Below are 55,903 nucleotides of genomic sequence, written 5' to 3' on the forward strand. Positions count from 1 at the left end.
CGCGCCCAGCAGCACCTCGCACCCCAGCTGCGCGACGCCCCCGCCCCCCGACGGACCGACGAAACCGAACAACCCGTGCACGACCCAGGCCTGATGGCCGCCTTCCAAGCGGGGCTTCGGGCCTCGCCCAGATCGGACGGAACAGGCCATGAACCCCAGCAAGGAGCACACCCCCATGGCCGGCGAACTGGCGACGAAGACAGGAAGCCTCTCCGATCTCGACTGGCTGCTCAGCGGTCTGGTCCAACGGGTCCCGTACACCCGCAGCGCGGTACTGCTCACCGCCGACGGACTCGTCACCTGCGTCCACGGCCTGGACTCCGACAGCGCCGACCACATGGCCGCCCTCGCCTCCGGCCTCTACTCCCTCGGCCGCAGCGCCGGCGCACGCTTCGGGGACGGGGCCGAGGTCCGGCAGGTGGTCGTGGAACTCGACACCGCGCTCGTCTTCGTCTCGGCGGCCGGCTCCGGCACCTGCCTGGCGGTGCTCGCGGACCGGGAGGCCGACGCCGGCGTGCTCGGCTACGAGATGGCGATGCTGGTCAAGAGCGTACGGCCGTACCTGGCGGCCCCGCCGCGCCGGCCCGTCGCCGACGCGGAGCGATGAGGGCCTGGGCGAGGGGGGTCCACGGTGTCCCGCCGGCCGGCTTCGCCACGGCCCGGGACACGCCCTGGCTGGACGACTCCGCCGGCCGGGTCATGCGCCCGTACACCGCCTGCGGCGGCCGGACCCGTCCCGCCGTCGCGCTCGACCTGCTGTCCCGGATGACCGCCACCGGCGTCCGCCCGGGCATCCCGCTCGGGGCCGAGCACACCCTCGCCCTGCGCGCCTGCGCCGGCGCGTCGGCGGTGACGGTCGCCGAGGTGGCCGGGCAGCTGCGGCTCCCGGCCGTGGTGGTGAAGGTGCTGCTGTCCGACCTGATGGAGTACGGGGCCGTCATGGCACAGGCGCCCCGCTTCCCGAACGGCGGCGGCTCCTTCGCCGCCGACGACCTGTGCCTGCTGCGGGCGGTGCTCGATGGCCTTCGCCGACGGCTGTGAGACGGCCGCCCCGGCCCTGCCCGCGACCTTGAAGATCCTGGTCGCGGGCGGCTTCGGGGCGGGGAAGACCACCTTCGTCGGGGCGGTCAGCGAGATCGAACCGCTGTGCACGGAGGAACTCCTGAGCGGGCTCGGCGAGAGCTCCGACCGGCTCGACGGGGTCACGTCCAAGACGGCCACGACCGTCGCCCTGGACTTCGGCCGCCTCACCCTGGACGACCGGCACGTCCTGTACCTCTTCGGCACGCCCGGGCAGGAGCGCTTCTGGTTCCTGTGGGAGGAACTGTGCGCGGGAGCGCTCGGGGCGGTCGTCCTCGCCGACACCCGCCGGCTCGCCGACTGCTTCCCCGCCGTGGACTTCTTCGAGCGCCGCGGGATCGGCTTCGTCGTCGCCGTCAACGAGTTCGACGGCAGCCACCGCTACACCTCCCAGGAGGTCCGCGACGCCGTCGGCCTCGACCCGGACGTACCCGTCGTCCGGTGCGACGCGCGCCTGGCCCGCTCCGGTACGGGGACCTTGGCCGCGCTCGTCCACCACCTGCTGTCCACGGCCCGCCAGGGCCGCCCACCACACCCGGACCCGGGGGAACCGCCATGACCTACTACGAATCGACCGGCCACCTGCTGCTCACCCCCGTGGACCGGGAGGCGCCCGCGCGGGCCGTCCGGCTGCGCGAGATGGACCTCGGCGAACGGGAGGACCCGGAACTCGACGAGTTCGCCCGCCGGGTGGCCCGGACCCTGGAGGCCCCCCACGCGGGCGTCAACTTCGTCGGCGAGGACCGGCAGTTCTTCGCCGGCCTGCACCACGGCCCGGACGCCGCCGCCAGCGGCTACCCGGCCCGCGTACTGCCCCGGGACCACGGCTACTGCCCCCACGTCGTGGTGCGGCGGCGGGCCCTGGTCCTGGAGGACGTACGCGACTTCGCGCGCTTCGCGGGCAACGCGGTCGTCGACGAGAGCGGGGTGCGCTCCTACCTCGGAGCCCCCCTCACCGACCGGCGCGGCTTCGTCCTCGGCACCGTCTGCGCGGTGGACGTGGTGCCGAGGCGGTGGGGGACCCAGGGCCTCGCGACGGTCAAGGCCCTCGCCGCCGAGCTGGCGGAACTGCTGCACGCCCGGCCCGGCCGCCGGGGGTGATCAGCGCAGGAAGCCGGTGATCCGCTCCCGCAGGGTGCCCGCGTCCAGGCCGTGGGCGGCGGTGTGCTCGTCGATCGTGCCGTAGCGGCGCAGCTCGGCGCGCCCCACGCCCAGCGGCAGCACCCGGTGCGGGACGTCCACGAGGGCCTGCCCGGCGGCCGCCGCCGAGGTCCCCGCGAGGTACGGCTCCACCAGCACCACGTCCGCCGAGGCCCGTGCGACGGAGGCGCGCAGGGCCGCGTCGTCGAAGGGGCGCACGGTGGCCGCGTACAGGACGGTGACGTCGAGCCCCTCGGTCGCCGCGAGGACGTTGTCCAGCAGCGGCCCGACGGCCAGCACCACGCCCGCGCGCCCCTCCCGCACGGTCTGGAACCGCAGGTCGCCCAGGGGGCGCGGGGCGGCGTTCGACTGCTGGGAGAGCCGGACGTACACCCGGTCGTCTCCGGCTGCGTAGGCGTGCCGCAGCAGCGCCTCCGCCTCGTCGGGGTGGCCGGGGACGTGGACGGTCCAGCCGTCGAGGGTGTCGAGCAGCGCCACGTCCCCGGGCGCCATGTGGGTGTACCCGCCGGCGGGCCAGTCGTAGCTGGCGCTGGCGCTGACCAGGACCCCGCCCGTGCCCTGGTGTCCGAAGTCCAGCTTGACCTGCTCGAACGGCCGCTCGACGAGGAAGCTGGCGAAGGTGTGCAGCACGGGCCGCAGCCCGGTGAGGGCCAGCCCGCCGCCCACCCCGATCAGCAGCTGTTCCCGGATCCCGACGTTGACCACCCGGTCCGGGTGCCGCTCCTGGGCGGGCCGGAAGCCGTCCATGGAGATCTCGGCGAGCACGAGTGCCAGCCGGGGGTCCTCGTCCAGCAGCCGCGACGTGACCGAGATGAACCTCTCCCGCATGGTGTCCATGACGTCCGTGCCCCTTCCCCTCAGAACTTCTTCTCGACGCGGGCGACGACGGCGTGCGGCCGGCCCGGATGCGGTGTGGTGAAGGCGGCGTGCAGCGCCGCGTGGTCCCGCCCGTCCACGGTGACGGCGCTCCAGCCGGCCGCCTCGAAGCGGGAGGCGATCCCGCCGGGCCAGCCGTGGGTGGCGGAGTCGTTGTCGATCACCACGGTGTGCAGCGCCTCCAGTCCGGCCGAGCCGGCGTGCGCGATGGCCTCGTGGTTGCTGCCCTCGTCGAGCTCCGCGTCCCCGATCAGCACCCACACGGCGGCCTCGTCCAGCCCCTGGGCCCGCAGCCCGAGCGCGGTTCCGACGCCGAGCGGCAGCCCGTGCCCGAGGGAGCCGCTGGAGATCTCCACGCCGGGGATCAGCGTGCGGTCGGGGTGGTGGCCGAGCGGGGAGTCGTACGCCCCGAAGCCGGGCAGCCAGTCGACGGGGAAGAACCCCTTGGCGGCGAGCACGGCGTAGTAGGCCATCGGCCCGTGCCCCTTGGACAGCAGGAACCGGTCCCGCCCGGCGTCCCGCGCGCTTCCTGGGCCGACGCGCAGCACCCGGTCGTAGAGCACCCACAGCACGTCGAGGGTGGAGGTGGCGGCGGGCCCGTGCTTCTCGGCCCCTGTCATGAGCGCGATCAGCCGGTCCAGATCCTCGTAGCGGAGCCCGGTGTCCGCGGATACCTGTGTCATGCACCAACCATGCAACCTCAAGCAGACTTGAGGTCAACCCCGCCCTCCCGCCCCGCTCCCGAAAAGGTGCGCGCGACCACCCCCGGAAGTGCGGTATTGTTCTCGTGCCGGTCAGGCCAGGGGGAAACCCCAGGTCAGCAGGCATCGGGACGTGGCGCAGCTTGGTAGCGCACTTGACTGGGGGTCAAGGGGTCGCAGGTTCAAATCCTGTCGTCCCGACCATGCTTTATGCAGGTCGGAGGCCGTTCTCTCATCCACGAGAGGACGGCCTTTCGTGTATCCGGGGCCATGGTGGTCGCAATGTGGTCGCACGTCCAGCCTGTGGCTGGTCCGTTGCCGCGCAGAAGGCCGGCGGCGCGGGGAAGTGGACCCGGCCGAGGGCTTCGCGGAGCTGCTGCAGGTGGTCGCGTGGTGGTCGCAGCCATGCCGGGCGGTGCGTTTCCTGGCCGGTGTTCTGGGCTCCGGTGAGGGTGCGGTCGATGGTGTCGACGGCTTCGCGGGCTGCCTGCCGGGTGAGGTGGCTGTAGATGTTCGCGGTGGTCGACAGGGTGGAGTGCCGCAGCGTCTTGGACACCACAGTGAGCGGAACGCCGGCGGAGATGGTGATCGTGGCAGCCAGGTGACGCAGGTCGTGGACGGTGATCCGCGGGACGCCGGCCTCTTCGGACAGCTCATGCAGCCGGTCGAGGACCTGATGCGGTCCAAGCGGGCGCCCGTCGGATCGGCAAAAGACGAGCCCTGCGAACGGATCGTCAGGATCACCCCTCGTAGGCCGTGTCGTGCGTGCATGGTGCCGGAGGGCGGTGGCGACCCGCGGTGAAATCGCTACCCAGCCGCGACTCGACCGAGTTTTCGGCGCCGTGATGACGAGACGGTTGTTGTCGATGGCGGACAGGGTGCAGCGCACGTAGAGGACGGCCTCGCCCAGGTAGACATCGTCCCAGTGCAGCCCGAGAGCTTCGCCCTTGCGCATGCCGGTCCCGATCAGGAACTCGAACAGGTCGGCCATGTCCGGGTCGGCCTGGTGGCAGTAGGTGAGGAAGCGTGCGGCCTCCTGCGCGGTCCAGATGCGTCGTTCCGGTGCCGGCGGGCGGCGCAGGACCGGGGGAGAAGCGGGGTTGTGGGGGAGGCGGTGTTGGCGGACGGCGTCGCCGAGGGCGCTGGAGAGGGTGGCCAGGCAGCGGTAGAGGGTGGTGCGGCCACGGCCAGCGGCCAGCTGGCAGGTGACGAAGGCCGAGATGTGCCGGTGCGCGAGCTGGTCGAGCTTGAGTGTGCCGAAGGCCGGGACGAGGTCGTTGCGGACGTAGTCGCGGTAGCGGGCCATCGTGGTCGGCTTCAGCACCAGGGCCTTCGCCTGCAGTCAGGTGTCGAGGTAGGCGGTGACCGTCTGGCTGGGGTCGGCGTTGTACCCGCCGGCCTCGCCCTCGAGGAACCGGCCCAGCGCCTGCTCGGCCGCGTCCTGGGTGGAGAATCCGCCCCGTCGCACCGTGGTGCGGTGACGGTCCGGGGTGGGGACGTCGACGGCGAAGTTCCAGGTGCCGTGCTGGCTGTCCGTGGTCAGATGGGGGCAGCGGGTGCCGAGCTGGTGGTGCTGGGGGTCTCTGCAGCCGCAGCGGCGGTAGATCCGGCCGCGGCCGACGCTGGTACGCATGGGGATCGCCTCCAGGAGGCGAGAGGGGGGAGTGGATTCTTCCAGCGTGCGACCACAGGCGACCACCACGCCTTCCAGAGCCTCCTGACCAGCACGTTTCCCTTGGCAGTGCGCCAAGGGCAGCGCGGTTACCCAGCTCTGCGGGAGCGGCGTACGATCCCCTCTCTCTTCGACGGCACGGGGCATCACCAACCCGCTCGGAGGGCTACCCAAGCTGTAGCCGCCGGTGAGCCCCAGGTTGGGGTTCGTACAGGTCGCGGCCGGTGCCGTTCGGCACCGGCCACGTCTATCGGCGGACATGGCCCCGGTGGAGCAGGGCGCTGTCACCCCGCTCCGGCCTGCGGATACCTAGGGCATGGGGAACTTGCTCAGAGGGTTGACGATCTCAGCGTGCCCTTCGAAGGTGAAGAGCGCGGTACCGGCTGCTGCGGGACTCGTACCGAAGGTGTCGGTGAAGGCCGCCGCGGCCGGGGTCGTGATGTACAGGGTGTTGGGTGAGGCGTCGAAGGTGGTGGGGGTGACCTTGGCCAGGCTGGGCGAGGATTTGTAGTGCAGGAAGTCGGTGGGGGTGGCCGGTGAGCCGTCCGGGGCGAAGTCTGCGCTGGTGTCGCCTTCGGTGAGGCGGACGTGGATGTGGAGGTTGGTCACGTCCAGACGGTGTCCGTTGCGCGAGAAGCGCATGCCGCCTTGGAGGGGGGCTTCCCCGCCGGAAAGGTTGGCCTTGGCGGTGCCGGTGCCCGGCAGGGTGACGCAGGTGCCCGTGGCCGTCGCGGGTGCGATGGCTTCCATGGTGACGCCCTGGGCTTCCGCGGCGCGAGCTGCCTCGGGGGTGAGGCAGTACGTTCCGGTGCCGCGCAGTGACAGGTCGGGGCCGATGGCGGCGACGGTGGCGACGGCTGCCACAGCCACGAGTGACAGGGTGGCCAGGCGCTTCTGGGTGGGAGAGATATTCATGCCCCGGTAACGAATCGCCTCCGGATACGACGCGAACAGCGGATCATGATCACCCGAATGCCACGTACCAGCCTCTCGCGGCGACTCACGAAGCTCTTCTGCCGGGAAGCCGGCGCCAGGCCAGGTCAGATAGCCCACGGTGCGCAGCGCCGGACATCGTGCGCGAGGGCCTTCATCGCTTCCGCCCGGGTCAGTTGGCGCGGCAGTAGCCGAGGCAGGTCGCAGGGCAGGGCGGACTGGGTGGGCGGCTGGAATCCGAGTTGGGCCAGGCGCGCCATGCCGTGGGTGCGGGAGTGCGCCGTGGCGGGTTCGGCCAGCAGTGGGCCCCGGGCGGGTCGGCCGGCTTCCTCCAACCAGTCGAGGCAGGCTTCCTCGATGTCGGCCGCGGTCAGCCGCGCCGGCCCGGCGGTGGCCCAGTGAACGCCGCCCACGGTGGGGTCCCCGGCGAGCAGGGCTTCGGTCAGCGCGATGATGTAGTCGACGAGCAGTTCCATGGGCAGGATGTCGCACCAGTGGTCGGGGTTGACGGGCACGCCGCCGGCCCTGCCGCGCAGCAGTACGTCGTACAGGACGTGGGGGAACTGGTGCCGGGGTGGCGTGGAGGCGCTGCGCGAGGCGAACAGCAGAGCGGGCCGCACGATGGCGACGGGCTGCTCACTGTGGGCTGCCCACTCCTCGGCCCGGCGCTTGGAGCTGCTGTAGGCACGCATCGAGCGGGCGGTGAGGTCGTCGCCGGTGACCTCGAAGGCGGCCGCGGCCGAGGAGAGCAGGACCACGGGTGCCTGTGCCTCTGCGGCGAGTCGGAGGATCCGGCGGGTGCCGTCGGCGTTGACGTCGTCGAAGGCGGTGAGATCGGGCGGGGCGAAGGCGGTCAGGGCGCCGCAGTGGACGATGACGTCGGTACGAGCCGCCAGATCGCGGCGCCGGCGGGTGTCCAGTCCGAGGCCCTCGGCGGTGAGGTCGGCCTGTACGCAGGTGGGGGCGCCCGGGGGGCGGCTGCGGTGGACGAGTGCGGTGACTTGGTAGCGGGCGGCGAGCGCCGGGAGCAAAGCGGAGCCGATCACTCCCGTCGCGCCGGTGATCAGGACGGTCGGGCGAGGCGAAGTCATGGTGTGCCTCCATCGGGCTTGTGGGCGGGACGGCGGATGCGGTGCCCGGTTCGAGACTGGTTGCCGCAAGAGTTCAATGGCGGGTGGCGGCGGCCAGTGTCGCCAGTTCTTGCTCCCACAGGCGGGGCAGGTCTCGGACGTGCTGGTGCTCGCCGCGGGCGGTGAAGGAGACGGTGGCCCGGGTGCCGCAGAGGAGGAGCGCGCTGGAGAAGAGATGGCCGGCGGCGAGCGGTGGCATGGCGGTGCTGCCGATGACGGGGGCTCCATCGAAGGCCAACGGGGTCGGGATCCCCAGCAGGGTGGCGCTGGCCAGCGCGTCCCCCGGGCTGAGTGAGGGCGCGATGTGCTGCCACAACATGTGGTGGGGCGCCCGGTCCAGGATGCGGCGGATCTGGTCTCGGGGCCAGAAGCGGGTCTGCTCGACCATGCGCTCGAGGCGCTGGCCCGCACTGGGCTCGTCCACCGGAAGGAGCAGGCGCGCATGCCCCATCCGGTTGCCTCGGTCCTGGCGCTCGGTGCGGAGTCGTACGTTGAACGGGACCCGCACGGGGACGGGCTGCTGGCATGCGCCCGGTGACAGCCAGGTCCGTACGGCACCAGCCAGGGCGGCGAGGTAGATGTCGTTGAGGGAGGCGCCCGAGGCGCGGACCACGGCACGCATGGTGTCCACGGGAACGTCCGTGCAGGTCAGGAGCCGATCATCGGTGCATGGTGGGCAGCTTGCCGACCGGCGGCCTTCAAGTGGCTGCCCGGTCAAGGGAATTGCGGGGACGCGGTCGGTGAACAGGCGCCGGATCGTGTGCGCGACGGCTGCGCCGTCCTGGGCGGCGTGGTGGACGCGGTAGGCGAGCAAGTATTCGTCCTCGCGTTCAGCGTCCAGCAGCCACACACCCCAGCGCGGCCGGTCGTCCGGAACCGGCTGGTTGGCCATCCTCTCCGTACCTGTGCGTGGATCGCCGCCGCCACCGAGAACGTGAACGTGATCGCCCACATGGAAGGAGTCGAACGGGTTCCAGCGCTCCTCGCGGGGCGGGCCGTCCAAATGCTCCTGGAGTACGGGTACTTCAGCCAGGCGGGCAGCGATCAGGGAGGCAAGCCGCTCCGGGCCGGGTCTGGGGCCGCGCAGCCGTAGGGCGACACCGACGACGAATCCGTCGTCGGGACGCTGACGCGCCCACTCCAGCATGCCGCGGTCCTGCGCGGGGCTGAACTCCCCCTCGGCCGAGAGCGCGGCAGGCCCCCCATTGCCCTTGGCCGCCACCGGTTCCTCCACTTCTCGGTCTTTACATGAAAGGGAACGGCCCTGGACGGGTTTGGTTACTACCGGTGCTGGTGGGGGCGTCACCTCAGCCCTTCCCCAGTCACCTGAACGGCGGCATGAATGACCCGAATGGATCAGGTGGCTTCTGCTCGATTGCGATGGGAGTCCAACGTACGGTCAGCTGCTGGTCATGGACGGCCGCCCTCCGTGCTTCGGCCTGCCCTACCCAGCCGGCCAGCTCGGCCCGGGACAGTGGACCTCTCCGTCGGAACGTCCGTTCCGCATACCTACAGTTCGCCCGATGCTCGGTGAAAGGAACCTTCGGTCATGCCTGGCCACTGCGACTCCGGTTCTGCTTCCTCGCTCGCTGCTGCTGCCCCGGGTGCCTTATCGGCGAATCCGGAGTGGGCGCCGCTTCCGGTGGTCGTCAGCGGCCATGCCGTCCGCGGCGGTGACCGTCCCGCGCTCAGCTTCGTCAGCTACAGCCGCGTACCGGAAGGGGCCTGGCACACGCTGACCTTCGCGGAGGTGGATCTGCGGGCACGGGCGCTTGCCGCTGCTCTCGAAGCCCGCTTCCCCCGGGGTGAGCGCGTGGCCGTGCTGTGCCCGCAAGGCACCGGGTACGGTCTGGCGTTCCTGGCCTGCCTGTACGCCGGCATGATCGCGGTACCGCTGTTCCCGCCGGAGGATCCCCGCCGTACCGGCCGGCTGAAGGCAGTGCTGGCGGACGCGGATCCGGTGTGCCTGCTCACCGTGGAGCAGGAGTCGGCACCCTGCCGGAACCTGGCCGACGGGCGTCTGCCGGTATGGGCGGTGGACGACATCAATCTCAGCCTCGCATCCCACTGGTCAGGACACGCGGCCGCCCCGGCGGACCCCGCCTACCTGCAGTACACCTCCGGCTCCACCGGCAACCCCCGGGGTGCCGTCATCACCCACGGAAACCTCGTGGCCAGCACGCGCCAGGTCATCGAGGGCTGCGGCCTGTCCGACAGCACCCCCCTTGCCAGCTGGCTGCCGCTCTACCACGACATGGGGCTCTGCAACGGCGTGCTCCTCCCGATGCTGGCCGGCGCGCACCTGGCGCTCATGTCCCCGCTGGCATTCATCCAGCGCCCCGCGCGCTGGCTGCGGCTGCTCGACGCGCACCGGGCCCACCTCAGTGCCGGCCCGAACTTCGCCTACGACCTCTGCGTCCGCAAGATCCCCGAACCCGCGGACCTGAACCTGGATTTGAGCTGCGTGCGCGTGCTGACCAACGGGGCGGAGCCGGTTCGCCCGGGCACCCTGCGCCGCTTCACCGAGGCCTTCGCGGGCTCGGGGCTCGCCCCTGATGTGGTCAAGCCCAGCTACGGGCTGGCCGAGGCCACCGTGCTGGTGTCCTGCAACCGCGTCGGACAGCGCTGGACCGAACTCGTTCTGGACAGCGCAGCGCTCGCCTCCGGCCGGGTCCGCGTCCTGAACGGCACCGCAACCGCCGCCGGTGCAGGGGCGACCACGGTCGTGGGCTGCGGTCGGCCCGTCGGCCAGGACGTACGGATCGCCGACCCGGAGACCGGCGTCGAGCGGGAGCCCGGCCTCACCGGTGAGATCTGGGTACGCGGCCCCAATATCGCCGCTGGCTACTGGAACCAGTCGGAGTCCTCCGCCGAGCTCTTCGACCGGACCCTGAAGAGCCTTGACGGCGCCGAGCCCGGCTGGATGCGTACGGGGGACTTGGGCTTCGTACACGAGGGGGAGGTGTTCGTCCTCGGCAGGATGAAGGACGTCATCATCATCCACGGCGCCAACCACGCGGCCTCTGACATCGAGGACACCGTCCACCAGACGATCGGCGAAGCCGTCCCCAGCGGGATCGCCGCCTTCGCCGTACCCGGCGACGACCACGAGGGCGACCGGCTTGTCATCGTCGTGGAACTCACCGCCGGCCCCCTGCAAGCCGAGTCCATCGGCCTGCGCCACCGCGTCCAGACCGCCGTCGCCAGCCGCCACGGCGTGCGGCCCTACGACGTCCTCGCCGCCAAGCGCGGCAGCCTGCCACGCACCACCAGCGGCAAGCTCCGGCGCGGTGACTGCCGTGACCGCTACCTCGCGGAGCGGGACGCGACCTGCCTGGCCACGAAGATCAGGGACGCCCAGTGAAAGACCACACCGAGATCTCGGACATCACCGACTGGCTGACCGGCCACCTCGCCGCCCTGCTGGACGTCCCCGCCGCGGACATCGACACCACCGTGCCTCTGGATGCCCTCGGTGTCACCTCGATGGAAGAGGTCGCCCTCACGGGCGCCCTGGAAGAGCAGTACGGGCTGACCATCCCCCTCACCGACTTGAGGCGCCACCCCAGCGTCGAGTCCCTCTGCGCCCACCTCAACGGCCTCGTCGCCCAGCACCCCACCGAAGCCCTTTCCTCGACCGGGGAAGGCGCGGCATGAGCGGTCCGGCCGGCCGATCGCCGCGCGTCGCTGTCATCGGGGCAGGCGTATCGGGCCTCTGCATGGGGCACCGGCTCAAGAGCGCGGGCATCGACGACTTCGTCATCTACGAGAGGGCGCCCGAGGTCGGCGGGGTGTGGCGGGACAACACCTACCCGGGCCTCAACTGCGACCTGCCCTCGCGCAACTACGCGTACTCCTTCGCCCCGAACGCGGAGTGGACGCAGTTCTACTCCGACGGCCAGGAGATCCGCCGCTACCTCAACCACGTAGCGGACACCTGCGGCCTGCGCGAGCACATTCGGCTCGGCGAGGAAGTCACCACCGCGACCTTCGCCGACGGGCAGTGGACTCTCGAGACGGCCCTGGGAGCGACGGAATCGTTCGACTTCCTCCTGTGCGCCACCGGACTGCTCGTCCATCCGAAGGTTCCGCAGATCCCCGGCCTGGACGAGTTCGCGGGCGCCGCATTCCACTCCTCGCGCTGGGACCACACCGTCCCACTGGCCGGGCGGCGGATCGCCGTCATCGGAACGGGATCAACCGGCGTCCAGCTCACCTGCGCACTCGCCGAAACGGCCGGCCGCTTCATGCTCTTCCAGAGAACCCCGCAGTGGGTCTTCCCGAAGGTGAACAAGCGCTACAGCGCCTGGGCCAAGGCGGCCCACCGACGCATCCCGGGCTTCTCCCGCCTCGCCGACCACGCATGGCGTCTCGCCTATGAACACACCATCGGCGCGGCGCTGGTCAAGCCGGGGCTGCGGCGCGCCCTGTTCGGCCTCGGATGCCGCCTCGCGCTGAGGAGCGTCCGGTCGGCTCCGCTACGGCGCAAACTCACCCCCGACTACCAGCCGATGTGCAAGCGGATCGTCACCGCCTCCGGGTTCTACCGGGCCGTCCAGCTACCCCACGTCGACGTGGTGACCGAGTCGCTCGAGAAGATCACGCCCACCTCGATCCTCACCGCCGACGGCCAGGAACACCCGGTGGACGTCATCATCCTCGCCACCGGATACCACGCGGACGCCTACACCCGGCCCATGAAGGTGACCGGACAGGACGGGATCACCCTGGACGCGGCATGGGCGGACGGTCCACGCGCCTACCGGACCGTCGCCGTCCCGCGCTTTCCGAACATGTTCCTCCTGTGCGGGCCCAACAGCCCCTATGCCAACGAGCCGGTCCTGCGAACGGCGGAAACCCAGGCCGACTACATCATGCAGTGGATCTCCCTCTTTCAAGAAGGGAAGATCTCGCAGGCCGCCCCCACCCGTGAGGCGACCGACTCCTACAACGCCGCCATCAACCGGGCGCTCCCACGCACCGTCTTCGCCGCCGGCTGTGCCAGCTGGTACCAGGACGTGCACGGCGTGCCGGTGATCTGGCCGTGGACCGCGAGCCGGCACCGAAAGATGCTCGCCGCGATCCGGCCCGACGACTTCGATACCCGACCCGGTCATGCACATCCCGAGGCGGACCGGCCCCTACAGATGGAGAACCCCTGATGTACGAGAAGCTGCTCGCTCTGCTGGACGAGATGGGCATCGACATCGCGCAGGCGACACCGCAGACCACCTTCCGCGACCTGGAGATGGACTCCCTGTCGCTGACCGAGCTGGCTGTCAACATCTCGGACGACACGGGCGTCTTCGCCGACGGCGAGGTCAGGGACATGACCCTCGCCCAGGCCGCACAGCGCCTGACGCAGGCAGCCGAGCCGCAACAGGCGTGACGCGGCGGGTCGCCCCCACCTCCCCGCCACGCCAGCGGAACCTGCAGCGATCAGCGCCGCCCTCTGACCTCACCGATGAAAGCAAAATCCATGACCGGCACCCGCCAACAACCCGCGACGGCAACCGCACGTCTCGGCCCAGTCCCGGGCCAGGAATTGACGAAGCGACCCGAGATCGCCGTCACCGGCCTCGGCATGCTCACCCCCGCCGGAACCGATGTGGAAACCACCTGGCACGGCGTCTGCGACGGCACGCCCACCGCTGCCACCTTCGACCGGCTCGCCGGACTTCCCGTCGATTTCTGCTGCTCCATCCCGTCGTTCGACGCCGACGCCGCGATCGGGCGCCGCACCGCCCGTCGCCTGGACCGCTCCACGCAGCTCGTCATCGCAGCCGCCAAACAGGCGCTGAACGATGCCGGTCTCGACCCGAACACCTGGGACAGCGCCCGAGTCGCGGTCATCACCGGCATCGCCCTCGGCGCCTCCCAAACCTGGGAGAACCAGCACGACATCCTGCGCGACCGTGGACCCAAGCAAGTGTCGCCCCTAATGATCACCATGATCGGGCCGAGTGCGGTGGCAGGGGAAGTCGCGCTCGCCTGCCGCGCCCACGGCCCCAGCCTCATGACTGCAACCGCCTGCGCTTCCGGCGCTACGGCCATTTCGCTCGGGCGCGACCTCCTCGCGACCGGACAGTGCGACATCGTCATCGCCGGCGGCACCGAATCCTGCGCCACCTCTCTGATCGTGACGGGCCTCGCCCAACTCGGCGCCCTCTCCAAGCGATGCGACGACCCCGCCGCCGCTTCCCGGCCCTTCGACCAGGCGCGTGACGGATTCGTCCTGGGCGAAGCAGCCGCCGTCCTCATCCTCGAACGGGCGAAGGACGCGAGAGCACGCGGCCACCGGCCCCGCGCCCTACTCGCCGGCTGCGGCTCCACCACCGATGCCCATCACCCCACGGCGCCCCATCCTGAAGGCCGCGGCGCCAAGGAGGCCATGCGCCTGGCCCTGGCCGACGCCGACCTCAGCCACCATGACGTGGCGTACGTCAACGCGCACGGCACCTCGACCCTCCTCAACGACGCCGTCGAAGCCGACGTGATCCGCACCCTGCTGCCCCGCGGACCCCTGGTCACCTCCACCAAGGGGGTGCTGGGCCATTCATTGGGGGCAACAGGCGCGGTCGAAGCGGCTCTGACCGTCCTGAGCGTGCAGCACTCCCTGGTCCCCCCGACTGCCAACCTGGAGAGCCCGGACTTCGGCTGCGACCTGAACTTCGTCACCAAGGCCGCCGAGAGCCGGCGCATCGAGGCGGCACTCAGCAACTCGTTCGGCTTCGGCGGCCACAACGTGGTCCTTGCCTTCCGGGCCCCGTGAATCCATGCACATCAGGAGCGAGCGATGACGCCTTCCCACGCAGGTCGCACAGAGCGCCGACCTGCCTCGCCGCCCGAGTTCGGATCCGGAATCCCGGAGGGTTTCACCCGGATCCACCCGGCCGTGCCCGTCATCCTCTACGGCCCGGCCGTCATCCTGCTCACGGCTCTGGCGCTTCCGTACGTCGACTGGCCCGCACTGGTCGGATACGGCGTGCTCGGCTACCTGGCATGGACACTGACGGAGTACTGGGTCCACCGGGCAGCCTTCCACTTCACCCCGAGAGGACCACGAACGCAAAGGCTGCACTGGATGGTGCACGGTCTTCACCATGACCACCCCAGCGATTCGCGGCGCCTGGTCCTGCACCCTCTGGCCACCCTCCTCGGCAACAGCACCACCTACGGCCTCAGCCACACCCTCTTCGACGCAGGCGCCGCGGACGCCGTCCCTGCCGGATTCATCGCCGGCTACCTCCTCTACGAGGCACTGCACTACCACCTGCACCACAACTCGCCGTCATCCGTACTCGGGCGTCGCTTGCGCGCACACCACCTGCGCCACCACTTCCAGGACGACGGCCGCGGGTTCGGCATCAGCTGCCCCTACTGGGACACCGTCTTCGGTACGGCGCCCGCACCCGCAGGGACGCACTGACTCTGGCCTGCCCCACGGGAGAGCTACGAACTCCTACTCGAAGCGGCGTGCAGCAGTGGGTGACCCGGTCGCCATAACAGCGCAGCCGAACCCACTTGTCACCTGGACCGGCACCTGCCACCGACCGACAGGCCACCTCATGGCAGCCCTGCGACAGATCTGACGAAGCACTCCAGCACGTGTCCGGCCGGTCGCTGCGCGGCTGCGGACCCCCCCTCCGGGGGAAGGGCCGGGAAAAGCAGTTGGCCGACAGGTGTTGCAGGTGACGCTTTGTCGGCGGCCCGCTGAGGGGGCCTGCCGTGCCCACCGGTTTGGCGCGGGAGGTCAGCCCCTGCCGAAGCTCCTGGAGGCATGCGGCGGGGAGGGTCATGTGGTGCCCCTTGGGGACCAGTTGGGGCCCAGTGCCCACGTCGATGGGCGCACAGCATGTATGGATGTGCATGCTGTGCGCCCTCGGATTGCCGCTGGGGGTCAAGGGGTCGCAGGTTCAAATCCTGTCGTCCCGACCAGCGTTTATGCAGGTCGGAGGCCGTTCTCTCACACGTGAGAGGGCGGCCTTTTCCGTGCCCGGAATGCTGGTGGTCGCAGTGTGGTCGCACGCCCGGTTCGGGGCTGGTTCGCCATGGTGCTGTACGCGGTCGGGGCGGGGGAGCGGAGCCGTTGGAGGGCTTCGCGGAGGTGCTGGATGTGGTCGCGTGGTGGTCGCAGCCATGCCGGGCGGTCTGTACGCGTGCTGGTCTTCTCGGCTCTGGTCAGCGTGTGGTCGACGGCTTCGCAGGCTGCCTGCTGGGTGAGGCAGCGTCTTGGAGACCACGGTCAGCGGCACGCGGGGTGAGATGGCGACCCGGCCGCGGCTGGAGGGGGTCTTCGGCGTGGTGATGACGAGGTGGTTGTTGTCGATGGCTGAGAGGGTGCAGCGGACGTAGAGGACGTGTTCCACGTAGGCCGAGATGTGGCGGTGGGCGAGCTGGTCGAGCTTGAGGGTGCCGCCGTGGGGACGAGGTCGTTGCGAGCGTAGTCGCGGTACCGGGCCATCGTCGTCGGCTTCAGCACGAGCGCTTTCGCAGTGAGCCACGCGTTCAGATAGGGGCGGCGATAGTGGTTCGGGTCGGCGTCGAACCCGCCAGCCTCGCCCTCGAGGAACCGCCGCAATGCATCGGCTGAGTCTTGGCTGACGAACCACCTCGACGGACCGTCGCCCGACGACGGTCCGGTGCAGGGACATCGACGGCGAAGGCCCAGGTCCCGTGGGTGCTGTCGGTGGCCAGGTGAGGACAGCGAGCACCGATCTGGTGGCGGTGGGTGTCCCGGCAGCCGCAGCGGCGGTGGGCATACCCCCGGGGACCGGAGATCGTCTGCTCATGGTCGGGATGGCAGCGGGTGGTCCGCAACTGGTCCGGATCTCGGTCCGCCCAGGGACAGCGTCGTCTTGGGTCGTAGCGGGCGCTGAGCGTCAGGCTGGGGAGTCGCCGGCCTGGGTCTTGAATTCGCGATCACGAGGAGAGATCAGTGTGCCGTGGTGGAAGCCGAGCCGAGGGTCGTGCCGCCAGGAGAGGCCGTCGACGTACTGCCGCAGTTCCGGCATGTGCACGCGCTGGCGGACCGTGTTGGCGGGGTAGTCGTAGATGGTGATGGTGTTGAGTCCGCGGTTGGCGGTGAACAGCAGGGTCTGGTCGGCGGAGAGCTGGCAGGCGTACACGGAATCGAGCAGGGTTCCGCGCGAGACCCGCAGGGCGGCGAGGAAGTGCCTGCTGCTCGCGGTCGGTGAGCCGCGGGTGAAGGCGTCGGTCACCTGGTGCAGTGCCTGTCGGCCGGCGAGGAGCTGCTCGGGCAGGCCGGGGCGCTCGTCGATGATCCGGTGGGTGGCGAAGTCGTCCAGGTCGATCATGACGATGGTGCCGCTGCCGCCGTTGCAGTAGATCAGTTCGCGGTCGGAGACGCAGACGTCCGAGTTGATGTGCGCCGGGGTCTCCCGCGGGGCCGTCCAATGGCGCAGGACCTGTCCGTGTGCGGCGTCGATCTCGAAGACGTATTCCTTGAGGTAGGCCATGGCCCATTCGTGCCAGTCGTGTCCTTCCTGGGGCAGGACGCGGAAGGAGAGGGCGTAGAACCGGTCTTCGCGGGGGTGGGCGGCCACGTGCCAGCAGGTGGCGGGTAGGCCGACGTGGCGGGCCGTGCCGGTGTGCAGGTCGAAGATGCCGACCTCGCGGGCCTCGCCGCGGCCGGGGTGGTCCATGCCGCCGTAGACGAGGTAACGGCCGGAAGCCGTGGTCTTCATGGCGTGGGGCAGCTTCAGGCCGTGCGGGCCCAGGCGCTCGGGAGCGTCGAGTTTGTCGAGGTCGAACCGCCACAGGTGCTCCCCGATCGCGCCGACGAACTCCCGGTCACCCAGCCAGGTGACGTGCGTGGTGCCTTTGATGGACGAGTCGGTGGGTTCGATCCTCAGGGTGGACAGGCGGGCGGTCTCGTCGAGGGTGGCGGTGTCGTAGAAGAGCAGGTGCTGGCCGGTGTTGCCGAGGAATCCGACGGCGTGGTCCGGGCTGACGCTGACGGCGTGGCCGCCGGCGATGCCGTCGTAGTAGTCGATCTTATAGGCGTACCGGCCGGTGGCGGGGTCGTAGTGGAAGACGCAGACGCCTGCCCGGCCTTCGAGTCCGTTGAGGCCGTTGCCGTCGAGGGCGATGTGGAAAGCGTACGGGTACTCGTGCGGCTCGGTGGCCAACGGGATCAACGGGGCTGCCTTTCGGGCCTGAAGTGACGGAAGCCAGAACTGTCGGTGTAGCCGGGCCGCATCGGCCTCCACGGGGCCCACCCGGCCGGCGGGCTCAACGGCTCGGCCGCGCGGGCGACGGTGTCCCAGAGGGAGGAGGCGGCACCGGCCGCCTCCCCGACCGGCTCGGCGCTGCCCTGCCCGTGTGCCGCGATAGTGCTCAGGGTGATACGGAAGGACGTGCGGTAGGCGTCCTCCACCAGAGCGCGCCTGACTGCGGGCCACAGCACGGGGGTGATCGCCCGCCACAACGGAGGAAGGGCGAACTGCTGATAGGCGCAGACGGTCACTCCAGTGCCGCCCGGGGTCCGGGCGAAGGACACCGAGCCGTCGTCCTGGACGGCGGAGCCGTTCGCACTGTGCACCTGCCGCCAGCGGAGCAGTTGCTTGTCCAGGCCGTAGTCAATGGTTTCCAGCTTGCAGACGTCGAGCACATCCGCGCCGGAGAGTGCGAGGTAGGCGGGCTGGGCCCGGCTGATGCTGCGCTCGAGCTGCCGGATCGGCCTGCCGGCCTCATCCCGCGCCCGGACATCCGTACTGCCGCCAAGGTAGCCGCTGGTCAGACCGATCACCCGGCTGATGTCGAGGGATGCGGTGAAGTCGTCGAACGGAGTGGGCACTTCCGCCTCGCAACGGAACAACACGGCTTCGTCCAGGTAGCGCCACCGCATCCCGTCGGCATCGGGCGGGACGGCCGCGATCAGCTGATCCAGTGGTTCCAGATGGCCAGTCACCGCCTCGAACTCCGAGGGCCCGAAGGCCAGTACGTCGACGCCGAGCGGTGTCTCCGCCGTACGAGGCGCGACGTCATTCGGGCTGATCCGGAGGGCGGACGCCAACCCTGTCGCCAACTCGGCCGTTTGGTCGACGACCGTCAGTAACCTTCGCAGCGCCACTTCGGCCAGGGGGATGTTGGGCATGGTTCCGCCCTACCCGGCGCCACCACCTCCCATACCAGCCGTGCTCGCCGAGTCCGGCCCATGCGCCGATCGGCGAACTGTCGAGGTGGACGGTGTACCCGTCGGCTCTCGGGGCCGGCGGTAGCGGCGCATGGATAGCGGTAACGCCGTCAAGAAGAACTCGGCACGCGCGTCGGTGCCGACGGGATCCGGCCACTTCCCGGATACCGGGCGCTACCTGCCGCCTCACCTGTGAACATTCATCACGGACACGTCAAGTGCACTGCCATCCACGGCGGAGGATTCATGCCCCGTACGGCGCTGTCACCCCCGGCCCTCCCCGCACCCAGGGACCTCTGCCCCGCAGTGGGGCTTCGGAGGGCGGCTGTGCGGTGACCGGCCTCCGCGTGCTCCAGATACCCGAGACCTGCGGCTGGAACGACTACGTCGCACTCCAGGAGAGCCACCTCGCAGCACGAGGGGCTGTGGTGTTGCGCCGGGGCTGTGTCGCGACGAACCAGGGTTCGCCCCCGGAGACCTCTCCCAGCTGGTCGGGGCTGTGCCGGACATCGTGCACCTGCACTGGCCCGAAATGCTCGCCCGGTTGCTCGGCGACACCGAGGCGGTCGCCCTTCTGCGGGAGCTTGCCGCCAGGGGGACGCGTCTGGTGCAGACGGTGCACGACCTTGCCCCGCACGAAGAAGGGATGCACGGCAATGTGGCGTTCATCGACGTAGTCGACTCGCTCACGCACGGCGCCCACTTCTTCACCAAAGAGCACGAGTTGGCCGCCCGCCGGATCCGCAGCCGACTGCCCGGTCCGGCGCTGCACCTGCCCCACCCCCTCTACCTTCACCTCGTCCCCGGTCGAGGGGGATCTCCGTACGGCGCGACGATCGGCTGCTTCGGCCGGTTGCGCCCCTACAAGCGGACCGCGGCCTTCGCTCAGGCGCTCGTCCGGCACGCCACCGGGGAGCAGCGGCTGCTGATCGCGGGATACCCGGACGATCCGGCCACCCACCACACCCTGAGCGAGCTCCCGGTCGCCCACGATCGGGTCCGCTACCTTCCGGGCTTCCACCCCGGTTCTGAGTTCGTGCGGCTGCTGGAGCAGGTGGACTGGGTTGCGCTGCCTTACCAGCGGGTGTGGTCCAGCGGCGTGCTGGTGGCCGCGGCGCAGCAAGGCCGCCGGATCCTGGCACCGCCGCCGGTGGGAGCGGACGCCTGCGGGCCGGTGATCGAGGACTGGCAGATCGTGGAGCCGTGGGACATCGACAACCTCGGCCGACGGGGCACACCTCGGCGACCTCGTCCTGGACGTCCCGCTCCAGCGCTACGCGACCCTTGTCGAGGTGGTCCACGCCGTCGCGGTGCTGGCGACACCGGTCTTCGACTTCGCCAACGGCGCGACCTACCTCTTCGACGGGGGTCTCGCCCAGCAACTGCGCTCCCAGGCCATCGAACGACCCCCTGAGGACTTGGGAGACGGCTGACATACAGGGGCCGGTCAGCGGGCGAGTACGTGGCCGTCGTGGGGGCGGTGGTCGCGGGAGCGGCGCAGGTCGGTGGTGACGTACGTGCGTTGCAGCCAGCGGTCCGCTCCGTCGTATCGAGGGCGGAAGGCGGTGCGGCCGTGGACGGTGACGCGGTTGTCGATGACGACCAGGTCGCCGGGTGTCAGGAGCAGGGTGCGGGCGGTCGCCTCGCAGGCGCGGCCGAATTCGGTCAGCGCCGCTGTAGCCCGAGGGGTGAGCGGGGTGGTGACGAGTTGGGCCATGCGTATGTCGGGATCCTCGACCGCTCCCGACAGCACCGGTCGGGGCTCGGTGTCGGGCCCGCTCGCGGCAGCGTCGAAGCCGAAGGAGGGTGGTGGTGTGGTGATGAACTCCGGTGCGAACAGGATCTGGCGACTGGCCGGGGTGAGGAGCGGCAGCGCTTGGCGGATGCCGGCGACGCGCATGCCGGCGCGTCGGTCGTGGTCGGCGCGCAGGCACAGGAAGATCACATAGTCGGGCGGGTGGGGGTGGAAGCCGTTCTCGGTGTGGAAGGACAGCGGCACCGATCCGGCGTTGCCGTGGAAGGTCTCCTGCCCGGGCACGGGCACGACGTCCTGAACGAGGGCGCCGGATTTCTCGGCCCGGTAGGCGAGGGGCTCGCCGAGCCCGCATGCCACCATGGTGAGCACCGCCGCCGCAATGGTGGCCTGGCGCTGGACCGAGCCCGGTACGGACGGTGTCGCGGGCAAGGCCGCCTGATCGACGGGCAGGCCACCGATCACCAAGGTGCCGTGTGGGCCGGAATGCCTTCGGAACCGGCGCACTTCGCGGCGCAGCTGTAGCGGAAGGTCTTCCCAGGCGTCCCGGGCCCTTGTCACCCACTCGGGGCTGTCGACCTGGTGGTCCCCGCGAGTGCACAGGGTGCGGGCCAGACGTTCGCATGCGCCGGCATCGGCCGGATCCAGTTCCCAGTCCGCGGCTTGGACGGTAGTTCGGGTGGTGTCGGGCGTCGTCTCGGGCATGGGGGTCTCCTGCCGGGGTGTGGGCGGTGGACGCGCGGACTCACGAGTGGCGCAGGCCGGCCACGGCGTCGGCGATGTAGTGGTCCCCGAATCGGATCAGCGAGGCGTACTGGGCCGCGCGGCGATGCCGCATGAGCCGTAGTTCGGCCACGGCATTGTCGGGGCCTTCGGGTTTCTGAGCGATGGAACGGCGCAGGTGCACCATCGAGTACGCGAGGGTGACGTGCCGTTCACCGTCCACGATGTCGGCTTCCAGGAGCGCGCCACGTGCCTCCGCCAGCTCCGGGGCGCGGGCCGCCAACCGCGCGTAGGAGTCGGGAAGCACGGACAGCAGGTCCTTCATCGCCGCCCGGAACAGCTTGTATCCGCGATGCTGGCGCCCGCTCAACGGGACGTCCACCGACGGCGGCGCCATGGTGTGGCGTATCGCCGCCATGTAGTAATCGGCCGGGACCGTACTGGCGTGGGTCATAGCCGCCGAGAAGCCCCGCACGTACACCGTCGCGTCTGCCAGTCTCAGCAGCGCGGCGTCGCCGTCGCCGTGCCGCAGATGGCGGGTGGCGTCGGCCACGGCGACCGCGGCGTAGATATTGAACAGGACATGGACCTGGTGACCGATGAGCCACCGAGCACTCCACACACTCTCCAACGACGACCCCGCACCGGCCTCGGGGACGGTCACCGGCGGGACGGAGTCATGGTCCGCGCCCGGCGCTGCGCCGGTGAGATCGAGCACCGACTGCCGCATCCCGGCCACCTCCAGCGCCAGGTCGGAACCCGACAGCGGAGCATCACACAGATCATCCAGACCGCGGTGGATGACCAGGACACCATGCAGGGCAGCCTGCTGATCCGACAGCTCCCCCTCGCGGACCCGGAAGTAGGACTGACTGATCGATTCCGCCGGCAGCCCCTCACCGACCACCGCCGGAGCCAGATCCGACAGCGCGACCACCAACTCACCCGCAGCCGCGGCGGCCTCCCGCAGCGCGAGGGTCCGCTCGACAGGTCCGGCATGCGTCGACAGCCCGGCCAGCACGCGCGCGGTCCGCTTCGCCTCCGCATCGACCCGTGGGCCCAACTCCGGCACGGGACGCCCGCCTCGGGGCTCTCGGAAGACAGCGACAGCAGGATGACCGGCAACCGGCGATAAGCCCATGGTGGAAGTACTTCGCCAAGAACACTCCACACGAAACCTGATCAGCAAGACATTCCTGTGCGGTGCAACGGAGTTGGTCGGGCGGCCACCCGCTCGCTGGGCCGCCGGTAGCCCGCCCGCAACCCGCTTGGTGACGGCCCTCGTCCCGGATCGACGGGGGAGCTCAGAGGTACCTCTAACTGACGGCGATCTGCTCGGCAACGATCAGCCCACCGAGGGCACAAGGGGCTCCGTAGGCACAGGCCCATCCGCTCGCAGTGGCTCTGCAGGGGCCCCGCGGACGGCACGCGCAACCACAGCCGAGGCGACGTCACCGCGGCGGACGCCGGCGAGGTTCGGCGTCGTGGAGTTTGCCGCCGTGGCTTTCCAGTGTCAGAGGGGAGCCGCCCCTGAGCCCGGGCACATCCGTGACCCCGACCCGGCTCAATCGCGGGTTTGCCGGCGCCGGAAGGCCCCGAGGTTGTCATCCTGCGGTGCTCGCGGGATGGGCAGGGGGAGGGGTGGGGAGGGGGTGTGCCAGATGTAGGAGGTGGGGTCGAAGTGGCGAAGCCGGCGTGTGAGGCGTGCGGTGGACCAGGGCCAGGCGAAGGTGTTGCGGCCGCTGGGGGTCAGGTAGTAGCTGGTGCAGCCGCCGGTGTTGTAGACGGTGGTCGCCAGCGCCTTCTGTACGGCGCTGTTGTGGGTGTCCTGGACGGCGGGCCGGACCTCCAGCGCCTGGTTGCCGCTCTGGTCGAGGTGGGTCAGGGCGGTGGTGAGGTAGGTGAGCTGGGCTTCCAGGACGGTGATGGCGGAGGTGGATCCGCCGAGCAGGTTGGGGCCCAGGAGCAGGAAGAGGTTGGGGAAGCCGGTGACGGTGGTGCCGAGGTAGGCCTGCGGGTCGCCGCCCCAGACGTCGTGCAGGGTCCGGCCGTCCGCGCCGTACAGGTCCCGGGCCAGTGGTAGTTCGCCGACGCGAAAGCCGGTGGCGGTGATGAGGACGTCCGTTTCGGCGGTGGTGCCGTCGGCGCCGACGATCGTGTTGCCGCGCACGGCGCTCACCGCGGTGGGGTGCAGGCGCACGTGCGGCCGGTTCAGGGCCGGGTAGTAGGTGCCGGAGGTGAGCAGGCGCTTGCAGCCCAGCCGGTAGTCGGGGGTGAGGGCCCGGCGCAGCTGCGGGTCCGGAACGGCGAGTCGCAGGTGCGCCCGGGCGCCGGCTTCGAGGAGGCGGGCGAGCTCGGGGTGGCGGAAGGCGTAGCCGAAGCTTTCCTGCAGTGCGTACTGGGAGGCGCGCAGACCGCGTCGGGCGCCGGGCAGTCGGTTGACGACACGGTTGAAAGCGGGGGACAGGGCCAGGTCGGGTTTGGGCAGGATCCACTGGGCGGTGCGTTGGAAGAGGTGCACGGCTGCCGCCCGGCCGATGATGGCCGGGACGACCTGCACGGCGGAGGCGCCGCTGCCGACCACGCTCACACGCTTCCCGGCCAGGTCGACGCTGTCGTCCCAGCGGGCGGTGTGGAGCACGGGCCCGGCGAATTCGTCGAGCCCCGGCACGTCCAGTGGGCGCGGGACGTCCCAGGGGCCGGTGGCCATGACCAGGACCGCAGCGCTGTAGGGCCCGTCGCTGGTCTGAAGCAGCCAGCGCCCGGCGGCCGGATCCCAGCGGGCTCCGTGCACCTGCACGCCGCAGCGCAGCACGTCGCCGAGTCCGTACCGCTCGGCGGTGGCGGCGAGGTAGGTGCGGATCTCCTCCTGTCCGGCGAACATGCGGCTCCAGGCCGTGTGCGGGGTGAAGGAGTAGCTGTAGAGCGTCGAGGGTACGTCGCAGGCACAACCCGGGTAGGTGTTCTCCCGCCACGTACCGCCCAGCTGCGGCGCCTTCTCCAGCACCAGCACATCGCGAAACCCCGCTTCGCGCAGCCGGATGGCGGCGCCGAGCCCCGAGAACCCCGCTCCGACCACCATCACCCGCACATCCCGTCCGTGCCGACCGCCCTGCACGGGAATCACCGCGTCCCTCCGGCCGGGCCGACCGCACCCTGCCGCGGATCACCGCTCGCATGCGCGAACCACGGACACCTGAAACTCTTCAGAAACGCCATGCGACGCATGATCCCCAAGCCGCTCTCCCCGGCATGGCCGCGGGCTGGCGGCCAAATGCGGTGAAGAAACGTCCCACCCTGGCCTGTCGTCGTGGTGATGCGACGTTGAGATCCCTCGAACGAAGCATGGCTCCAAGTTCCTGCTTGCACCGCCCTCTAGGATCGGCCAGCGGCCGAAGGCCGGAACGCCGGCCACCGCCGCTGCGTCGGCGACGGATACGCCTGGCCACACTGCCCCTCATGCTCACCGACTTCCAGGCCCAATGGCGCCTCCGCCCGGCCGGCGACCGCCCGGTGCGCTCCCGGGTCGGCATGGTGGAACGCCCCGACCGGCTGCTGATGGTGCCCACCCGCCGCTGAACAAGGGCACGGCAGCTGCGGTGTGCTGTCCGTAGCCCGCGCGGGCGTGGTCACCCGACCGAAGCGGCTCCTCATGACGGCGACACCACGAGCCGGGTTCAACGCTCGGCTGCGCGTCTCCGATTCGACCATGGTGTAGGCCTGCAGGTTCATACTTACGGCTTCGGGGCAGAGAGTGGGTGCCCATGGCGTGTCCGCCACGGTTCCGCAGCCTGGGCAAGCATGTGGCGCACTTGCTCGGTGGTGACAGCCTGGGCCCGCTCATGTCACGGAAGACGTCCAGTGCGGCGCCCGCCTACGCCTCCACCGCGATGACAGGCCCGGCACGCTTTACCTGTCGCATCACGGTTTCGGGTAGCCCGTGAGAGTGAGAAGCGTCACAATTGGGTCAGTGGGAGTCCAGCTCGGCTTGGGGGCCGGACTGAAAGTCCACGGTGTGCGGGGCCCAGCCAATCCGTCCGAACCTCCCGAGTGGTGCCTCGGGGTGACGGCTGGTTGGGGACCAGTTGGGGACCAGCACCGCCGCCCGCAGGTGCACGGCACGCGCATTGATGCACGATTCCCGCCCTCAAATAGCGCCACATGTCCCGATTGTGGGCCTGGCGCAGCCATCTGGGGGTCAAGGGGTCGCAGGTTCAAATCCTGTCGTCCCGACTCGAAAGAGTCGCAGGTCAGAGGCCGTTTTGGAGGAATCCGAAACGGCCTCTTGATCGTTCTTGGACATCGGCGGCGAAGCTCCAGGTCCGGGCTCGCTGTCGGTGATCAGGTGAGGGCCGTGCGCTGAGCGGGTGGTGCTGGTAGCCCCCGCAGCCACACCGGCGGTAGACGAGGCCGAGGCCGAGGCCGCGGTGGGACGTCACAGCGCCCCCCATTTCATCTGCCGTACATGGAACGGCGGTTCCGCTTCCCCTACTCTCGTCGCCATGGCAGCAGGAATCCTCACTGCGCGCCGCCACGTCGACCAAGGGCGTACGGCGAGCGCCCTGTGTACGGCCCCGGCGCGCTGAACGCGTCTTTCCCACAGGACCACGGGATCCCCACCTGGCGCCCCCGCCCGACTCCCGTCTCTTCCCCTCTCACACCGCAGTCGGCGGCTCGAAGCCGCTCGTCTGCCGTGCCCTCGTGCGCGGACGCATCCAGGAGGAACGGACATCATGAGCGAGAACAGCGAGAACAGCGCGAACAGACGACACCCGGTGAGTCGCCGCGGCTTTCTCGGCGGCGCCGCCGCCGTGGCGGCCGCCACCGCCGTACCCGTCCTCGCGCAGGTCGCCGGTGCCGGCCCCGCCGTTGCCGCGGGCCGCCCGAACATCCTGCTGATCGTCACCGACGACCAGCCGAAGCACACCGAATGGGCTCTGCCCAAGACCGTCGCCTGGCTCGCCGACCAGGGGGTGAAGTTCACGAACGGCCACGTCGCCACCCCGTTGTGCGCGCCCTCTCGGTCGAGTGTGTTCTCCGGCCGCCACGCCCACAACCACGGCGTGCGCAACAACCAGTCCGCGTACGCGCTCGACCAGAGCACCACCGTGCAGAAGTACCTCAAGCAGGCGGGCTATCGCACCGGCCTGTTCGGCAAATACCTCAACTCCTGGGCCCTGGCCGACAACCCGCCGCACTTCGAGGAGTTCGCCCTCCTCCAGCCCGGCTACGTCGACGCCCAGTGGAACGTCAACGGCACCGTCCAGACGATCAACGGCTACACCACCAACATCATCAAGAACCGCACGCTGAGCTTCCTCGACAAGGCCGCCACCGACACCCGGCCCTGGTTCGCGTACGTCACCCCGTACGCCTCCCACGGCCCGCGGACCCCCGAGGCGAAGTACGCGGGCACACCCGTCCCGCACTGGAGCGGCCGGCCCTCGGTTCCCGAGAACGACCGCAGCGACAAGCCGGCCTACATCAAGAACGCGACCGGCACCCTCGCCGACGGCCAGACCATCCGCGCCGAGCAGCTGCGCACGCTGCTCTCCGTCGATGACGCGGTGCAGGCCTTCAAGGACAGGCTCCAGGCCCTGGGCCAGCTCGACAACACCCTCGTCATCTACATCGGCGACAACGGCTTCAGCTGGGGCGACCACGGCTGGACCGCCAAGTCGGTGCCCTACCGCCAGGCTCACGAGGTGCCGTTCTACCTCTCCTGGCCGGCCGGCGGGCGAGGGGCGGGGGCCGTGGACGATCGCATCGTCGCGAACATCGACATCGCGCCGACCATCCTCGACGCGGCGGGCATCACCCCGGCCGCACCCCAGGACGGCCGGTCCCTGCTCTCCTCCTACAGCCGCGACCACCTGCTGGTGGAGTGGTGGAAGCAGGGCACCACCACCGGCGGGGTGCCGACCTGGTCCTCGTACGTCGCCAAGGACAAGCAGTACACGGAGTACTACGACCTGACGACCGACCAGAACGGCACGGTGTCCGGGACCGGCCAGGTGAAGTTCCGCGAGTACTACGACCTGGTGAACGACCCGTACCAGCTGACCAACAAGCTCCACCAGGCCAGTTCGGCCGACGAGCAGGCTCTCGGCATCCCCGCCCTGGCCGCCCGGCTCGCCGCCGACCGCGTGGCCTGACCCACACCACAGAACCGCCGGCCGGGCGCCCCCACCGCGAGGTACGGGCGTCCGGCCGCCCACCGTCCCGACGGAGCCGCCATGTCCGACTGCTGCACCCCCGGCCACGCCCATGCCCCGACGCTCACCCTCGCGCCGCCGCCCCCCGCGTCCCCGGGCTCCCGGGTGGCCCGGCAGCTGCTCGCCCTGCCCGGTGGCAGCTTCCTCATGGGCACCGACGACCCGGAGGGCTTCCCGGCGGATGCCGAGGGGCCGATCCGAGAGGTGGCCGTGGAGCCCTTCCGGATCGCGGCCACAGCCGTGACCAACGCCCAGTTCGCGACCTTCGCCAAGTCCACCGGCTACACGACAGAGGCCGAACGCTTCGGCTTCTCCTTCACCTTCGGGGCCTTCCTCGCCGACGAGGTCGCCGCGGTCTCCGCGCCCGTGGCGGCCGTCCCGTGGTGGCGGGCGGTGGAGGGGGCCAGCTGGCGCCACCCCGAAGGTCCCGGTTCGCATGCCACCGACCGGCAGAACCACCCCGTCGTCCATGTGTCCTGGCACGACGCCCAGGCGTACTGCGCCTGGTCCGGCACCCGCCTGCCCACCGAGGCCGAGTGGGAGTACGCGGCCCGCGGCGGCCTGGAGCAGCGCCGTTACCCATGGGGCGACGAGCTCATGCCCGACGGCCGTCACATGTGCAACATCTGGCAGGGCGATTTCCCCGTACTCAATACCGGTGCCGACGGCTACGTCTCCACCGCCCCCGTGAAGTCCTTCCGGCCCAACGGCTTCGGCCTCTACAACACGGTGGGCAACGTCTGGGAGTGGTGCGCGGACTGGTTCACCCCCGCCGAGGAGACGTCCCGCGCGATGCGCGGAGGCTCGTACCTCTGCCACGACTCCTACTGCAACCGCTACCGCGTCGCCGCGCGAAGCTCGAACACGCCCGACAGCTCGACCGGCAACATCGGGTTCCGCGTGGCCGCCGACCCCGCGTAGTACGGTCCGTCGACCGAATACGGCGCGTCAGCTGCGGAAGAGGCCGTTCCGGAGTGATCCGGAACGGCCTCTGGCATGTCGGCGCGGGGGTCAGGACACGGTGACCCGGGCCAGGGCCCAGGAGGTGTGGTCGTAGGACGTGCGGTTGTTGGCGTCCTCGACCACCAGTCGCAGGACGCGGACGCCGCGCACGTCCAGGTCGACCTGGACCGGGCCGGTGGCGGCCGTGAGGGTGGGGGTGGTGAGGATCAGCCGGTCGTCGCCGTAGACCTTGGCGCGGGTGGCGCCGAGGGTGCTCTGCTTGGCGGAGAAGTCGTCGATGCCGACCAGGGAAGTGAAGCGTACGGCGGCACCGCCGAGGTGGTAGGCGAGGTCGCTGGGCGCGTGGACGCCCAGACCCTTGGGGTACGTCGTACCGCCGAAGGAGATCAGCGGGCCGTCGCCGGCGGCGCTCTTGCCGTTGGAGGTGTCGAGTTCCACCGGTCCCCAGCCGTTGGTGGCGCTGATCCAGGTGAGGTCGGAGAGGTAGGAGTCGCGAGTGGGGGCGGGGGGAGGGGTAGGGACGATGCCCGTCGCCGGGTAGTGGACCGGGCCGGCCGGGGTGAGGGCGGTGCCCTCCGCGGTGAGCTCCCACGTGGCCGCGGGGGCGGCGTCCACGGGCGGTGTGACCTGCCAGGAGGCGGTGAGCCGGGCGCCGACGGCGAGCTCCTCGGCCGTGGTCGGGGAGGCGGAGGTCACGGTCCATCCGGCGGGGGCGCGCAGGCCGAGCGCGGCGGTGGTCCAGGGGCGTGCGGAACCGTTGTCGAGGGTGGCGGTCACGGTGAACGCCTGGCCGGGGACGGCCAGGCGGGGCAGCGTCAGGCGGGTCCCGAACGGGGTGCGCGGATAGGTGTCCTTCCAGGAGGAGCGCATCAGCGCCACCAGTTCCGCGGCCTTGGAGGGGTTCTTGGCGAGGACGTCGCGGGTCTCGCCGAGATCGGTCGCCAGGTCGTACAGCTCCACCTGCCACTTGTCGTCGGGGAGGTTGTGGTCGCGTTCGGGGGCGAAGCGCACGGCCTTCCAGTTCTCCCTGCGGACCGCCTCGGCGAGCCAGGTGGCGCGCTTGCCGTCCTGGGCGTTGGCCCGGCTGGTGACTCCCAGCTCGTCGCGGAACCAGTACAGGTGTCCGTGGCGCGCCGAGTCGGGGCTGCCGGCGAGCAGGGGAGCGGCGGAGAGCCCGTCCACGTCGGTGGGGGCGGGGGCGCCGCCGAGCTCGGCGAGGGTGGGGAGGACGTCGGTCAGCGGGGTGGGGCGGTTGCTGGTGCCCTGCTGGACCCGGCCGGGGCCCCAGGCGATGAGGGGCACGCGTACGCCACCCTCGTAGAGGTTGCGCTTGTAGCCGCGCAGCGGGCCGTTGGCGTCGAACAGGTCGGGGTTGACCCCGCCCTCCTCGTGGGGGCCGTTGTCGCTGGTGACGAGGACGACGGTGTCCTGCTCCAGGCCGAGGGAGCGGAGCCGGTCGACCACCTTGCCGACCAGTGAGTCGAAGTAGGAGACCTGGGCCGCGTGCCCCTTGTTCGCGGCCGTCCAGCTGCGGTCGGCGTAGGCGCTGCTGTCGGGGATGTCGCTGGGCGCGTGCGGGACGTTCGGGGTGAGCAGGAGGAGGAAGGGTTCGGCTGCGTGGGTGTCGATGAACTCCAGGGCGTGCTGTTCGAGGAGGTGGGGTGCGTACACGGCCTTGGCGCCGCCGGCGTTGGCGGGGATGGGCTCCTTGACCGCGTTGTGCCAGAGGTACTCGGGGTAGTACTGGTGGGCGTGGCTGTGGTCGATGTAGCCGTAGAACTCCTCGAAGCCGCGGGCGGCCGGATGGCTGTCCTGGCCGGCGGCCTCCGGACCGAAGCCCCACTTGCCGATCACGGCGGTTCGGTAGCCGCGCGCCCGGAGCACCTGGGCGAAGGTGGTGTCGGTGGCGGTGAGCGACCCCTGGCCGCCGGAGGAGGGGTTGGCGCGGACCGTGGAGTGGCCGGTGTGGAGTCCGGTCAGCAGGGAGCAGCGGGAGGGTGCGCAGACGGCGGCGGTGGAGTAGGCATCGGTGAAGCGGAGCCCCTCGGTGGCGAGCCGGTCCAGGCGGGGGGTGGAGATCAGCTTCTGGCCGTAGGAGCCGAGTTCGCCGTAGCCGAGGTCGTCGGCGAGGACGACGACGATGTTCGGCAGCCGGGTGCCGGAGCCGTCCTTCGTTTCCGGGACCGTCACCGCGGGCACCGCCTGTGCCGACCCGGCGGTGGTGGCGGTGACTGCGGTCAGACCGAGCGTAGCGGTCGAAGCGGCCAGGAAGGTACGGCGGCTGGGCATGGGGGACTGCTCCTCGGGTGCGGCTGCGGGTGCGACCGGGCTGGCTCGGGCCCGGCTCTGTTCGATCGTGCGCGGGGGAGCCGCACCAGGACCATGCACGGAGCATGAAGAACGTGTGACGGCATCCGACGTGACGGATCGTCGGCCCGACCGCACCATCCCGGTCGCGGTCCCGGTGAGGCTCGGAGAGCCCGAGGAGCGGGCACGTGCCACGCACGGGTGACGACGTACCCGGGCGGCCCTCGCAGGGGAAGCGCCGCGCCGGCTAGCCGCCGCAGCGGCCGGTGGCGGCCGCGACGGGGATCGGGATTTCGAAGTGGACGGTCCCGTAGCCGCCGTGCTCGCCCGTCGTCCGGGCGTCGCAGACTTCGTCGGCGATGCTGCGCCAGAAGGCCTCCGCGCCGGGGATGTCGACGTTGGTGTGCAGGTAGATGGCGTCGTAACCGGGCACGCCCGCGGCGAACTCGCAGGCCGTCCTGACCATGGCGCGGGCCAGTCCGTGCCTGCGGTGGTCCGGGCGCACGTACACCCGCAGGAGCTGTGCCGTGCGCCCCGTGGGGTAGCGCTCGGTGAGCCGGCGGGGGTGCGGGGGGTGGGCGGGGCCCCGGGAGTTCAGTGCGGTGGTGCCGACCACCTCCTCACCGAGGACCGCCACGACGAGGGTGTGGCGCGGATGCGTGAGGTAGGTGCCGACGATGTCGACGACGTCGTCGTGCCATTGGGGTACGTACCCGTAGTCGAACTCCCGGTAGAACGTGTCGAGCATGACGCTCCGCGCGCCGGCTACGTCGCTCCGCCCGGCGTGCCGTACGACGTACGGCCCGCTCCCTCGCCCCTGCGGCAGGTCCCTCATGTCTCGGTGGCTCCCTTCCGGCACGCCGGTCTCGTGAGCGGCAGGCTACCGGAAATCCACTCTATTGGAAATGAAAACGATTTCGGGTAACTTCCTCCTCGGTCCGGTGCGGATGTCTCCCGTCAGGCAGTCCGCTCCGCAGGTGGGCCCCGCGGTCGTGACGGCATTTTGAGAGGAAGTCCCTTGGCGCATCTGCTGGTTGTCGAGAGCTGGGTGGGGTCGATGAGCAGGCTGCTGCCCAGGGCGATCGGAGAGGGCGGGCACGAGTTCACGTTCGTCACCCGCGACCTGCACCACTATCTGCGCGGCGCCGGGTCCGACGGCCCGCACCCGCTGCTGGCGGCGCGCAACATCATCACCGCGGACACCAACGACATGGGGGAACTGCTGCCCCACCTGGAGCGGCTGCACGCGGTGCTCGCCTTCGACGGGGTCGTCTCGTCCTGCGACTACTACCTGCCGGCCGTAGCCCGGATCGCCGAGCGGCTGGGCCTGCCCGGCCCGGCCGCCGAGGCCGTCGAGGCCGCCTGCCGCAAGGACCTGACCCGCCGGGTGCTGGCCGAGGCCGGGGTGCCGGGCCCCCGCTTCGCGCTCTGCGCGGACACGGCTCAGGCCGCGGCCGCCGCCCGGGAAATCGGGTATCCGCTGGTGGTCAAGCCGGTGGACCTGTGTGCCGGGATGCTGGTGCGGGAGGTCCGCGACGAGCGCGAGCTGGAGGCGGCCTGCCGGGCGCTGGAAGAGTTCCCGGTCAACGCGCGCGGGCAGGACCGCAGCCCCGTTCTCCTCCTCGAAGCACTGCTCACCGGCCCCGAGGTCAGCGTCGAGACCGTCTCCTTCGGCGGTGTCATCGGCGTGGTCGGTGTCACGGACAAGAGCATCGGTGGGGCGCCCGCCTTCATCGAGACCGGCCACATGTTCCCGGCGGGCATCACGCCGGAGTCGGAGCGGGAAGCGGTCGACGCGGCGGTGGTCGCGATCAAGGCCCTCGGCCTGGACCACGTCGTGTGCCACACCGAAATCAAACTGACGTCCGAGGGTCCCAAGGTGGTCGAGGTCAACCCCCGGCCCGCCGGCAACCGGATCACCGAACTCGTCCGGCACGTCACGGGCATCGATCTGGCCGCCGCCTGCGTAGACGTCGCCCTCGGTCAGCTGCCCGACCTCGAGCCGCGGCCGACCGGCATGCACAGCGCCGCCATCGCCTTCCTCCTCCCCGACACCACCGGCACCCTCACCGGTATCGAAGGCGCCGACGAGGTCAGGGCGCAGCCCGGGGTCCTGGAGCTCACCCTTGCCGGGCCGGGCCGTGCAGTACGGGCCGCGACCAGCAACAACGAATACCCCGGCCACATCATGACCGCCGACACCCAGGGCAGTGGGGCGAGGGAAACCGCCGAGCAGGCTCCTCGCGCACCTGCACCCCGCGTATGAAGAGTGTTCGCCGAGCTGCCTTCGGTGGTGCCGCATGACCACCCCACCCTGCACGAGCCCGCCGTACGCACCGTCGACCAGCTCGTCGAAGCGGTCCGCACCGGGACGTACGGTCCCGACCCCGCCCGGGAACGCATCGCGCTCGCCTTCACCACGGCCCAAGCGGTCCGCACGCCGGCCGCAGCAGCGGATACCGCAACGAGGTGCTCAGCCTGCGCCTCGACGCTGCCGTCGGATCCTGCGCCGTGGAGCCGGGCGCCCTGCCCGCGGCGGCACTCGACGACTGTGTCGGAGCCTCGGTGGCCGAACTCCTCAGCCACCCGATGCTTCCCGTGCGGAGTCGCCGCGCTCGACGCGTACCTGAGCCACGTACGCCCCCACACCCCCGATCACGGCGCCCGCCCTTACACCCTGCCGGCCGGCAGCTCCCTGCACCGGTCCCGAGCCCGTGCTCGCGCGGTGGTCGACCTGCTGCCCGCAACCGGGATCCGCCGGGTCCTCGTCATCGGCGTGGTCAACTCCCTGCTGGAACAGCTGCGTGCGCGCGGCCTGGAATACGTGCCCTGCGACCTCAAGGGCGGCACCACCGAGTGGGGCGAGCCCGTACGGACCGACGCCCTCGCAGAGCTGGAGCACTGCGACGCCGTCCTCGCCTCCGGCATGACCCTCGGGAACGGAAGCTTCCAGCCGCTGCTCGACCACGCCGCAGCCACCGGCGACCCCCTGGTGATGTTCGCCCAGACCGGCAGCGCGGTCCTCCCGTGCTTCCTGGGCGCCGGGGTCAGCGCCGTGTCGGCCGAGCCCTACCCCTTTTTCTGGCTCGACGGCGGCCCGGGCGTCATCCATCGCTACGGAGGCAGCACCCGGTGACCACCGCACCCTCGCTGGACCGCCCGCCGGTCCACACCACGAGCCCGGAGCTGCTGACCCTGGTCGGCCGTACTCCGATCGCCCGGATCCGCACGGAACTGCCCTACGCCCACCCGGGCTTCTGGGCCAAGCTCGAATGCCTCGGCGCCGGGGGGATGAAGGCGCGGTCCGCCGTGTCCATGCTGCGCGGCGCCCGGCAGCGCGGCGAACTCCGCCCGGGCGCCACCGTGGTCGAATCCACCTCCGGAACCCTGGGGGTCGGTCTCGCCTTCGCCGGACAGGCCCTCGGCCATCCCGTCGTCCTCGTCGGCGACCGCGAACTCGAACCGTCCATGCGGCAGTTGCTCCGGGCGTACGGCGCGCAGCTGGAGCTGGTGGAGCGGCCCGCCACCGAGGGCGGCTGGCAGGCCGCCCGGATCGGCCGGCTGCGCGAGGTCCTGGCCCGGATCCCGGATGCCTACTGGCCCGACCAGTACAACAATCCGGACAACGCGGCCGGCTACCTGTCCATGGCCGCCGAACTCTGCGGGCAGCTCGACCACCTGGACGTCCTGGTGTGCAGCGTCGGCACCGGCGGCCACAGCGCCGGGCTCATCGGCCCGCTCCGCCGCCGCTGGCCGCACCTGAAGGTGATCGGCGTCGACTCCGTCGGCTCCGCCATCTTCGGCCAGCCCGCTCGCCCCCGCCTCATGCGGGGGCTCGGCAGCAGCATCCACCCGCGCAACGTCGTCCACCACGCCTTCGACGAGGTCCACTGGGTGGGCGCGGCCGAAGCGGTCGACGCCTGCCGCCGGCTCGCCCGTACCGGCTTCGTCAGCGGCGGCTGGAGCACCGGCGCCGTCGCACTCGTCTCCGCCTGGGCCTCCCGGGTGGAAGCCGGCGCGGTCGTCGCAACCGTGTTCCCGGACGGGCCGCACCGCTACCTCGGCACCGTCTACGACGACGACTTCTGCCACGCGCACGGCCTCGACCGGGCCGAACTCGCCCGCCGTCCGCTGGAGATCGCACACCCGCACGCCACCGAGGCCGTCGGCTGGACCCGTTGCCGCACCGTCGTCGACCCGCTCGCGGCCACCTGGCCGCAGCTGCCCGCACCGACGCGGGGAGGCGCGGCATGAGGCTCACCTGGCACGTCACCGAGCTGGAACTGGCCGAGCCGCTGCGCATCTCCCGCTCGGTGATGGCCCGCCGCGACGCCGTCTGGGCCGCGATCGAGCACGGTGGCCTGACCGGCTGGGGAGAAGTCGTCAGCAGCGACTTCCTCGGCCTGCCCACTGCTCGCATCCTCCGGCACCTCACCACGGCGCGCGCCGCCGTCGAACACCTTCCCGACCCCGAGACCGCGTGGGGCGAACACATGACCGACTCGCTGCCCGGCTTGCCGAAGCTGCCGGCCGGCGTGCTCGCCGGTCTGGAGGCAGCGCTGCTCGACCTGGTCGGCAAACGGGCCGGCCGGCCCGCCCACCACCTGCTGGGGACGCCGACCGCGCCGACCGCGCCGACCACCCGTACGATCGGCATCACCGCGCCAGTGGCCGCCGCCGTGCAGGCCGCCCGGTTCGCCATGAGCGGCTTCACCGCCCTCAAGGTCAAAGCGGGATCCCCCGATCCGGCCCAAGACCTCGCGCGCGTGGCCGCCGTACGCGACGGAGCTCCCGAGGCGGCCCTGCTGCTCGACCCCAACGGTGCGTGGACCGAACGCCAGGCGATCGAGCTGCTGCCGCGCTTCGCCGAGCTCGGCGTCACCGCCGTGGAGCAGCCCGTCGCACCGGGCAGCCCCGATTCCCTCGCCCGCGTGGCGAAGGAGTCCCCGGTCCCCGTCATCGCCGACGAGGACGCCGTCTCGTACGAGGACGCCGTCGCGCTCGCAGGACTGGTCCACGGCGTCAACGTCAAACTCGCCAAGTGCGGCGGGGTACGGGCCGCCCTGCGCATCCACGAAGCCCTGCGCGGCAGCGGCACCGACCTCATGCTCGGCTGCCTCACCGCCAGCTCCCTCGGCATCGCCCCCGCCGTGCACCTCGCCGACCGGGCCCGCTGGGTCGACCTCGACGGGCACCTGCTGCTCGCCGACGACCCCTGGACCGGCATCGGCGGCACGGACGGCACCGTACGCGCCGCCGACCGGGCCGGACTCGGCGTCAGACGCACCCACATGGCGGTCGTACGGTGAAGATGCTCACCTCGATGCGAGGCTTCCCCCTCGCCGTCCGCCTGCTCCTGGTCAACCAGCTCGGCGTCAACACCGGCTTCTACCTGCTCGTCCCGTACCTCGCCACCCACCTCTCCGACGACCTCGGGCTTTCGGCCGCCGTGTCGGCGTCGTCCTCGGGCCTGCGCAACCTCAGCCAGCAGGCCTGTTCCTGATCGACGACTCGACGCCGACCGGCTCGACGCCCGCGGGAGTGATCATCGCGAGGTGCGCGCTGCGCACGATGGGATTCGGTCTGTTCGCCCTTGGCGACAGCCTGCCGCTGCTGATCGCCGCGTCCATACTCAGCGGGCTCGCGGGGGCCCTGTTCAACCCCGCCGTGCGGACCTACGTCGCCCAGGAGGCGGGTGAGCGCAAAGCCGAGGCGTTCGCGCTGTTCAACGTCTTCGCCACGACCGGGGCGCTGCTCGGCCCGCTGCTGGGCACCCTGCTGCTCCTCGTGGACTTCCGGGCCGCCGCCGTCACCGCGGCCGGCGTGTTCGCCGCCCTGACCCTGGCCCAGCTGCTGGTGCTGCCTGCCCGTGAGGTACCGGCCCCCGACACCGGTGTCCTCGCCGACTGGCGCGAGGCCGCGGGCAACCGTCGCTTCCTCGCGTTCTCCCTCGCCATGGTCGGCATGTACGGGCTGGAGAACCAGCTGTACCTGCTGCTGCCCCGGGCGGCGACCGATGCCTCCGGCTGGGGCGGCTCGGTCGGCCTGCTGTTCCTCGCCGGGACCGTCGCCAACCTGCTGTTCCAGCTGCGCATCACCCGGGCCCTGAAGGCCCGGGGGAGCAGGGGGCGCTGGATCGCCACCGGCCTGGGCGTCATGGGCCTCGGATTCCTGCCCCCGATGCTCGTGGCGGGCACCGCCACCGCGCACCCGCTGCGCCTCCTGCCGGTGCTCGCCGGGGCCCTGCTGCTGCACCTCGGGGTGATGGTCGCCCAGCCCTTCGTGATGGAGCTGATACCGGCCTTCGGCCGCGCGAACCTGACCGGCACGCTCTACGGCCTCTTCTACGCGGTCTCCGGCATCGCGGCCGCAGCCGGCAGCGCGGCCATCGGCTGGTCCATGGACACGGCCGGACACACCGGCCTGACCTGGCTGCCGTACGTCTGCTGCCTCGCTCTCGGCCTGGCCTCGGCCGTGGCCGTCGCACATCTCCAGCGACGACGCCTCCTGCCCGTGGGGCAGGCACCCGATCCGACGGCCCACGCTCACCCCGCACGTCCCCGAAGCGAGACCCGATGACAGCCACCACCAGCGGCAACCTGCTCACCGACCACCCCGAGCTCTACGAGGAACGCTTCCCCGACCCCGAACGGCTCGCCGCCCGCTGGACCGAGGACGTACTGGCCCGCCACGGGGCCGGACCCCGCGTACTCGACGTCGGCTGCGGCACCGGCCGCGACGCCGCCTGGCTGCACCACCGAGCCGGCCGCGAAGTCACCGGCATCGACACCTCGCAGGCGATGCTGGCCCACGCGGGGACCCACAACCCGGGCCCCGCATACCGCCTGGCCGACATGCGCGAGTTCGACCTCGGAGCCACCTTCGACGCGATCGTCTGCCTCGACAGCGCCTTCCTCTACTGCCACACCAACGAGGACCTGACCGCCTTCCTCGCCCGCTGCCGCGCCCATCTCGCCCCGGGCGGGCTGCTCGTCGCCGAAATGCGCAACGGCGCCTTCTTCCTCGGCAACACCGAACTCCTCGACGGGCCGCACACCGCCTCCTTCGCCTGGCGCGGCACCACGTACACCTCCCACACCACCCTGTGGATCGACCACGGCGCGCAACTCCTGCGCCGCCGGAGAATCTGGACCGCCGAAGACGGCTGCCCACAGGAGGAACAGCGCTCCGCCTGGCGCCTGCTCTTCCCGCAGGAAATCCGGTACTTCCTCACCACCGCAGGCTTCGAGGTCCTCGCGCTGCACGACGGACCCGGCCCCCGCACCGAACCGCCGTGGAGCGAGGGCGGGGCCCCGCACGGGACCACGAGTTCCGACCGCCTCCACCTCGTCGCCCGGCTCATGCCTCACCCCAGTAACGGAGACACCCCCGCATGAACGACGTCCGCTCCAGCCTCGCCCGCAGAGGCTTCCTCCTCGCCACCGGCGCCACCGCCCTCGCCTTCACCGCCGCCTGCGGCACCGGCACCACCACCCCGGACGCCAAGAACGCCGCCGAGGGAGCCCCCAAGCAGGGCGGCCGACTGCGCGCCGCCTTCGCCGGCGGTGGTGCCAACGAGACCCTCGACCCGCACGCCGCCAACCTGTTCGTCGACGCCGCCCGTGCCAAGGCCCTCTTCGACAAGCTCGCCGACTTCGGCGCGGACCTCGCTGCCGTCCCCAGGCTCGCCGAGCGCTGGGAGCCCAACGAGGGGCTCGATACCTGGCGCATCACCCTGCGCAAGGCCGCCTTCCACGACGGCAAGCCGGTCACCGCCGAGGACGTCCTCTACAGCTACCGCAGGATCGCCGACCCCAAGGGCACCTTCCGGGCCAAGGCATCCCTGGAGCCCATCGACCTCGACGCGAGCCGCGCGGTGGACGCCTCCACCATCGAGTTCAAGCTCAAGCGGCCGTACGCCGAATTCCCCAACGTCCTCGCCGCCTTCGGCGCGTACATCGTCCCCAAGGACGCCAACGCCTTCGACAAGCCCATCGGCTCCGGCCCGTTCAGCTTCGTTTCCTTCACTCCCGGCAAGTCTCTGGTCGTCAAGCGCAACGAGGCCTACTGGGAGGGCGCCCCGCACCTGGACGAGCTCGAATTCGTCGTCGCCGGCGAGGAGTCGGCGCGCGTCAGCGCCCTGCTCGGCGGTCAGGTCGAGTACGCCCACGAGCTGAACCCCGCCACCGCCCGCACCCACGAGGGCAAGGGCAAGATCGAGATCGTCCGGCTCCCGGGCAGCGCGATGCAGGGCTTCGTCATGAAGACCGACCGCCCGCCCTTCAACGACCCCAGGGTCCGTCAGGCCTTCTTCCTCATCGCCGACCGCAAGGAACTCGTCGACGGGGCCCTCTCCGGCGCCGGCGAGATCGGAAACGACCTGTTCGGCAAGGGCTACCAGTACTACCCCGCAGGTCTCCCTCAGCGCACCCAGGACCTCTACAAGGCCCGCGCCCTGCTCAAGGAGGCCGGGGCCGAGGGACTCAAGGTCACCCTCGACACCGCCCCCGCCGCCACCGGCTTCGTCGAGGCCGCCGGCATCTTCAAGGAGCAGGCGGCCAAGGCCGGGGTCACCGTCGAGATCAAGGTGGGCAACAAGGACACGTACTGGAAGGACATCCTGAACAACGGCACCTTCGCCTCCTACCGCTCGGGCGCCATGCCCATCGAGTCCCACATCTCGCAGCGGCTGCTGACCGGCTCCACCACGAACGCCACCAAGTGGCAGCAGAAGGACTTCGACGACCTGTACCAGCAGGCCCAGTCCACCCGCGACGTCACGCAGCGCGGCGCCCTCTACGAGCGGATGCAGCGCCGGCTGTACGACGAGGGCGGCTTCCTGATCTGGGGCTTCGCCGACTGGATCATCGCCACAGCGCCCAAGGTGCACGGGGTGTCGAAGACGGCCCCCGCCAACACCCTCGACTGGGCCCGCTTCGACAAGATCTGGCTGGCGTGACACCGCACCTCTCGTGGATGGGCCGCCGCCTGCTCCTCGGCCTGGGGCAGACGGCGGCCGTCGTCCTGTTCGTCTTCGCCCTCACCGAGGCGCTGCCCGGTGACGCGGCCGTCGCGCTCGCCGGGGACCAGCCCGATCCCGCCCGCATCGCCCGCATCCGCGAGACGATGGGCCTGGACCGGCCCGCCGCCGAACGCCTCGCCGACTGGGTCGCCGGCCTCCTGCACGGCGACCTCGGCACCTCCCTGATCAGCGGACGGCCCGTCACCGGCTACCTGACCGCAGGCCTCGGACCCACCCTCCTCCTGGCCGCGGCGACCCTCGCCCTGCTCGTCCCCGTCTCGGTGGGCCTCGGGGTCCTGGCGGCCCGCCGCGAGGGCGGCCCGCTGGACCGGACAGTCAGCGCCCTGACCCTCGCCGTGCACGCCGTACCGGAATTCGCCGTCGGGGTGCTGCTCGCCACGCTCTTCGGGCTGTGGCTGGGCTGGCTGCCGCCCACCGCCGTCGGCGCCGACGTGTTCACCGAGCCCGCCGTCCTGATCCTGCCCGTCGTCGTTCTGCTGTCGCGGCCCGTGTGCACCATCAGCCGCCTCGTACGCGCCGGGATGATCGACGCGATGGCATCGCCGTACGTCGCCCAGGCACGCCGCTACGGAATCTCCGGCGCCCGGATCAGCTGGACCCACGCCCTGCCCAACGCGCTCGCCCCCGCCACCCAGCAACTGGCCCGTACCTGCGACTGGCTCCTCAGCGGAGTGATCGTCGTGGAGGCCCTCTTCGTGATCCCCGGCCTGGGCACCGTCCTCATCGAAGCCGTCGCCGCCCGCGACATCCCCGTCGTCCAGGGCATGGCCGTCGTCTTCGGCATCGTCACCGTCGCGCTCAACCTCGCCGCCGACCTGGCCGCCCGCCGCTTCGCACCCCGATCCGAGGTGGCGGCATGAAGCAGAAACCCACGAGGTCCCTCCTCGCCCTCGCGCTGATCGGCCTCCCCGGCCTCCTTGCCCTGGTGGGCCCCTTCGTGGCGGGCCCGGCCGGTCCCCGCTCGGTCTCCTTCGCCTCCGGCGACGGGCACTGGCTCGGCACCGACTTCAGCGGACGCGACGTCTGGCAGCAGGTACTCCTCGGCGGCCGCTCCGTCGTCCTCGTGGCGATCGCGGCCACCGCCCTCGCCTACCTCGTTGCCATCCCGCTGGGCCTCACCGCAGCCCTCACCCGCCGCACCTGGCTGGAAGAAGCACTGATGCGCCCCCTGGACGTGGTCATCGCGGTCCCCTCCCTCCTGCTGGTGCTGCTCGTCGCGGCCACCCTCACCCCGGGACCCGCCGGACTCACCGTCCTGGTCGGCCTGGCCGCCGTACCCGACGCCGCCCGGGTCGTGCATGCGGCGGCCGTCGAGATCTCCTCCCGGCCGGCCGTGGAAGCGCTGCGCATGCAGGGCGAATCCTGGTGGCGCACGGCCATCGGGTACGTGGCCCGCTCCATGCGCCGCACCCTCGCCGCCGACGCCGGAATCCGGCTCACCGGAGCCCTCTACCTGGTCGCGACCGCCGCTTTCCTCGGCGTGGGCGTACAGCCGGACGCCGCCGACTGGGCGGTGATGGTCGACCGCAACCGCACCGGCCTGTTCCTCCAGCCCTGGGCCGTGGTCGTGCCGGCCCTACTCATCGCGGCCCTGTCGATGGGCACCAACCTCCTGTTCGATGCCGCCCTCCAACGGCGCACCCCCCAGAAGGGAGCGAGACGATGACCCTCGTCGCAGAGGTACACGACCTGCGCGTGGAGATCGGCGGGCGGCCGATCGTCGACGGCGTGAGCCTCGCCGCGCACGCGGGCAGGATCACCGCCGTCATCGGCCCGTCCGGCAGCGGGAAGACCACCACGGGGCTCGCCCTCCTGGGCGAATACCCGGCCGGCGCTGTCGTCGACGGCGAGGTCCACACACCCGCGGGCCCGGTCGGATACGTACCCCAGCACCCGGCTTCCGTTCTCAACCCCGCCCGGCGCGTCGGCGCCCTGCTCACCGACATCACCGCCCGCCAGGGAGGCGACCGGCGAGAGCGCATGAGCCGCATCGAACAGGCCCTGAGCCTCGCCCAGATTCCGAACCCCGACACCGTGTTGCGCCGCTTCCCGCACCAACTCTCCGGCGGACAGCAGCAGCGGGTCGTCCTGGCCCAGGCACTCTTGCTGGGCGCCCGGGTCATCGTCGCCGACGAACCCACCACCGGCCAGGACGTCCTCACCAAACAGGGCATCGTGGCGGAGCTGGCCGCCGTGGCCGCACAGGGCATCGCCGTCATCCTGCTCAGCCACGACCTGGACGTCGTACGGAAACTCGCCGACGAGGTCGTGGTGATGCAGGCCGGGAAGGTCGTCGACCGAGGACCAGCGTCATCCGTCCTGGAAGGTCCCGTACCCGAGAAGCCGCGCGTTGCGCGAACGCCCCGCCCCCGCGGCCGCATGCGCCTGGAGACGCGGAACCTGACTGCACGGCACCGGACCGTGCAGGGAGCCGCCGAGGTGCTGAGCGACATCGATGTCTCGCTCGCGGCAGGGGAGTGCCTGGCGCTCGTCGGCCGCTCCGGGAGCGGCAAGACCACCCTCGGACGCTGCCTGGCCGGGCTGCATCGCGCGTACGAGGGCACGGTCCTGCTCGACGGCATGCCGCTGCCGCGAAGTCTCCGTTCCCGCACTCGAGCCGAACTGGCCGCAGTGCAGTACGTGTTCCAGGACGCGAAGGCGGCCTTCGACGAGCACCGGCCGATCCTGGACCAGGTCGCCCGCAGCGCGGTACGGCTCCGCGGAGCTGTGCCGGGGGACGCGCGGCGTACGGCCCTGAGCACCCTCGACGGGTTCGGCCTCACCGAAAGCCTTGCCGGGCGCCGCCCCGCAGAGCTCTCCGGCGGCGAACTCCAGCGAGCGGCGTTGGCCCGGGCCCTGCTGGCCGGGCCACACGTCCTCATCTGCGACGAGATCACCTCCGGCCTCGACACAGCGACACGGACCACCATCCTCGACTCCCTCGCCCGGCTCAGGGAAACCAGCGAACTCAGCCTGGTCTTCATCACCCACGACCTCACCGCCGCCGGAGCCCTCGCGGACCGGATCGCGGTACTCGACGCAGGCCGGATCGTCGAGGCCGGCCCGGCCGATCAGCTGATCGAGAAGCCGCAGCACACCGTCACCAAGGAGCTGCTGTCCGCCTCGCTCACGGCGCTGCCAGACCCCGCGCCGCGATGCTGAAGGCACCGGATGGCGCTCGGCCACCAAGTGGAGGACGCGACCACACGGGGAGACACTGGAAGTGATGACCGTTTCGGTTTCCCTCCGGCAGGGAGGACGCCATGCGCGTCTCCTCAGTCCGTGGTGCGGGCGCGCTCGTCGGGGCCGACTCCGTCGGCGCGGACGCCACGGTCGGCAGGATCATCAGCCGGGTCGAGGAAGCCCAGTCGGACCGGGCCCCGATCCAAACCGTGGCCACCCGCTTCACACAGCGCTTCGTCCCCGTCTCCTTCGCCCTGGCCGCAGTCACCTACGTAGTCACCCGCGACGCACGACGCGCGATGACCATGCTGCTCATCGCCTGCCCCTGCGCGGCGGGACTCGCCACCCCGACCGCCATCAGCGCCGCCATCGGCAACGGCGCCCGCCGTGGCACCCTCATCAAGGGCGGCACCCACCTGGAAGGCATCGGCCGGGTCACCGCGGTCGTCTTCGACAAGACCGGCACCCTCACCTTCGGCCGCCCCCTGGTCACGAGCGTGGTGACCCTCAACGAGAAGGTCACCGCCGACGAGGTGCTGAGCCTGGCCGCCTCCGGGGAACTGCACGCACGCCACCCGCTCGCCCAGGCCATCGTCGCCCGCACCGAGGAACAGCACCTCCACGTGCCGATCCACCAGGCGTGCGAAGTCGTCCTCGGGATGGGCATGCGGGCCGAACTCGACGGCACCCGCCTGCTCGTGGGCAGTCCCGCCCTCCTGCGCCAGCACGGCGTGGCCCTCACCGAGGACGCACGGGACTGGACCGAACGGCTGCGCGCCGGCGGTGAGACCGTCATCTGCCTGGCCCACGACAAGGACCTCATCGGCATGCTCGGCGTCTCCGACGCCGTACGGGCCGGCGCCGAGACCGTCATCCAGCAGCTGCGTGACCTCGGAGTCTCCCGCCTGATCCTGCTCACCGGCGACGCGCCGGAGACGGCCCAGGTCGTCGCCGACACCCTCGGGATCACCGAAGTCCACGCCCACGCGCTCCCGGAGGCCAAACTCCAGCTGATCCGGGACCTACAGGCCGAAGGCCACACCGTGGCCATGGTCGGCGACGGCACCAACGACGCTCCCGCCCTCGCCCTGGCAGACGTCGGCATCACCATGGGGGAGCACTCCTCCCACGTCACATTGGAGACCGCCGACATCGCACTCGCCGGCGGATCCATGAATCCCGTTCTCGCAAAGGTTTCGCCGCCGACGATGAGGCCGTTCTCAGCGCACGGCCACCAGAACGTGGCTGTTGCCGAACTGCCAGACGGTTCCGGCATGCCCGAACCCCGCCTCGCGCAGAAGCTCGATGTGCCCGGAGACGGAGAGGTCGTTGCCCTCGCAGGGCGGGTGGCGGTGCTCTTCCGTCCGGTCGGGCAGCACGGAGAGTTCGGGGTCGGCCGTCGCGCCGGCCCACCAGGTCTGCCAGTCCTCCTGGGCGAGGGCCTGGCACCGTTCGGATCGGCGCCGGCCGATTTCGTGGGCGAGGTCGTGGATGGCCGCGGAGTCGGGGTTGATGTGGTCGCCGTTGACGAACACGCCACCGGGACGAAGTCGTTCGGCCAGCTCGCGGTACACCTGGCGCAGCGTTCCCTCTCCGAGGTAGTGCAGGGCGGTGGTGGACACGGCCGCGTCCAGTGGCCGGTCCAGGGCCAGGGTGTCGAGCCAGCCCGGGGCCCCGATCGTGACCTCGACGTAGCGCAGGGCGGTGCCGTAGTGGGCCCTGCCCAGTTCCAGTAGGAGCGGGTCGGCGTCCACGGCCAGCACTTCGGCCGCCGGCAGGCGGGCGGCGAGGCGGGAGGCCAGCGCTCCCGGGCCGCTGCCCAGGTCCACGACCAGCGGGTCGGTGCGGCCGCGCGAGACGTGCTCGACCACGTCCGCGATGACCGTGAACCGCTCCTCGCGGTCGATCGCGTAGCGCTGCTGCTGGCCCTCCCAGCGCTCCACCCACTGCGCCGCCACCGTTGTGCTCATGACCATCGTGATCGAACTGCCTCCGTCGCCGCGCTCTCACCCTGCTCATGAAAATCATTGCAGTTCGGTGAGCAGGGTCAGCAACTCCTCCACCTCTTCGGGTGTGTTGTAGAGGTGCAGACTGACGCGTACCGAGCCATCGCGTACACTCCGCCCGGCCTGGCAATGGTCGTCGGAGCGCACCATGAAACCGCGGCTGAAGAGGATGAAGCCCAAGTCCTGGGCGCTGATCTCACGGTGCCGGAAGGTCACGATGCTGCTCCGGCGCTGCACGGCGGAGTCCGCCGCGAGGCTGGTCCGGCAGCCGAGCACCTCGTACGCGTCCAGTCTGCTCAGCCCGTCGGTGAGCAGCGATGCCAGCGCCGTGGTCCAGCGCTCGATGCGGTCGGTTCCCGCGGCGCTCAGCCAGCCGAGAGCGGCCGCCAGGCTCGCGATCCCCGCCGTGTTCGGGGTGCCCTGCCAGCCGCCGGGACGGAAGGCGGGGCCGCGCAGCCCGCGTGCCCAGACGGCGCCGGTTCCGGGAAGGGCGAGTGCCTTGTGCCCCGAGAAGACAAGGAAGTCCACGTCCAGAGCAGCCACCGACACCGGCAGGTGCCCGATGCTCTGCGCCGCGTCCAGACAGATGACCACGTCCGGACCGACGGCCTCGCGGATGCGGTGCACGTTCATGTCCGCGCCGTACACGTGGTGCACGTGGGTCGCGGCCACGAGCCGGGTGCGCGGCCCCGTCGCCCGGGCGAGAGCCTGCGGATCGTAGTCCCCGGAGCCCTCCTGGCACGGCAGCTCCCGCACGAGGACCCGTACGCCCTGCCGGGCCAGCAGCTCCCGGGCCTCCAGCCAGGGCGCGAGGTTCGCCTGATGGTCCGCGTAGGGGACGACGATCTCGTCACCGTCCTCGACGAGCCCCGGCAGCCAGTCCCGCGCCACCGTTCGCAGCCCCTCGGAGGCCCCGCTCGTGAAGTGGACCGACGAGCGTTCCGGGGCCGGATCGCCGAGGAATTCCTTCACCCGTTCGCGGGTGCGTTCCACCAGGGAGGTCGTGGTGTTCGCCCACGGGTAGGAGCCCCGCCCGGCGTTGGCGTTGGACGTCGTGAGGTAGGTGTGCACGGCGTCGAGGACCGCCTGCGGCTTCTGCGCGGTGGCGGCGCTGTCCAGGTACGCCAGCTCCGGATTGCCGACCACGATGGGGAACTGGGCGCGCAGCGGACGCTGCCACGAGGCGAGGGACTTCAGTTCGGTGGCGGGGTCCTCCATGTCAGTCCCGGACCAGTGGTGCACCCGCGTCCCGCCAGGCGACGATGCCGCCGGCCAGGCTCCGTACGTCGGGATGCCCCATCCGGGTCAGCAGGGCCGCGTACCGGGCGGACTTCTCGCCGACCGGGCACGCCAGCAGCACCGGCCGGCTCGTGCTGAAGGGCATTCCGTTCCGCACGAGCTCGTCGAAGAGCTCGTCGACGATGTTGACGGAGCCGTCGATGTGAAGGGCGGCGTACGCGAACGGCCCGCGCAGGTCGACCACGAGCGGGCGTCCGCTCCCGATCCACTTCTGCGCCTCGTCGACGGCGATGGCCGTGACCTGGCCCAGGTCCGCCGCTGTCAGCGTGGTCAGGGAGTTCTTGACCGCCGGGCGGCCGAACAGCTCGGGCCGGCGTGCACGGACGTAGCCCAGGTAGCTCTCCGCCCGGTCGCACACGATGAAGACCGCCGTACGGCGCTCCGTCAGCTCGGCGTCCAAGGGGCGGAGGTGGCGCAGGGCGCCGAGATACGCGGCTCCGCCCGTCGGTCCGGCCAGCAGCGCGCAGCGCCGCAGCAGGGTCACCATCCCGTCGAGGGCCTCGCCCGTGCTGACGGTCTCGATGGCGTCGTAGACGGCTGGGTCGAAGAGGCCGACCTCCTGCACCTCGTCGGCCGTGCGGATGCCCGGGACGAAGTCGGACTTCTCCCCGACCAGGCCGATGACACGGACGGCCGGGTCGTGGGCGCGCAGCGCGGAGGCGACGCCGGTGGACGACCCGGCCGTGCCCACGCAGGCGATGAACCAGTCCGGGGCACGGCCGTCCAGGTCGGCGATGATCTCGGGACCGGTGCCCTGCGCGTGGGCCTCGGCGTTGAGCGGGTTGAAGTACTGGTCGGTGTGGAGGTGTGCGTTGCCAGGGCGGCCGAGCCGCTGGTGGAAGACGGTCAGCGGATCATCGGTGGCGGTCGGGTCGAGGCATTCGCTCTGCCCCGGCAGCTCCTCGATCTCGGCGCCCAGCAGCAGGAGGAGGTCCTTGACCTCGGGGATGCGCATGCGGTTCGTGACGCTCTTGAAGGGCAACCCGTGCAGGCCGCCGATGAGTGCCAGGGCCTTGGCGGTGTTCCCGCTGGACAGCTCGACGATCGTCTCGCCCCGCTCGGCCGCCCCGGCCAGCCCCGCGCGGACCATGTTCCAGGCGGCCCGGTCCTTGAGGGAGCCGAAGGGATTGAGCATCTCCAGCTTGGCGTAGAGGTCGATGTTGCGCAGTCCGTGCACGTCCGGATCGATGCGGACCAGCGGGGTGTTCCCGATGGCCTCGGTGATGCTGTCGTACCTCATGCCCGTTGTCCCCCCGTATCCAAGACCGGCCAGTACTTCTCGTCGAGACACCAGCGCCAGGACCCGCCCTCCTCTCTGACGGCGACTCTGCGGGCCGAGGGCTGCTGCTGGGCCGCGGTGGCGGTGAAGTCCATGCAGTAGCCGGCCGTGTTGGGGAAGGCGAGGAGGTCGCCGGGCTGCGGCAGGTCGGGAAGGAAGACCGTCCTGCGGGTGATCAGATCGGACTCCAGGCACAGGTTCCCCGCGAGGTGCACCCCGACGGGTCGGCCGACCCCGGGCGCGCCGTCACGGCGCAGCAGTACGGGGTCCACGAGGATGCCGTGCTCTTCCAGTCCGACGTCGCCGGAGTTCATGGCGAGCCGCACCATGGCCGGACCGCCGCCCGACGCCCTCACCTCCAGGACTTTGCCGAGGGTGACTCCGCACTGGTCCACCAGGGCGCGCCCGGGTTCGGCGTACAGGTCGCACAGGCCCTCCAGCAGCAGGGTGCCGAGCGGGCGGCCGAGGCCGGGAGCGGGGCAGGCCAGGAGCTCATCCAGGTATCCGGCACCCGCGACCGGGCGGTAGGCGGGGTAGAGGCCCAGCGCACCTTTGAGGGTGCCCTTCTCCGCGCGTAGTCCGTAGCCGTGCCCTCCCCAGGTCATGGGGGTGTGCTTGCCCAGCACGGCCTGGGTGAGCGCGCTCGTGTAGCGCTCCCACTGGTCCGCGTGAGCCAGGTAGCTGATGCCGAAACCTCCGCCGACGTCGACCGCCCGCGGCCCGAAGCCGCGCAGCCTCAGCTCCTCCACGGCGATCAGGCACCCTTCGAGCGCCGTCGCCTTCTCGTCGAGGCCGGTCGTGTCGAGGTGGTAGCCGACGCCGATCGGCTCCAGCTCCTCCTTGAAGGATTCCAGGGTGTCGAGGAGCCGGCCGAGGGCCTTGAAGGAGGTGCCGAACCGGCTCGTGCGGGAGAGCGTCCTCGCACCGGAGGTCTCGAACTCGGACAGGCGCAGCAGGATCCTCAGCCGCGGCAGGCCGTGGCTCCGGACGAAGCCGGCGGCTTCGACCAGCTCGCCGATCCCGTCGGCATTGACGATCGCACCGGCTCGCGCGGCCAGCCACAAGAACTCCGGGTCCTTCGGGCCGGTCACCATCACCTTGTCGCCGGTGAAGCCGGATCCCAGCGCGTGCTGCAACTCGGCGAGGGAGGCCGCGTCCAGCCCGGCTTCGGTCGTCGTCAGACGGCGCACCAGAGCGCTTGACCGGTTCGCCTTGTGCGCGAAGAAGACCCGACCGGAGAGCTGGTGCCCGCGCAGCACGGAGCGGAACGCGCCCAGGTTCAGAGCGATCTGATCAGGGAGCAGCACATTGAGCGGGGATCCGAGCCCGTCCACCAGTGACTGCAGAAAGGAGCCCGACCGCAGGAGCGACGCCATCGCCGCACTGAGCCGAGGTTGCAGGTACAAAGGCGCGTCGCTCATGCCGGCTGTGCCTCCCCGACGAGGAATGCAGGCTTGCTCTCAGCGTTCGGCCGTACGGCTTGGCTCCATCATGAGCCCCCTTCGGGCCGACTCTCCAGGGGGCGGGCCGGATTCCGCTCCGGCATCGGCCGGAACGGGCCGGTTCACAGGCTGAGGCTCATGAGGATGTCGTCACGGTCGTCTCCCGGTGCCACGCGCAGCGCACCCGGCCACCGGCCCACCTCCACCCACCCGAGCCTCCCGTAGAACTCCTCCAGGCGGAGCCCCGCCCGCGCGCTGAGCTGCAGCCGTTCCAGGCCCATCTCCTCGCGGGCGACCACCCGCACCCGCTCCATCAGCGCCGCGCCGATCCCTCGGCCGCGGAAGGCCGGGCAGGTCTGGACGTGGTTGACGACACCGCAGTGCGCGATCAGAGGGTGCGGATCGCGCCGGAGGACGAGCCAGCCCGCGAGGGTGTCCCCGTAGGCGGCGACGAGGATCCGGCTGCGCTCCGGCTCGAGCCCGGCGATGAGCCGATCCACGACCGGGGCCACATCGCGCGCGCTGACCGGCGGCATCGGGAATTCAAGCGCGATGACCGCACCGCCCGTGTTTGCCACGGCCACCCAGCAGTCGATCAGTTGCCGCCTCAGGCCGGCGGTCAGCGCGTCGGGCCGGACCGCCTGGAGGAATCGGGGGGATTCGGGCATTGGCATGCCGATCAGCCTGCCAGACGGCGGCCGCTATCGCCCGGCGTACGGGAGCAGGGCCATCTCCCTGGCGTTCTTGATGGCGAGTGCGAGCCGGCGCTGCTGCTGCGCCGTGACACGGGTGACCCGGCGGCTGCGGATCTTGCCGCGGTCGGAGATGAACTTCCGCAGCAGGTCGGTGTCCTTGTAGTCGATGTAGGTGATCCCTGCCGTGTCCAGCGGGTTGGGGCGGGACTTCAGGGGCTTGCTGGGGGAGGGGCGGCGGGCCATGGGTGTTCCTCGGGGGTACGGGGCTTCGGGGTGTCGGTAAGCGGGGTGGAGGGGTCAGGAGACGGAGTCGAGCAGGGGACCGAAGGCGGCGGGGAGCTGCTGCCACGCTTCCCGCCCGGCCGCGTACTCGGCTTCGGTCAGGAGGCAGGACTCCAGGAGCTGTTCGATCCCGTCGCGGTCAAGGCCGGGCGAGGTGAAGACCAGGTGCTGGCAGCAGTCGCCGTGCTCGGGGTCCCAGTCGAGGGCGGCCGCGGCCTGACGCATGGCGGGGACCAGGTCCCAGGCGGCGTCGGGGAGCGAGGCCAGCCAGGGGCCGGCGTTCTCCACGCACAGCGCGCCGCCCGCGGCGTCCCAGGCGAGGAGGGTGTCGGGCCGGTCGGCGAGCCAGAACCGGCCGCGGCTACGGGCCGCAGCGCAGGTCAGGTCCTCCAGGGCCTGGTAGAGCCGCTCGGGGTGGAACGGCCGCCGGCGCTGCCACACGAGGGTGGCAACCCCCGCCTCGTCGGCATCCTGGGGGAGGAGCGCGCACGCGGGGTGCTGCGCGGCGGCGGCCGTCTCGACGTCGAATCCGGCGAACGCCAAGCGGGTGAGTTCGCTGGAGCCGGTGGGCACCTGGCGGGCCGTCGGGTGCAGCTGGGTGAGCAGGGCGCGGTCCTCGTCGTCGGCCTCCTCGCTGTCGGCTATCGCGAGGACCGGCGCGTATTCGAGCTGGCGGGCCCAGGTGTCCCCGACGGTCCGCTGGTCGGTGGCCGCGGCGGCGAGTCCGGCCTCGCTGAGGTCGTCGCCGTTGCCGAGGCAGGGCAGGACGAGGGCCGGGTCGACGGCCGTGATCACGTTGGTGAGTTCCAGGACCTCACCGGCGTGGGCGGCCACGACCTCGGCCATGGCCCGGGGCTCGACCGAGTCCCAGAGTTCCACCACGGCCAGGCGGGTCAGCCCGCCCGCGGCCAGTCGCTCCAGCTCGGGGACGAGGTCTTCGCGCAGGGCGCAGCAGGCACAGTCGTTGACCAGCGGAGTCTCGTCGGCGGAGATCGCACCGCCCGAATCGCGCAGCGTGCGAAGTACGTTGCCCGCGGCCGCCGAGGACAGGTCGTGGTGCAGGGCGATGCTTCCCGGCACGGCGCGCAGCAGGTGTTCGACGGCCTCCCTGCGGGCGTCGGCGTGCATGCCGCCCACGATCACGACGGGGAGGGTCACTTGTGCCCTCCGTAGCGGCGCTCGAAGCGCTCGACGCGTCCCGCGGTGTCGAGTACGCGCGCGGTGCCGGTGTAGAAGGGGTGGCTCTGCGAGGAGATCTCGACGTCGATGACGGGGTAGGTGTTGCCGTCCTCCCACTCCACCGTCTTGCTGCTGGTGGAGGTGGAGCGGGTCAGGAAGGCGAAGTCGGCAGCCTTGTCGCGGAAGACGACGGGTCCGTAGGCGGGGTGGATTCCAGGCTTCATGGGTTGCCCTTTCTTGGGGAGGGGGTCAGCGCTCTTCGCGGAAGTCGACGTGCCGGCGGACGACGGGGTCGAACTTCCGCAGCACCATCCGGTCCGGGTCGTTACGCCGGTTCTTGCGGGTGACGTAGGTGTAGCCGGTGCCGGCGGTGGAGCGGAGCTTGATGATCGGGCGTACTTCGTTGCGTGCCATGGCCTCAGTATACGAGAATGGGAATCGTTTTCAATAATGGTTTAAAAGCCGGGCCGGACGGTGCCGTGGCTGCGACCACCGTCCGGCCCGGAGTCTTCAGGCGGCCGCGCCCGCGGCCGGTCCGTGTTCGTGCTCGCAGGCGTCGTCGATCCCGTATGTGTCCCAGTCCGGGAAGTCGTCCACGGCGGGCACGGCTTCGCCCGGGCCGAGGAGGCAGGCCTGGAGCGCTGCGCGCAGCGCTTCGGCGCGCAGGTCCGTGCCGATGAAGACCAGTTCCTGACCCTGCACGGCGTCCGGTCCGCGGGCGCCCGAAGGCTCGAAGCGGGCCACCGCGCCGGCCTGCGACCACAGCCCGGTCACCCGGGGGCGGCTGGCCAGCCAGAAGAAGCCCTTGGAGCGCAGGATCCGCCCGAACGTTCCGCTGTCGAGGCCCTTGGTGACGAAGGTCCACAGCCGGCCCGGGTGGAAGGGGAGGTCGGAGCGGAAGACCAGCGAGGAGATCCCGTACTCCTCGGTCTCCGGGACGTGGTCGCCGTTCAGCTCCTTGACCCAGCCCGGGGCCTGCTGAGCGCGCTCGACATCGAACAGGCCGGTGCCCAGCACCTGTTCGAGGGTCACCTGCCCGCGGACGGCGGGAACGATCCTCGCCTCCGGGTTGAGCCGCGCGAGGGTCGCGCGCAGCCGGGCGACCTCCGTCGGCCCGACCAGATCGAGCTTGTTGAGGACGATGACGTCCGCGAACTCGATCTGGTCCACGAGGAGATCGCTGACGGTGCGCTCGTCGTCCTCGTACTGGTCGAGCCCGCGGGCGGTCAGTTCATCGCCGCCGGCGAGTTCCGGCAGGAAGTTCGCGGCGTCCACGACGGTGACCATGGTGTCGAGACGGGCGAGGTCACCCAGGGTGGCGCCGTCGTCGCGCGGGAACGAGAACGTGGCCGCCACGGGCATCGGCTCGGAAATCCCGCTGGACTCGATGAGCAGGTAGTCGAAGCGCCCCTCGCGGGCCAGCCGGTCGACCTCCTCCAGGAGGTCGTCGCGCAGGGTGCAGCAGATGCACCCGTTGGTCATCTCGACCAGCCGCTCCTCGGTGCGGGAGAGGGCGGCCTCGCCGCCGCGTACGAGCGCGGCGTCGATGTTGACCTCGCTCATGTCGTTGACGATGACCGCGACGCGCAGGCCCTGGCGGTTGCCCAGTACGTGGTTGAGCAGAGTGGTCTTGCCTGCTCCGAGGAATCCGGACAGGACGGTCACCGGGAGCGGAGTGTCGGTCGGGCGTGCCATCGGCTCAGCCCTCGGGGCGCAGCAGGCCGCGTTCGTACGCCTTCACCAGTCGCTGCGGAACCTGGTACACGGAGCCGTCGACCGTGATCGGGACGAGCTGCGGCGTCGTGGCCTTCCACTGGGCCCGGCGGTGGCGGGTGTTGCTGCGGGACATCTTCCGCTTGGGGACGGCCATTGGAGCTCCTGGGGTGTCGAAGTGTTCGGCGCGAGCCTATATGAAAACGACGACCATGTTCAATACGGCTCCCTCCTCGGCGCCCCCGCTGTCGGCGGTGGGCTATATTGGCAATGGTTTCCATTACCAATATGCTTTCCCTTCGAGCGAGAGGCAGGTTCCCCCCTTGTCCGCCCACTGCCAACTGATCGGCGCCCAGCCGGGATTCGGCAAGAACATCTCCCACTCGCACCGGCGTACTTCCCGCCGTTTCGATCCCAACATCCAGAGCAAGAGGTACTGGCTGCCCAGTGAGGGCCGCCACGTCCGCCTGAAGTTGAGCGCGAAGGCGATCAAGACCGTCGATGTGATCGGCGTCGAGGCCGCCGTGGCAAGGATCCGCGCCCGGGGGGTGAAGGTCTGATGGCCAAGCAGAGCAAGATCGCGCTGAACGAGAAGCGCAAGAGGGTCGTCGCCCGGTATGCCGTACGGCGCGCCGATCTGAAGGAGATCATCCGCCGGCCCTCCTCGACGGCCGCCGAACGGGAAGCCGCCGTTGCGGAGCTGCGCAAGCAGCCCCGCGACGCCAGCGCGACCCGTGTACGCAACCGGGACAGCGTCGACGGCCGGCCCCGCGGGCACCTCCGCAAGTTCGGGCTCTCCCGGGTCCGGATGCGCGAGCAGGCCCACGCCGGGTTCCTCCCCGGAGTCACCAAGTCGTCCTGGTAGTGACCGCGCGTCCGGCGAGAGCCCGCGGGCCCACATCTCCGGCGGGGTGTGGGCCCGCGTCTCGCCCCGAGAGCGGGGTGCCGGGGCGTAGGGCGCGCAAAGCCGTGCCGTTCCTGAATCGCCGGCCTGCGTCGGGTTGCCGGCGCCCGGCCGGGATGGGTCCATGGAGGGGGCATCGGACGGTGGCGGATGGGCATCGACGTGACGGCCGAACGGGTGATCCCGCTGCCGTGCGAGCGGGGCGGCCTACGCCATGGACTGGCGCCATGACCCGGAGTGACGTCGACGTGGCCGTGGGCGTGACCGCCGTCGTCGATCCGGAGCCGTCCGTGGTGGAGCAGCCGCTGGACGCCCCCGGCGATCTCGTGGGGCCGGCGAGGTGCGTCAGCCGCGCGCGCGGACCGCGTCAGGAACGGCTCGATTCATTCCTCACCTCCAGCGTGCGCCTGGACCGCGGCGGCGGCCGGGCGGCGGGAGGGTTGCCGTCACCGGGATCTGTGCTGTGCTGGAAGGGTCCGACGGGAGTGCGACATGCGTACGGTTCAGCGGCAGGGTACGAACGACCATCCGTTGCGGGGCGGAGTGCTGCTGCCGGTCCGGGACCTCGTCGTGGCCTGGTCGCTGATCGTCGTGATCGCGGCCCTGGCCTGGGTGCTGACCGTGGGACAGGCCCGGGACATGGGGGTCGGGCCCGGCACGATGGGGATGGCGCTGCCGCTGTTCCTCCTGCTGTGGCTGGCGATGATGGCGGCGATGATGCTGCCGTCCGTGGCCCCCGTCGCGGTGACCTGGGCCAAGGGGATCGCTCGCCGGTCCAGCGGGGCCGTGCGGGCCCTGCGTACCACCGAGTTCATCTGCGGCTACCTGATCGCGTGGACGGCGTTCGGGCTGCTCGCGTACGGCGGACTGGCGCTGACGGGCAGCCTGGTCGAGCGGGACGCGGACGTCGGGAAGTGGATCGGGGCGGCCGCGTTCGCGCTGGCCGGGCTGTACCAGCTGGGCCCGCTGAAGGACATCTGCCTGCGGCACTGCCGCAGCCCCATGGCCCAGCTGATGCGGTACGCCTCGTACCGGCCGCGGCTGCGGGACCTGCGGGTGGGGCTGCACCACGGTGCGTACTGCGTCGGCTGCTGCTGGGCGCTGATGGTCCTTCTGGTCCCGCTGGGCGTCATGAACATCGCGGCGATGGCGGGGGTGGCGGCGCTGATCTTCCTGGAGAAGCTCTGGTACCGGGGGCCGCTGCTGGCACGGGTGGCAGGCGTCGCGTTCCTGGTGCTGGCCGTGCTGGCGCCCTTCCAGGACTGGCTGCTGCCGGGCCTGCGGACCCCCATGGCGCCCATGTGAACAGCTTGCCGGCCGGCCGGGTCGTCGGCACACCTGCCTGTCGGCGCGGGCCCCGACCCGCCAGTGGTTCGGTCACATCCTTCCTGCGGGTGCTCCTGCCTCCTGCGCGCTGCTGAAGACGAAGTCGGACTGTTCGCCGTAGGCCGGCTCGAAGGTCAATCCGAAGGCGGACGAGGAGCCGGTGGTCCGGCCGATCTCGTACTCGGGGGCGAATCCGAACATCGCGTTCTTCACTGTGGTCGGAGTCCCGTCGGCGCCGCGCAGCGGCTCGTACGAGACCGTGGAGCGGCCGGCGACCGTGGCGCCGGGGTCGTCACCGTCGGTGACCTTGACTTCGCCCCGTTCGGTGCCGAGGAATTCGCCGACGAACTGGGCGAGCTCTCCGAGGGGACCGCCTTCGCTACCGGAGAGGATCTTGCCCACCGCGTCTGCCTGGGTGTCGCTGGCGCCGCTGTCGATCACGACTCCCACCTTCCAGTCGCCACTCGTGAGGTGGGAGGGGAAGTAGTTGTAGAAGGCGAAGTCGACCCCCGCGAGGTCGGTGTCGTCCAGGCGTCCTTCGACGATGTGGAACGCCGCGAAGCCGCGGCACTCGGTGCCGCCCTTGCCGTCGTTCGGCTGCGCGTCGACCGCGCATCCGCAGAGTACGGCGCACGAGCAGCTCGCAACGTAGTGCCCCGAGATCGTGTACGTCATGGAATCTCTCCTCTCGCCCACTGTCCGCACCGCCCGATCCGTCAGGACGGTGCCGGGTCTCGGTGCGGTGGGGGTGAGCGGGATGAGGCATGACGTCCTCTGCTCCGCTGGTGCGCGAAGCTGGTTCTTCAACGTTAGGCACGCGTGCCCGGGGCTGTAAACCATCCGCGCCGGCCGGTCGTGAGCGGGGTGGACGGGGTGGTTC

51 protein-coding genes, 1 tRNA gene and 3 pseudogenes are annotated in these 55,903 nt (G+C 71.0%); 28 read left to right on the forward strand and 27 right to left on the reverse strand.

The window, feature by feature from the left end; genetic code table 11:
* The first annotated feature begins 175 nt into the window (after positions 1-175).
* Genes SSNG_RS29605 through SSNG_RS29620 form a run of 4 tightly spaced genes read left to right on the forward strand, consistent with a single transcriptional unit; the run spans position 176 to position 2,181 of the window.
* The gene (locus SSNG_RS29605) at positions 176-607 is read left to right on the forward strand and encodes a roadblock/LC7 domain-containing protein (protein ID WP_007267614.1); all 432 of its coding nucleotides are present in this window, start codon (positions 176-178) and stop codon (positions 605-607) included.
* The gene (locus tag SSNG_RS29610) at positions 604-1,041 is read left to right on the forward strand and encodes a DUF742 domain-containing protein (protein ID WP_050779773.1); all 438 of its coding nucleotides are present in this window, start codon (positions 604-606) and stop codon (positions 1,039-1,041) included. The genes SSNG_RS29605 and SSNG_RS29610 overlap by 4 nt, the downstream gene beginning before the upstream one ends.
* Complete coding sequence (locus tag SSNG_RS29615) at positions 1,019-1,639, forward strand: ATP/GTP-binding protein (protein WP_007267616.1); 621 nt, start codon at positions 1,019-1,021, stop codon at positions 1,637-1,639. The genes SSNG_RS29610 and SSNG_RS29615 overlap by 23 nt, the downstream gene beginning before the upstream one ends.
* Entirely contained in the window at positions 1,636-2,181 is a 546-nt protein-coding gene (locus SSNG_RS29620) for a GAF domain-containing protein (RefSeq protein ID WP_007267617.1), read from the forward strand. The genes SSNG_RS29615 and SSNG_RS29620 overlap by 4 nt, the downstream gene beginning before the upstream one ends.
* Here the strand turns inward: SSNG_RS29620 and SSNG_RS29625 are convergent, their stop codons facing one another.
* Entirely contained in the window at positions 2,182-3,078 is an 897-nt protein-coding gene (locus SSNG_RS29625; RefSeq protein ID WP_042802232.1) for a transketolase C-terminal domain-containing protein, read from the reverse strand. It lies immediately after the preceding gene.
* 20 nt (positions 3,079-3,098) lie between these two features.
* Positions 3,099-3,800, reverse strand: coding sequence for a transketolase (locus SSNG_RS29630; RefSeq protein ID WP_042802233.1), 702 nt, complete (start codon positions 3,798-3,800; stop codon positions 3,099-3,101).
* 145 nt (positions 3,801-3,945) lie between these two features.
* Between SSNG_RS29630 and SSNG_RS29635 the strand changes: the two genes are divergently transcribed.
* A tRNA-Pro gene (locus tag SSNG_RS29635) sits at positions 3,946-4,022 on the forward strand.
* A 28-nt stretch (positions 4,023-4,050) separates the two neighbouring features.
* Here SSNG_RS29635 and SSNG_RS29640 read toward each other — a convergent pair.
* The 5 genes from SSNG_RS29640 to SSNG_RS41345 all read right to left on the reverse strand — a co-directional run bounded on the left by SSNG_RS29640 (position 4,051) and on the right by SSNG_RS41345 (position 8,787).
* Positions 4,051-5,142 carry a site-specific integrase gene (locus SSNG_RS29640; protein ID WP_128637214.1) on the reverse strand — a complete coding sequence of 364 codons (1,092 nt, stop codon included), beginning with the start codon at positions 5,140-5,142 and terminating at the stop codon, positions 4,051-4,053.
* Positions 5,143-5,160: 18 nt separating this feature from the next.
* Positions 5,161-5,451, reverse strand: a complete 291-nt coding sequence (locus SSNG_RS29645; RefSeq protein ID WP_042802235.1) for a hypothetical protein — start codon at positions 5,449-5,451, stop codon at positions 5,161-5,163.
* A 348-nt stretch (positions 5,452-5,799) separates the two neighbouring features.
* A complete protein-coding gene (locus SSNG_RS29650; protein ID WP_129593349.1) occupies positions 5,800-6,360 on the reverse strand; it encodes a hypothetical protein in 561 nt (186 codons plus the stop codon).
* 170 nt (positions 6,361-6,530) lie between these two features.
* Positions 6,531-7,514 carry an SDR family oxidoreductase gene (locus SSNG_RS38220; RefSeq protein ID WP_007267622.1) on the reverse strand — a complete coding sequence of 328 codons (984 nt, stop codon included), beginning with the start codon at positions 7,512-7,514 and terminating at the stop codon, positions 6,531-6,533.
* Between the two features lie 73 nt (positions 7,515-7,587).
* The gene (locus SSNG_RS41345) at positions 7,588-8,787 is read right to left on the reverse strand and encodes a hypothetical protein (protein ID WP_165365034.1); all 1,200 of its coding nucleotides are present in this window, start codon (positions 8,785-8,787) and stop codon (positions 7,588-7,590) included.
* 315 nt (positions 8,788-9,102) lie between these two features.
* Between SSNG_RS41345 and SSNG_RS29665 the strand changes: the two genes are divergently transcribed.
* The 6 genes from SSNG_RS29665 to SSNG_RS29690 all read left to right on the forward strand — a co-directional run bounded on the left by SSNG_RS29665 (position 9,103) and on the right by SSNG_RS29690 (position 14,982).
* The gene (locus tag SSNG_RS29665) at positions 9,103-10,917 is read left to right on the forward strand and encodes a fatty acyl-AMP ligase (RefSeq protein ID WP_007267624.1); all 1,815 of its coding nucleotides are present in this window, start codon (positions 9,103-9,105) and stop codon (positions 10,915-10,917) included.
* Positions 10,914-11,210, forward strand: coding sequence for an acyl carrier protein (locus SSNG_RS29670; RefSeq protein WP_007267625.1), 297 nt, complete (start codon positions 10,914-10,916; stop codon positions 11,208-11,210). Before SSNG_RS29665 ends, SSNG_RS29670 begins: the two co-directional genes overlap by 4 nt.
* Positions 11,207-12,715 (forward strand): NAD(P)/FAD-dependent oxidoreductase, encoded by a 1,509-nt coding sequence (locus tag SSNG_RS29675; protein ID WP_007267626.1) that lies wholly within the window; start codon positions 11,207-11,209, stop codon positions 12,713-12,715. Before SSNG_RS29670 ends, SSNG_RS29675 begins: the two co-directional genes overlap by 4 nt.
* Positions 12,715-12,942 (forward strand): acyl carrier protein, encoded by a 228-nt coding sequence (locus SSNG_RS29680; protein ID WP_042802241.1) that lies wholly within the window; start codon positions 12,715-12,717, stop codon positions 12,940-12,942. Before SSNG_RS29675 ends, SSNG_RS29680 begins: the two co-directional genes overlap by 1 nt.
* A gap of 90 nt (positions 12,943-13,032) precedes the next feature.
* Complete coding sequence (locus SSNG_RS29685; RefSeq protein ID WP_007267628.1) at positions 13,033-14,325, forward strand: beta-ketoacyl-[acyl-carrier-protein] synthase family protein; 1,293 nt, start codon at positions 13,033-13,035, stop codon at positions 14,323-14,325.
* 24 nt (positions 14,326-14,349) lie between these two features.
* On the forward strand, positions 14,350-14,982 hold the full coding sequence (locus SSNG_RS29690; RefSeq protein WP_007267629.1) for a sterol desaturase family protein: 633 nt from the start codon (positions 14,350-14,352) through the stop codon (positions 14,980-14,982).
* A 1,453-nt stretch (positions 14,983-16,435) separates the two neighbouring features.
* On the opposite strand, the gene SSNG_RS29695 is transcribed toward SSNG_RS29690, so the two are convergent.
* From SSNG_RS29695 to SSNG_RS29700, 3 genes are all read right to left on the reverse strand, one after another.
* Positions 16,436-17,713, reverse strand: a complete 1,278-nt coding sequence (locus SSNG_RS29695; RefSeq protein WP_206436595.1) for a hypothetical protein — start codon at positions 17,711-17,713, stop codon at positions 16,436-16,438.
* On the reverse strand, positions 17,710-18,672 hold the full coding sequence (locus SSNG_RS40380; RefSeq protein WP_128637220.1) for a hypothetical protein: 963 nt from the start codon (positions 18,670-18,672) through the stop codon (positions 17,710-17,712). Before SSNG_RS40380 ends, SSNG_RS29695 begins: the two co-directional genes overlap by 4 nt.
* A 421-nt stretch (positions 18,673-19,093) precedes the next feature.
* Entirely contained in the window at positions 19,094-19,702 is a 609-nt protein-coding gene (locus SSNG_RS29700; RefSeq protein ID WP_129593350.1) for a hypothetical protein, read from the reverse strand.
* Positions 19,703-20,003: 301 nt separating this feature from the next.
* Between SSNG_RS29700 and SSNG_RS42430 the strand changes: the two genes are divergently transcribed.
* The gene (locus tag SSNG_RS42430) at positions 20,004-20,144 is read left to right on the forward strand and encodes a hypothetical protein (protein ID WP_165365035.1); all 141 of its coding nucleotides are present in this window, start codon (positions 20,004-20,006) and stop codon (positions 20,142-20,144) included.
* Between the two features lie 14 nt (positions 20,145-20,158).
* On the opposite strand, the gene SSNG_RS29705 is transcribed toward SSNG_RS42430, so the two are convergent.
* The 3 genes from SSNG_RS29705 to SSNG_RS29715 form a co-directional block, all read right to left on the reverse strand.
* Positions 20,159-21,169 carry a clavaminate synthase family protein gene (locus SSNG_RS29705; protein ID WP_007267633.1) on the reverse strand — a complete coding sequence of 337 codons (1,011 nt, stop codon included), beginning with the start codon at positions 21,167-21,169 and terminating at the stop codon, positions 20,159-20,161.
* Positions 21,170-21,209: 40 nt separating this feature from the next.
* Entirely contained in the window at positions 21,210-22,259 is a 1,050-nt protein-coding gene (locus tag SSNG_RS29710) for a hypothetical protein (protein WP_241695147.1), read from the reverse strand.
* Positions 22,260-22,751: 492 nt separating this feature from the next.
* Positions 22,752-24,269 carry an NAD(P)/FAD-dependent oxidoreductase gene (locus tag SSNG_RS29715; RefSeq protein ID WP_128637569.1) on the reverse strand — a complete coding sequence of 506 codons (1,518 nt, stop codon included), beginning with the start codon at positions 24,267-24,269 and terminating at the stop codon, positions 22,752-22,754.
* A 1,651-nt stretch (positions 24,270-25,920) separates the two neighbouring features.
* On the opposite strand from SSNG_RS29715, the gene SSNG_RS29720 reads away from it, so the two are divergent.
* Together SSNG_RS29720 and SSNG_RS29725 are read left to right on the forward strand one after the other, a co-directional pair.
* Positions 25,921-27,342 carry a sulfatase gene (locus tag SSNG_RS29720; RefSeq protein WP_042802249.1) on the forward strand — a complete coding sequence of 474 codons (1,422 nt, stop codon included), beginning with the start codon at positions 25,921-25,923 and terminating at the stop codon, positions 27,340-27,342.
* An 81-nt stretch (positions 27,343-27,423) separates the two neighbouring features.
* Complete coding sequence (locus tag SSNG_RS29725) at positions 27,424-28,323, forward strand: formylglycine-generating enzyme family protein (protein WP_007267639.1); 900 nt, start codon at positions 27,424-27,426, stop codon at positions 28,321-28,323.
* 90 nt (positions 28,324-28,413) lie between these two features.
* Here SSNG_RS29725 and SSNG_RS29730 read toward each other — a convergent pair whose 3' ends face one another.
* Both SSNG_RS29730 and SSNG_RS29735 read right to left on the reverse strand, forming a co-directional pair.
* Positions 28,414-30,654: a sulfatase-like hydrolase/transferase gene (locus SSNG_RS29730; protein ID WP_042802250.1), complete on the reverse strand. Its 2,241-nt coding sequence runs from the start codon at positions 30,652-30,654 to the stop codon at positions 28,414-28,416.
* Between the two features lie 265 nt (positions 30,655-30,919).
* Positions 30,920-31,420 carry a GNAT family N-acetyltransferase gene (locus SSNG_RS29735; protein ID WP_347232474.1) on the reverse strand — a complete coding sequence of 167 codons (501 nt, stop codon included), beginning with the start codon at positions 31,418-31,420 and terminating at the stop codon, positions 30,920-30,922.
* A gap of 270 nt (positions 31,421-31,690) precedes the next feature.
* Here SSNG_RS29735 and SSNG_RS29740 point away from each other — a divergent pair, with 270 nt between their 5' ends.
* The 11 genes and pseudogenes from SSNG_RS29740 to SSNG_RS29790 all read left to right on the forward strand — a co-directional run.
* A complete protein-coding gene (locus SSNG_RS29740) occupies positions 31,691-32,938 on the forward strand; it encodes an ATP-grasp domain-containing protein (protein ID WP_042802254.1) in 1,248 nt (415 codons plus the stop codon).
* Between the two features lie 48 nt (positions 32,939-32,986).
* A pseudogene (locus SSNG_RS29745) lies at positions 32,987-33,808 on the forward strand (DUF364 domain-containing protein).
* Positions 33,805-34,926 (forward strand): pyridoxal-phosphate dependent enzyme, encoded by a 1,122-nt coding sequence (locus SSNG_RS29750; protein ID WP_007267645.1) that lies wholly within the window; start codon positions 33,805-33,807, stop codon positions 34,924-34,926. Before SSNG_RS29745 ends, SSNG_RS29750 begins: the two are co-directional and overlap by 4 nt.
* Positions 34,923-35,981, forward strand: a complete 1,059-nt coding sequence (locus tag SSNG_RS29755; RefSeq protein WP_042802256.1) for an enolase C-terminal domain-like protein — start codon at positions 34,923-34,925, stop codon at positions 35,979-35,981. Before SSNG_RS29750 ends, SSNG_RS29755 begins: the two co-directional genes overlap by 4 nt.
* Before the next feature lie 14 nt (positions 35,982-35,995).
* Positions 35,996-37,251: pseudogene (locus SSNG_RS29760) on the forward strand (MFS transporter).
* The gene (locus SSNG_RS29765; protein ID WP_007267649.1) at positions 37,248-38,069 is read left to right on the forward strand and encodes a methyltransferase domain-containing protein; all 822 of its coding nucleotides are present in this window, start codon (positions 37,248-37,250) and stop codon (positions 38,067-38,069) included. The pseudogene SSNG_RS29760 and the gene SSNG_RS29765 overlap by 4 nt, the downstream one beginning before the upstream one ends.
* Positions 38,066-39,631, forward strand: coding sequence for an ABC transporter substrate-binding protein (locus tag SSNG_RS29770; protein WP_007267650.1), 1,566 nt, complete (start codon positions 38,066-38,068; stop codon positions 39,629-39,631). The genes SSNG_RS29765 and SSNG_RS29770 overlap by 4 nt, the downstream gene beginning before the upstream one ends.
* The gene (locus tag SSNG_RS29775) at positions 39,619-40,575 is read left to right on the forward strand and encodes an ABC transporter permease (protein WP_007267651.1); all 957 of its coding nucleotides are present in this window, start codon (positions 39,619-39,621) and stop codon (positions 40,573-40,575) included. Before SSNG_RS29770 ends, SSNG_RS29775 begins: the two co-directional genes overlap by 13 nt.
* Positions 40,572-41,381, forward strand: coding sequence for an ABC transporter permease subunit (locus SSNG_RS38225; RefSeq protein ID WP_007267652.1), 810 nt, complete (start codon positions 40,572-40,574; stop codon positions 41,379-41,381). Before SSNG_RS29775 ends, SSNG_RS38225 begins: the two co-directional genes overlap by 4 nt.
* On the forward strand, positions 41,378-42,877 hold the full coding sequence (locus SSNG_RS29785) for an ATP-binding cassette domain-containing protein (RefSeq protein WP_050779776.1): 1,500 nt from the start codon (positions 41,378-41,380) through the stop codon (positions 42,875-42,877). Before SSNG_RS38225 ends, SSNG_RS29785 begins: the two co-directional genes overlap by 4 nt.
* A gap of 101 nt (positions 42,878-42,978) precedes the next feature.
* Positions 42,979-44,028 (forward strand): annotated as a pseudogene (locus tag SSNG_RS29790) (HAD-IC family P-type ATPase); the annotation flags it as partial.
* 90 nt (positions 44,029-44,118) lie between these two features.
* Here the strand turns inward: SSNG_RS29790 and SSNG_RS40385 are convergent.
* From SSNG_RS40385 to rpmF, 11 genes are all read right to left on the reverse strand, one after another.
* Complete coding sequence (locus SSNG_RS40385; protein ID WP_007267655.1) at positions 44,119-44,874, reverse strand: class I SAM-dependent methyltransferase; 756 nt, start codon at positions 44,872-44,874, stop codon at positions 44,119-44,121.
* 48 nt (positions 44,875-44,922) lie between these two features.
* Complete coding sequence (locus SSNG_RS29795; protein WP_042802260.1) at positions 44,923-46,122, reverse strand: aminotransferase class V-fold PLP-dependent enzyme; 1,200 nt, start codon at positions 46,120-46,122, stop codon at positions 44,923-44,925.
* Position 46,123: 1 nt separating this feature from the next.
* On the reverse strand, positions 46,124-47,443 hold the full coding sequence (locus SSNG_RS29800; RefSeq protein WP_007267657.1) for a pyridoxal-phosphate dependent enzyme: 1,320 nt from the start codon (positions 47,441-47,443) through the stop codon (positions 46,124-46,126).
* Complete coding sequence (locus SSNG_RS29805) at positions 47,440-48,903, reverse strand: diaminopimelate decarboxylase (protein WP_007267658.1); 1,464 nt, start codon at positions 48,901-48,903, stop codon at positions 47,440-47,442. Before SSNG_RS29805 ends, SSNG_RS29800 begins: the two co-directional genes overlap by 4 nt.
* 143 nt (positions 48,904-49,046) lie before the next feature.
* Positions 49,047-49,592: a GNAT family N-acetyltransferase gene (locus SSNG_RS29810; RefSeq protein WP_007267659.1), complete on the reverse strand. Its 546-nt coding sequence runs from the start codon at positions 49,590-49,592 to the stop codon at positions 49,047-49,049.
* A gap of 33 nt (positions 49,593-49,625) precedes the next feature.
* Complete coding sequence (gene rpsR / locus SSNG_RS29815; protein WP_007267660.1) at positions 49,626-49,862, reverse strand: 30S ribosomal protein S18; 237 nt, start codon at positions 49,860-49,862, stop codon at positions 49,626-49,628.
* Between the two features lie 54 nt (positions 49,863-49,916).
* The gene (locus SSNG_RS29820; RefSeq protein ID WP_050779943.1) at positions 49,917-51,029 is read right to left on the reverse strand and encodes a GTP-binding protein; all 1,113 of its coding nucleotides are present in this window, start codon (positions 51,027-51,029) and stop codon (positions 49,917-49,919) included.
* A 26-nt stretch (positions 51,030-51,055) separates the two neighbouring features.
* On the reverse strand, positions 51,056-51,304 hold the full coding sequence (locus SSNG_RS29825) for a type B 50S ribosomal protein L31 (protein WP_007267662.1): 249 nt from the start codon (positions 51,302-51,304) through the stop codon (positions 51,056-51,058).
* Positions 51,305-51,329: 25 nt separating this feature from the next.
* The gene (rpmG, locus tag SSNG_RS29830) at positions 51,330-51,494 is read right to left on the reverse strand and encodes a 50S ribosomal protein L33 (RefSeq protein WP_007267663.1); all 165 of its coding nucleotides are present in this window, start codon (positions 51,492-51,494) and stop codon (positions 51,330-51,332) included.
* A 96-nt stretch (positions 51,495-51,590) separates the two neighbouring features.
* Positions 51,591-52,775 (reverse strand): GTP-binding protein, encoded by a 1,185-nt coding sequence (locus SSNG_RS29835; RefSeq protein WP_007267664.1) that lies wholly within the window; start codon positions 52,773-52,775, stop codon positions 51,591-51,593.
* A gap of 4 nt (positions 52,776-52,779) precedes the next feature.
* Positions 52,780-52,950, reverse strand: coding sequence for a 50S ribosomal protein L32 (gene rpmF / locus SSNG_RS29840; protein WP_007267665.1), 171 nt, complete (start codon positions 52,948-52,950; stop codon positions 52,780-52,782).
* A 166-nt stretch (positions 52,951-53,116) separates the two neighbouring features.
* Here rpmF and rpmB point away from each other — a divergent pair, with 166 nt between their 5' ends.
* The 3 genes from rpmB (at position 53,117) to SSNG_RS29855 (ending at position 55,002) form a co-directional block, all read left to right on the forward strand.
* Positions 53,117-53,353, forward strand: a complete 237-nt coding sequence (rpmB, locus tag SSNG_RS29845) for a 50S ribosomal protein L28 (RefSeq protein WP_007267666.1) — start codon at positions 53,117-53,119, stop codon at positions 53,351-53,353.
* Positions 53,353-53,658 carry a 30S ribosomal protein S14 gene (gene rpsN, locus SSNG_RS29850; protein ID WP_007267667.1) on the forward strand — a complete coding sequence of 102 codons (306 nt, stop codon included), beginning with the start codon at positions 53,353-53,355 and terminating at the stop codon, positions 53,656-53,658. Before rpmB ends, rpsN begins: the two co-directional genes overlap by 1 nt.
* A 531-nt stretch (positions 53,659-54,189) precedes the next feature.
* Positions 54,190-55,002, forward strand: a complete 813-nt coding sequence (locus tag SSNG_RS29855; protein WP_007267668.1) for a DUF2182 domain-containing protein — start codon at positions 54,190-54,192, stop codon at positions 55,000-55,002.
* A 72-nt stretch (positions 55,003-55,074) separates the two neighbouring features.
* On the opposite strand, the gene SSNG_RS29860 is transcribed toward SSNG_RS29855, so the two are convergent.
* The gene (locus tag SSNG_RS29860; protein WP_007267669.1) at positions 55,075-55,698 is read right to left on the reverse strand and encodes a DUF1326 domain-containing protein; all 624 of its coding nucleotides are present in this window, start codon (positions 55,696-55,698) and stop codon (positions 55,075-55,077) included.
* Positions 55,699-55,903 lie beyond the last annotated feature (205 nt).

Origin of the sequence: Streptomyces sp. C, from assembly GCF_000158895.1 — a bacterium.
GTDB lineage: Bacteria > Actinomycetota > Actinomycetes > Streptomycetales > Streptomycetaceae > Streptomyces > Streptomyces racemochromogenes.

Bases quoted from the DNA above. Each gene is read 5' to 3' on its own strand.
- SSNG_RS29605 (WP_007267614.1), top strand. From the start codon at position 176: ATGGCCGGCGAACTGGCGACGAAGACAGGAAGCCTCTCCGATCTCGAC.
- SSNG_RS29610 (WP_050779773.1), top strand. From the start codon at position 604: ATGAGGGCCTGGGCGAGGGGGGTCCACGGTGTCCCGCCGGCCGGCTTC.
- SSNG_RS29615 (WP_007267616.1), top strand. From the start codon at position 1,019: ATGGCCTTCGCCGACGGCTGTGAGACGGCCGCCCCGGCCCTGCCCGCG.
- SSNG_RS29620 (WP_007267617.1), top strand. From the start codon at position 1,636: ATGACCTACTACGAATCGACCGGCCACCTGCTGCTCACCCCCGTGGAC.
- SSNG_RS29625 (WP_042802232.1), bottom strand. From the start codon at position 3,078: ATGGACACCATGCGGGAGAGGTTCATCTCGGTCACGTCGCGGCTGCTG.
- SSNG_RS29630 (WP_042802233.1), bottom strand. From the start codon at position 3,800: ATGACACAGGTATCCGCGGACACCGGGCTCCGCTACGAGGATCTGGAC.
- SSNG_RS29645 (WP_042802235.1), bottom strand. From the start codon at position 5,451: ATGCGTACCAGCGTCGGCCGCGGCCGGATCTACCGCCGCTGCGGCTGC.
- SSNG_RS38220 (WP_007267622.1), bottom strand. From the start codon at position 7,514: ATGACTTCGCCTCGCCCGACCGTCCTGATCACCGGCGCGACGGGAGTG.
- SSNG_RS29665 (WP_007267624.1), top strand. From the start codon at position 9,103: ATGCCTGGCCACTGCGACTCCGGTTCTGCTTCCTCGCTCGCTGCTGCT.
- SSNG_RS29675 (WP_007267626.1), top strand. From the start codon at position 11,207: ATGAGCGGTCCGGCCGGCCGATCGCCGCGCGTCGCTGTCATCGGGGCA.
- SSNG_RS29680 (WP_042802241.1), top strand. From the start codon at position 12,715: ATGTACGAGAAGCTGCTCGCTCTGCTGGACGAGATGGGCATCGACATC.
- SSNG_RS29685 (WP_007267628.1), top strand. From the start codon at position 13,033: ATGACCGGCACCCGCCAACAACCCGCGACGGCAACCGCACGTCTCGGC.
- SSNG_RS29690 (WP_007267629.1), top strand. From the start codon at position 14,350: ATGACGCCTTCCCACGCAGGTCGCACAGAGCGCCGACCTGCCTCGCCG.
- SSNG_RS40380 (WP_128637220.1), bottom strand. From the start codon at position 18,672: ATGCCCAACATCCCCCTGGCCGAAGTGGCGCTGCGAAGGTTACTGACG.
- SSNG_RS29705 (WP_007267633.1), bottom strand. From the start codon at position 21,169: ATGCCCGAGACGACGCCCGACACCACCCGAACTACCGTCCAAGCCGCG.
- SSNG_RS29715 (WP_128637569.1), bottom strand. From the start codon at position 24,269: ATGGTGGTCGGAGCGGGGTTCTCGGGGCTCGGCGCCGCCATCCGGCTG.
- SSNG_RS29720 (WP_042802249.1), top strand. From the start codon at position 25,921: ATGAGCGAGAACAGCGAGAACAGCGCGAACAGACGACACCCGGTGAGT.
- SSNG_RS29725 (WP_007267639.1), top strand. From the start codon at position 27,424: ATGTCCGACTGCTGCACCCCCGGCCACGCCCATGCCCCGACGCTCACC.
- SSNG_RS29730 (WP_042802250.1), bottom strand. From the start codon at position 30,654: ATGCCCAGCCGCCGTACCTTCCTGGCCGCTTCGACCGCTACGCTCGGT.
- SSNG_RS29735 (WP_347232474.1), bottom strand. From the start codon at position 31,420: ATGCTCGACACGTTCTACCGGGAGTTCGACTACGGGTACGTACCCCAA.
- SSNG_RS29755 (WP_042802256.1), top strand. From the start codon at position 34,923: ATGAGGCTCACCTGGCACGTCACCGAGCTGGAACTGGCCGAGCCGCTG.
- SSNG_RS29765 (WP_007267649.1), top strand. From the start codon at position 37,248: ATGACAGCCACCACCAGCGGCAACCTGCTCACCGACCACCCCGAGCTC.
- SSNG_RS29770 (WP_007267650.1), top strand. From the start codon at position 38,066: ATGAACGACGTCCGCTCCAGCCTCGCCCGCAGAGGCTTCCTCCTCGCC.
- SSNG_RS38225 (WP_007267652.1), top strand. From the start codon at position 40,572: ATGAAGCAGAAACCCACGAGGTCCCTCCTCGCCCTCGCGCTGATCGGC.
- SSNG_RS29785 (WP_050779776.1), top strand. From the start codon at position 41,378: ATGACCCTCGTCGCAGAGGTACACGACCTGCGCGTGGAGATCGGCGGG.
- SSNG_RS40385 (WP_007267655.1), bottom strand. From the start codon at position 44,874: ATGGTCATGAGCACAACGGTGGCGGCGCAGTGGGTGGAGCGCTGGGAG.
- SSNG_RS29795 (WP_042802260.1), bottom strand. From the start codon at position 46,122: ATGGAGGACCCCGCCACCGAACTGAAGTCCCTCGCCTCGTGGCAGCGT.
- SSNG_RS29800 (WP_007267657.1), bottom strand. From the start codon at position 47,443: ATGAGGTACGACAGCATCACCGAGGCCATCGGGAACACCCCGCTGGTC.
- SSNG_RS29805 (WP_007267658.1), bottom strand. From the start codon at position 48,903: ATGAGCGACGCGCCTTTGTACCTGCAACCTCGGCTCAGTGCGGCGATG.
- SSNG_RS29810 (WP_007267659.1), bottom strand. From the start codon at position 49,592: ATGCCCGAATCCCCCCGATTCCTCCAGGCGGTCCGGCCCGACGCGCTG.
- rpsR (WP_007267660.1), bottom strand. From the start codon at position 49,862: ATGGCCCGCCGCCCCTCCCCCAGCAAGCCCCTGAAGTCCCGCCCCAAC.
- SSNG_RS29820 (WP_050779943.1), bottom strand. From the start codon at position 51,029: ATGCACGCCGACGCCCGCAGGGAGGCCGTCGAACACCTGCTGCGCGCC.
- SSNG_RS29825 (WP_007267662.1), bottom strand. From the start codon at position 51,304: ATGAAGCCTGGAATCCACCCCGCCTACGGACCCGTCGTCTTCCGCGAC.
- rpmG (WP_007267663.1), bottom strand. From the start codon at position 51,494: ATGGCACGCAACGAAGTACGCCCGATCATCAAGCTCCGCTCCACCGCC.
- SSNG_RS29835 (WP_007267664.1), bottom strand. From the start codon at position 52,775: ATGGCACGCCCGACCGACACTCCGCTCCCGGTGACCGTCCTGTCCGGA.
- rpmF (WP_007267665.1), bottom strand. From the start codon at position 52,950: ATGGCCGTCCCCAAGCGGAAGATGTCCCGCAGCAACACCCGCCACCGC.
- rpsN (WP_007267667.1), top strand. From the start codon at position 53,353: ATGGCCAAGCAGAGCAAGATCGCGCTGAACGAGAAGCGCAAGAGGGTC.
- SSNG_RS29855 (WP_007267668.1), top strand. From the start codon at position 54,190: ATGCGTACGGTTCAGCGGCAGGGTACGAACGACCATCCGTTGCGGGGC.
- SSNG_RS29860 (WP_007267669.1), bottom strand. From the start codon at position 55,698: ATGACGTACACGATCTCGGGGCACTACGTTGCGAGCTGCTCGTGCGCC.